This is a genomic window from Frigidibacter sp. MR17.24 (genome assembly GCF_037095655.1).
In the GTDB taxonomy this organism is placed as follows: Bacteria; Pseudomonadota; Alphaproteobacteria; order Rhodobacterales; family Rhodobacteraceae; genus Frigidibacter.
In genome coordinates, this window is sequence record NZ_JBAWKE010000009.1 from 1 (window position 1) to 54,025 (window position 54,025).

Annotated in this window: 68 protein-coding genes, 1 tRNA gene and 1 pseudogene (1 of these 70 cut by a window edge); 59 read left to right on the forward strand and 11 right to left on the reverse strand. The window is 64.9% G+C overall.

Annotated features, from left to right (window positions below; all coding sequences use genetic code 11):
* Positions 1-558, forward strand: a pseudogene (locus V8J39_RS19720) (transposase); the annotation flags it as partial.
* Between the two features lie 100 nt (positions 559-658).
* Here the strand turns inward: V8J39_RS19720 and V8J39_RS19725 are convergent.
* Together V8J39_RS19725 and V8J39_RS19730 are read right to left on the reverse strand one after the other, a co-directional pair.
* Positions 659-1,525, reverse strand: a complete 867-nt coding sequence (locus V8J39_RS19725; protein ID WP_336462682.1) for a DUF4231 domain-containing protein — start codon at positions 1,523-1,525, stop codon at positions 659-661.
* 3 nt (positions 1,526-1,528) lie between these two features.
* Entirely contained in the window at positions 1,529-1,939 is a 411-nt protein-coding gene (locus V8J39_RS19730; protein ID WP_336462683.1) for a TIR domain-containing protein, read from the reverse strand.
* A gap of 644 nt (positions 1,940-2,583) precedes the next feature.
* On the opposite strand from V8J39_RS19730, the gene V8J39_RS19735 reads away from it, so the two are divergent.
* The 31 genes from V8J39_RS19735 (at position 2,584) to V8J39_RS19885 (ending at position 29,792) form a co-directional block, all read left to right on the forward strand.
* Positions 2,584-3,165 carry an NYN domain-containing protein gene (locus V8J39_RS19735; RefSeq protein WP_336462684.1) on the forward strand — a complete coding sequence of 194 codons (582 nt, stop codon included), beginning with the start codon at positions 2,584-2,586 and terminating at the stop codon, positions 3,163-3,165.
* Positions 3,166-3,348: 183 nt separating this feature from the next.
* Positions 3,349-4,776 (forward strand): DUF6880 family protein, encoded by a 1,428-nt coding sequence (locus V8J39_RS19740; RefSeq protein ID WP_336462685.1) that lies wholly within the window; start codon positions 3,349-3,351, stop codon positions 4,774-4,776.
* A 4-nt stretch (positions 4,777-4,780) separates the two neighbouring features.
* Positions 4,781-4,912 (forward strand): hypothetical protein, encoded by a 132-nt coding sequence (locus V8J39_RS19745; RefSeq protein WP_336462686.1) that lies wholly within the window; start codon positions 4,781-4,783, stop codon positions 4,910-4,912.
* Positions 4,913-5,248: 336 nt separating this feature from the next.
* On the forward strand, positions 5,249-6,766 hold the full coding sequence (locus V8J39_RS19750) for a type I restriction-modification system subunit M (RefSeq protein WP_336462687.1): 1,518 nt from the start codon (positions 5,249-5,251) through the stop codon (positions 6,764-6,766).
* Entirely contained in the window at positions 6,763-8,094 is a 1,332-nt protein-coding gene (locus V8J39_RS19755; RefSeq protein ID WP_336462688.1) for a restriction endonuclease subunit S, read from the forward strand. Before V8J39_RS19750 ends, V8J39_RS19755 begins: the two co-directional genes overlap by 4 nt.
* The gene (locus V8J39_RS19760) at positions 8,094-9,233 is read left to right on the forward strand and encodes a DUF4268 domain-containing protein (protein ID WP_336462689.1); all 1,140 of its coding nucleotides are present in this window, start codon (positions 8,094-8,096) and stop codon (positions 9,231-9,233) included. The genes V8J39_RS19755 and V8J39_RS19760 overlap by 1 nt, the downstream gene beginning before the upstream one ends.
* Positions 9,233-12,310 carry a type I restriction endonuclease subunit R gene (locus V8J39_RS19765; RefSeq protein WP_336462690.1) on the forward strand — a complete coding sequence of 1,026 codons (3,078 nt, stop codon included), beginning with the start codon at positions 9,233-9,235 and terminating at the stop codon, positions 12,308-12,310. The genes V8J39_RS19760 and V8J39_RS19765 overlap by 1 nt, the downstream gene beginning before the upstream one ends.
* A 544-nt stretch (positions 12,311-12,854) precedes the next feature.
* Positions 12,855-13,079, forward strand: coding sequence for a helix-turn-helix domain-containing protein (locus V8J39_RS19770; protein WP_336462691.1), 225 nt, complete (start codon positions 12,855-12,857; stop codon positions 13,077-13,079).
* A 900-nt stretch (positions 13,080-13,979) separates the two neighbouring features.
* On the forward strand, positions 13,980-15,596 hold the full coding sequence (gene tnpC / locus V8J39_RS19775; RefSeq protein WP_336462692.1) for an IS66 family transposase: 1,617 nt from the start codon (positions 13,980-13,982) through the stop codon (positions 15,594-15,596).
* A 314-nt stretch (positions 15,597-15,910) separates the two neighbouring features.
* Entirely contained in the window at positions 15,911-16,297 is a 387-nt protein-coding gene (locus tag V8J39_RS19780; RefSeq protein WP_336462693.1) for a helix-turn-helix domain-containing protein, read from the forward strand.
* 208 nt (positions 16,298-16,505) lie between these two features.
* A complete protein-coding gene (locus V8J39_RS19785; protein ID WP_336462694.1) occupies positions 16,506-17,678 on the forward strand; it encodes an oxidoreductase in 1,173 nt (390 codons plus the stop codon).
* Positions 17,679-18,327: 649 nt separating this feature from the next.
* On the forward strand, positions 18,328-18,675 hold the full coding sequence (locus tag V8J39_RS19790; protein WP_336462695.1) for a hypothetical protein: 348 nt from the start codon (positions 18,328-18,330) through the stop codon (positions 18,673-18,675).
* 3 nt (positions 18,676-18,678) lie between these two features.
* A complete protein-coding gene (locus tag V8J39_RS19795; protein WP_336462696.1) occupies positions 18,679-18,870 on the forward strand; it encodes a hypothetical protein in 192 nt (63 codons plus the stop codon).
* Positions 18,871-18,904: 34 nt separating this feature from the next.
* Complete coding sequence (locus tag V8J39_RS19800) at positions 18,905-19,165, forward strand: DUF2312 domain-containing protein (protein WP_336462697.1); 261 nt, start codon at positions 18,905-18,907, stop codon at positions 19,163-19,165.
* A gap of 3 nt (positions 19,166-19,168) precedes the next feature.
* Complete coding sequence (locus tag V8J39_RS19805; RefSeq protein ID WP_336462698.1) at positions 19,169-19,315, forward strand: hypothetical protein; 147 nt, start codon at positions 19,169-19,171, stop codon at positions 19,313-19,315.
* A complete protein-coding gene (locus V8J39_RS19810) occupies positions 19,312-19,719 on the forward strand; it encodes a hypothetical protein (protein ID WP_336462699.1) in 408 nt (135 codons plus the stop codon). The genes V8J39_RS19805 and V8J39_RS19810 overlap by 4 nt, the downstream gene beginning before the upstream one ends.
* Complete coding sequence (locus V8J39_RS19815) at positions 19,716-20,576, forward strand: YdaU family protein (protein ID WP_336462700.1); 861 nt, start codon at positions 19,716-19,718, stop codon at positions 20,574-20,576. Before V8J39_RS19810 ends, V8J39_RS19815 begins: the two co-directional genes overlap by 4 nt.
* Positions 20,566-21,123: a hypothetical protein gene (locus V8J39_RS19820; protein ID WP_336462701.1), complete on the forward strand. Its 558-nt coding sequence runs from the start codon at positions 20,566-20,568 to the stop codon at positions 21,121-21,123. Before V8J39_RS19815 ends, V8J39_RS19820 begins: the two co-directional genes overlap by 11 nt.
* Entirely contained in the window at positions 21,120-21,413 is a 294-nt protein-coding gene (locus tag V8J39_RS19825) for a helix-turn-helix domain-containing protein (RefSeq protein ID WP_336462702.1), read from the forward strand. The genes V8J39_RS19820 and V8J39_RS19825 overlap by 4 nt, the downstream gene beginning before the upstream one ends.
* The gene (locus tag V8J39_RS19830) at positions 21,410-22,069 is read left to right on the forward strand and encodes a hypothetical protein (RefSeq protein WP_336462703.1); all 660 of its coding nucleotides are present in this window, start codon (positions 21,410-21,412) and stop codon (positions 22,067-22,069) included. Before V8J39_RS19825 ends, V8J39_RS19830 begins: the two co-directional genes overlap by 4 nt.
* 88 nt (positions 22,070-22,157) lie before the next feature.
* Complete coding sequence (locus V8J39_RS19835; protein WP_336462704.1) at positions 22,158-22,532, forward strand: hypothetical protein; 375 nt, start codon at positions 22,158-22,160, stop codon at positions 22,530-22,532.
* A complete protein-coding gene (locus tag V8J39_RS19840) occupies positions 22,529-23,137 on the forward strand; it encodes a hypothetical protein (protein WP_336462705.1) in 609 nt (202 codons plus the stop codon). The genes V8J39_RS19835 and V8J39_RS19840 overlap by 4 nt, the downstream gene beginning before the upstream one ends.
* Positions 23,134-23,265 (forward strand): hypothetical protein, encoded by a 132-nt coding sequence (locus V8J39_RS19845; RefSeq protein WP_336462706.1) that lies wholly within the window; start codon positions 23,134-23,136, stop codon positions 23,263-23,265. The genes V8J39_RS19840 and V8J39_RS19845 overlap by 4 nt, the downstream gene beginning before the upstream one ends.
* Positions 23,266-23,668: 403 nt before the next feature.
* Positions 23,669-24,322, forward strand: a complete 654-nt coding sequence (locus V8J39_RS19850) for a hypothetical protein (protein WP_336462707.1) — start codon at positions 23,669-23,671, stop codon at positions 24,320-24,322.
* 14 nt (positions 24,323-24,336) lie between these two features.
* Positions 24,337-24,516 (forward strand): hypothetical protein, encoded by a 180-nt coding sequence (locus V8J39_RS19855; protein WP_336462708.1) that lies wholly within the window; start codon positions 24,337-24,339, stop codon positions 24,514-24,516.
* 492 nt (positions 24,517-25,008) lie between these two features.
* Positions 25,009-25,533, forward strand: coding sequence for an HNH endonuclease (locus V8J39_RS19860; protein WP_336462709.1), 525 nt, complete (start codon positions 25,009-25,011; stop codon positions 25,531-25,533).
* Positions 25,534-25,538: 5 nt separating this feature from the next.
* Positions 25,539-25,850 carry a hypothetical protein gene (locus V8J39_RS19865; protein WP_336462710.1) on the forward strand — a complete coding sequence of 104 codons (312 nt, stop codon included), beginning with the start codon at positions 25,539-25,541 and terminating at the stop codon, positions 25,848-25,850.
* Entirely contained in the window at positions 25,828-27,081 is a 1,254-nt protein-coding gene (locus V8J39_RS19870) for a terminase large subunit domain-containing protein (protein ID WP_336462711.1), read from the forward strand. Before V8J39_RS19865 ends, V8J39_RS19870 begins: the two co-directional genes overlap by 23 nt.
* Entirely contained in the window at positions 27,081-28,493 is a 1,413-nt protein-coding gene (locus V8J39_RS19875; RefSeq protein ID WP_336462712.1) for a DUF4055 domain-containing protein, read from the forward strand. The genes V8J39_RS19870 and V8J39_RS19875 overlap by 1 nt, the downstream gene beginning before the upstream one ends.
* Positions 28,486-29,514 carry a phage head morphogenesis protein gene (locus V8J39_RS19880; protein ID WP_336462713.1) on the forward strand — a complete coding sequence of 343 codons (1,029 nt, stop codon included), beginning with the start codon at positions 28,486-28,488 and terminating at the stop codon, positions 29,512-29,514. Before V8J39_RS19875 ends, V8J39_RS19880 begins: the two co-directional genes overlap by 8 nt.
* A gap of 8 nt (positions 29,515-29,522) precedes the next feature.
* Entirely contained in the window at positions 29,523-29,792 is a 270-nt protein-coding gene (locus V8J39_RS19885) for a hypothetical protein (RefSeq protein WP_336462714.1), read from the forward strand.
* Between the two features lie 2 nt (positions 29,793-29,794).
* Here the strand turns inward: V8J39_RS19885 and V8J39_RS19890 are convergent, their stop codons facing one another.
* Positions 29,795-30,076: a hypothetical protein gene (locus V8J39_RS19890; protein WP_336462715.1), complete on the reverse strand. Its 282-nt coding sequence runs from the start codon at positions 30,074-30,076 to the stop codon at positions 29,795-29,797.
* A 132-nt stretch (positions 30,077-30,208) separates the two neighbouring features.
* On the opposite strand from V8J39_RS19890, the gene V8J39_RS19895 reads away from it, so the two are divergent.
* From V8J39_RS19895 to V8J39_RS19985, 19 genes are all read left to right on the forward strand, one after another.
* Entirely contained in the window at positions 30,209-30,889 is a 681-nt protein-coding gene (locus V8J39_RS19895) for a hypothetical protein (RefSeq protein ID WP_336462716.1), read from the forward strand.
* A 3-nt stretch (positions 30,890-30,892) separates the two neighbouring features.
* Positions 30,893-31,906, forward strand: a complete 1,014-nt coding sequence (locus V8J39_RS19900; RefSeq protein ID WP_336462717.1) for a hypothetical protein — start codon at positions 30,893-30,895, stop codon at positions 31,904-31,906.
* A gap of 60 nt (positions 31,907-31,966) precedes the next feature.
* Positions 31,967-32,122: a hypothetical protein gene (locus V8J39_RS19905; protein ID WP_336462718.1), complete on the forward strand. Its 156-nt coding sequence runs from the start codon at positions 31,967-31,969 to the stop codon at positions 32,120-32,122.
* Positions 32,123-32,125: 3 nt separating this feature from the next.
* Positions 32,126-32,572, forward strand: a complete 447-nt coding sequence (locus V8J39_RS19910) for a DnaT-like ssDNA-binding protein (protein ID WP_336462719.1) — start codon at positions 32,126-32,128, stop codon at positions 32,570-32,572.
* Entirely contained in the window at positions 32,565-32,948 is a 384-nt protein-coding gene (locus V8J39_RS19915) for a hypothetical protein (RefSeq protein ID WP_336462720.1), read from the forward strand. Before V8J39_RS19910 ends, V8J39_RS19915 begins: the two co-directional genes overlap by 8 nt.
* Positions 32,948-33,355 carry an HK97 gp10 family phage protein gene (locus V8J39_RS19920; RefSeq protein WP_336462721.1) on the forward strand — a complete coding sequence of 136 codons (408 nt, stop codon included), beginning with the start codon at positions 32,948-32,950 and terminating at the stop codon, positions 33,353-33,355. The genes V8J39_RS19915 and V8J39_RS19920 overlap by 1 nt, the downstream gene beginning before the upstream one ends.
* Positions 33,355-33,756 (forward strand): phage tail terminator-like protein, encoded by a 402-nt coding sequence (locus V8J39_RS19925; protein ID WP_336462722.1) that lies wholly within the window; start codon positions 33,355-33,357, stop codon positions 33,754-33,756. The genes V8J39_RS19920 and V8J39_RS19925 overlap by 1 nt, the downstream gene beginning before the upstream one ends.
* Positions 33,756-34,133: a hypothetical protein gene (locus V8J39_RS19930; protein ID WP_336462723.1), complete on the forward strand. Its 378-nt coding sequence runs from the start codon at positions 33,756-33,758 to the stop codon at positions 34,131-34,133. Before V8J39_RS19925 ends, V8J39_RS19930 begins: the two co-directional genes overlap by 1 nt.
* Positions 34,130-34,417: a hypothetical protein gene (locus V8J39_RS19935; RefSeq protein ID WP_336462724.1), complete on the forward strand. Its 288-nt coding sequence runs from the start codon at positions 34,130-34,132 to the stop codon at positions 34,415-34,417. Before V8J39_RS19930 ends, V8J39_RS19935 begins: the two co-directional genes overlap by 4 nt.
* 9 nt (positions 34,418-34,426) lie before the next feature.
* Positions 34,427-34,699, forward strand: a complete 273-nt coding sequence (locus V8J39_RS19940) for a hypothetical protein (protein ID WP_336462725.1) — start codon at positions 34,427-34,429, stop codon at positions 34,697-34,699.
* Positions 34,696-34,920: a hypothetical protein gene (locus tag V8J39_RS19945; protein WP_336462726.1), complete on the forward strand. Its 225-nt coding sequence runs from the start codon at positions 34,696-34,698 to the stop codon at positions 34,918-34,920. The genes V8J39_RS19940 and V8J39_RS19945 overlap by 4 nt, the downstream gene beginning before the upstream one ends.
* Positions 34,921-35,003: 83 nt before the next feature.
* Positions 35,004-35,453: a hypothetical protein gene (locus V8J39_RS19950; RefSeq protein WP_336462727.1), complete on the forward strand. Its 450-nt coding sequence runs from the start codon at positions 35,004-35,006 to the stop codon at positions 35,451-35,453.
* 87 nt (positions 35,454-35,540) lie between these two features.
* Positions 35,541-35,939, forward strand: coding sequence for a hypothetical protein (locus V8J39_RS19955; RefSeq protein WP_336462728.1), 399 nt, complete (start codon positions 35,541-35,543; stop codon positions 35,937-35,939).
* 2 nt (positions 35,940-35,941) lie between these two features.
* Complete coding sequence (locus tag V8J39_RS19960; RefSeq protein ID WP_336462729.1) at positions 35,942-36,403, forward strand: hypothetical protein; 462 nt, start codon at positions 35,942-35,944, stop codon at positions 36,401-36,403.
* Between the two features lie 65 nt (positions 36,404-36,468).
* The gene (locus V8J39_RS19965) at positions 36,469-37,140 is read left to right on the forward strand and encodes a hypothetical protein (RefSeq protein WP_336462730.1); all 672 of its coding nucleotides are present in this window, start codon (positions 36,469-36,471) and stop codon (positions 37,138-37,140) included.
* A gap of 84 nt (positions 37,141-37,224) precedes the next feature.
* Positions 37,225-41,073 (forward strand): tape measure protein, encoded by a 3,849-nt coding sequence (locus tag V8J39_RS19970; RefSeq protein WP_336462731.1) that lies wholly within the window; start codon positions 37,225-37,227, stop codon positions 41,071-41,073.
* Positions 41,073-41,954 carry a hypothetical protein gene (locus V8J39_RS19975; RefSeq protein WP_336462732.1) on the forward strand — a complete coding sequence of 294 codons (882 nt, stop codon included), beginning with the start codon at positions 41,073-41,075 and terminating at the stop codon, positions 41,952-41,954. The genes V8J39_RS19970 and V8J39_RS19975 overlap by 1 nt, the downstream gene beginning before the upstream one ends.
* Entirely contained in the window at positions 41,954-42,613 is a 660-nt protein-coding gene (locus tag V8J39_RS19980; RefSeq protein WP_336462733.1) for a hypothetical protein, read from the forward strand. Before V8J39_RS19975 ends, V8J39_RS19980 begins: the two co-directional genes overlap by 1 nt.
* A gap of 153 nt (positions 42,614-42,766) precedes the next feature.
* The gene (locus V8J39_RS19985) at positions 42,767-43,504 is read left to right on the forward strand and encodes a hypothetical protein (RefSeq protein ID WP_336462734.1); all 738 of its coding nucleotides are present in this window, start codon (positions 42,767-42,769) and stop codon (positions 43,502-43,504) included.
* 3 nt (positions 43,505-43,507) lie between these two features.
* On the opposite strand, the gene V8J39_RS19990 is transcribed toward V8J39_RS19985, so the two are convergent.
* Positions 43,508-43,702 carry a hypothetical protein gene (locus tag V8J39_RS19990; protein WP_336462735.1) on the reverse strand — a complete coding sequence of 65 codons (195 nt, stop codon included), beginning with the start codon at positions 43,700-43,702 and terminating at the stop codon, positions 43,508-43,510.
* A gap of 80 nt (positions 43,703-43,782) precedes the next feature.
* Between V8J39_RS19990 and V8J39_RS19995 the strand changes: the two genes are divergently transcribed.
* The 4 genes from V8J39_RS19995 (at position 43,783) to V8J39_RS20010 (ending at position 47,217) form a co-directional block, all read left to right on the forward strand.
* A complete protein-coding gene (locus V8J39_RS19995) occupies positions 43,783-44,508 on the forward strand; it encodes a lysozyme (protein ID WP_336462736.1) in 726 nt (241 codons plus the stop codon).
* The gene (locus V8J39_RS20000; RefSeq protein WP_336462737.1) at positions 44,505-44,825 is read left to right on the forward strand and encodes a hypothetical protein; all 321 of its coding nucleotides are present in this window, start codon (positions 44,505-44,507) and stop codon (positions 44,823-44,825) included. The genes V8J39_RS19995 and V8J39_RS20000 overlap by 4 nt, the downstream gene beginning before the upstream one ends.
* A gap of 265 nt (positions 44,826-45,090) precedes the next feature.
* Positions 45,091-46,788: an SGNH/GDSL hydrolase family protein gene (locus V8J39_RS20005; protein ID WP_336462738.1), complete on the forward strand. Its 1,698-nt coding sequence runs from the start codon at positions 45,091-45,093 to the stop codon at positions 46,786-46,788.
* A 180-nt stretch (positions 46,789-46,968) separates the two neighbouring features.
* Positions 46,969-47,217 carry a hypothetical protein gene (locus tag V8J39_RS20010; protein ID WP_336462739.1) on the forward strand — a complete coding sequence of 83 codons (249 nt, stop codon included), beginning with the start codon at positions 46,969-46,971 and terminating at the stop codon, positions 47,215-47,217.
* A 214-nt stretch (positions 47,218-47,431) separates the two neighbouring features.
* Here the strand turns inward: V8J39_RS20010 and V8J39_RS20015 are convergent, their stop codons facing one another.
* Positions 47,432-47,734, reverse strand: a complete 303-nt coding sequence (locus V8J39_RS20015) for a hypothetical protein (protein WP_336462740.1) — start codon at positions 47,732-47,734, stop codon at positions 47,432-47,434.
* A 484-nt stretch (positions 47,735-48,218) separates the two neighbouring features.
* Between V8J39_RS20015 and V8J39_RS20020 the strand changes: the two genes are divergently transcribed.
* The gene (locus V8J39_RS20020) at positions 48,219-48,440 is read left to right on the forward strand and encodes a hypothetical protein (protein ID WP_336462741.1); all 222 of its coding nucleotides are present in this window, start codon (positions 48,219-48,221) and stop codon (positions 48,438-48,440) included.
* A 75-nt stretch (positions 48,441-48,515) separates the two neighbouring features.
* On the opposite strand, the gene V8J39_RS20025 is transcribed toward V8J39_RS20020, so the two are convergent.
* Positions 48,516-48,905: a DUF6941 family protein gene (locus V8J39_RS20025; protein ID WP_336462742.1), complete on the reverse strand. Its 390-nt coding sequence runs from the start codon at positions 48,903-48,905 to the stop codon at positions 48,516-48,518.
* Entirely contained in the window at positions 48,905-49,282 is a 378-nt protein-coding gene (locus V8J39_RS20030) for a hypothetical protein (protein WP_336462743.1), read from the reverse strand. Before V8J39_RS20030 ends, V8J39_RS20025 begins: the two co-directional genes overlap by 1 nt.
* A gap of 958 nt (positions 49,283-50,240) precedes the next feature.
* Here V8J39_RS20030 and V8J39_RS20035 point away from each other — a divergent pair.
* Positions 50,241-50,314: transfer RNA gene (locus tag V8J39_RS20035), tRNA-Cys, on the forward strand.
* 651 nt (positions 50,315-50,965) lie between these two features.
* Here the strand turns inward: V8J39_RS20035 and V8J39_RS20040 are convergent.
* The 4 genes from V8J39_RS20040 to V8J39_RS20055 form a co-directional block, all read right to left on the reverse strand.
* Positions 50,966-51,217 (reverse strand): DUF982 domain-containing protein, encoded by a 252-nt coding sequence (locus tag V8J39_RS20040; RefSeq protein ID WP_336462744.1) that lies wholly within the window; start codon positions 51,215-51,217, stop codon positions 50,966-50,968.
* A 206-nt stretch (positions 51,218-51,423) separates the two neighbouring features.
* Positions 51,424-51,600, reverse strand: coding sequence for a hypothetical protein (locus tag V8J39_RS20045; RefSeq protein WP_336462745.1), 177 nt, complete (start codon positions 51,598-51,600; stop codon positions 51,424-51,426).
* Positions 51,601-51,693: 93 nt separating this feature from the next.
* Positions 51,694-51,867 (reverse strand): hypothetical protein, encoded by a 174-nt coding sequence (locus tag V8J39_RS20050; protein ID WP_336462746.1) that lies wholly within the window; start codon positions 51,865-51,867, stop codon positions 51,694-51,696.
* Between the two features lie 62 nt (positions 51,868-51,929).
* Entirely contained in the window at positions 51,930-52,136 is a 207-nt protein-coding gene (locus tag V8J39_RS20055; RefSeq protein ID WP_336462747.1) for a cold-shock protein, read from the reverse strand.
* A gap of 524 nt (positions 52,137-52,660) precedes the next feature.
* On the opposite strand from V8J39_RS20055, the gene V8J39_RS20060 reads away from it, so the two are divergent.
* The gene (locus V8J39_RS20060) at positions 52,661-53,185 is read left to right on the forward strand and encodes a hypothetical protein (protein WP_336462748.1); all 525 of its coding nucleotides are present in this window, start codon (positions 52,661-52,663) and stop codon (positions 53,183-53,185) included.
* 176 nt (positions 53,186-53,361) lie between these two features.
* Positions 53,362-54,025, forward strand: partial view of a sigma-54-dependent Fis family transcriptional regulator gene (locus V8J39_RS20065; protein WP_336462749.1) — the beginning only. It continues 1,088 nt past the right edge of the window; only the first 664 of its 1,752 coding nucleotides appear in the window; the start codon lies at positions 53,362-53,364; its stop codon lies beyond the right edge, outside the window.

The following is a 54,025-nucleotide window of genomic DNA, read 5'->3' on the forward strand; positions in this document are numbered from 1 at the left end:
CAACGCCGAAGTCGACTTCCGCGGCGAGCGGCGTTCCAACGCGACCCATGCCTCGACGACCGATCCGGAGGCGCGGCTGTTCAAGAAGTCACCTGGCACCGGAGCGATGCTGTGCTTCATGGGGCATAGCCTGATGGAGAACCGCTCCGGCCTCATCGTGCAGGCCGACCTGACCACTGCAGACGGCCGAGCAGAACGAAAGGCCGCCGTCGAGATGCTCACCGCCATTCGCCCGGATCGACCCGGCGCCTGACGCTGGCGGCAGACCGTGGTTACGACAGCGCAGACTTCGTCGCCGAGCTGCGCCAGATGGTCGTCACGCCGCACGTTGCCAAGAAGTCTCGGCACTCCGCCATCGACGGCCGAACCACCCGGCACCCCGGCTACGCCAAGTCGCAGCGACGCAGGAAGAAGATCGAGGAACCCTTCGGCTGGGTGAAGACGGTCGGCGGCATGGCGCAAACCCTGTATCGCGGCATCGACCGCGTCCGCGCCCGCTTCACCCTGGCGATGGCGGCCTGCAATCTGGCCAGACTACCAAAACTGCTCGCAGCCTGAGCCGGGAAGCCGCTGCTCATAATGCTCGCCTCGAACGCCTGGCGCCATCAACCCGGATCGAGGGAAACCGTTCTACACGGCAGACTTTTTCAGCGGCCTGCTAAGCTTGCTGCCGCGCGACCCATTGGGTGTGTTCCCGCGAGAAAGCCTGCTCCGCATCGTTTACGAATGCAGAGAATTTAGCCTCATCATCTATTTCCTCAATACCATTCTGAATTATCCCAATTTCATGCGCGGTAAGGGTATAAGATGAGGCGAGCTCATTAAACTTCTTGATTTGCGTCCAGCCAATGAAAGACGAAGCAATAACAATCACCGGCTCGATGGGCCAGATTTCCCAATCTGGGTATTCAATTCGGGTAAGCGCCAGAACGATGGCGACCGTATATGCTGCAATGCCAGCGAACATCCAATGCTTGCTCGCCCGCTTATTGGCCCCCGCCTTCGTAGCATACCATTTGCGCTGATCCTTAATCCGGTGCTCTAAGTAGAACGATTTCCGCTGCTCAAGGTCACGGGACCGCACTTCTTCCATGCTCGCCGGAATCTGTTGTTTCGCGGCGCTATCGGGCGGCATCTTGTCACCGATAAAACGGTTGGCCTTCAGTATGGCCAGTAGGTGGCCTCTAAACTCACCTCTCGGAATGACGATGGAGGCCGAATCTTCAAAAGGGCTCGACCTCATCACAAATCTCCACGAAGAGGTCTTAATCGACTCCGCTAGCGCTCTTCCTCGATACCAGTCTTGTTCAGGCTTCATCCAGTTCCGACAGACAAGGATCCCTAACGAAGAAAGTAGAACTAAAGTGTAAGCGATGAAGAAAGTTGGCTCTTTGCTCCAATTCATCGAAAGAACTGCCGCTAGGAACAGCAGAGCGTATTCCGCTCGAATGAGAGAAAGATATGTGGACTGCGACTTGGCCGACAAGTCGCCGGCAGTCTCATACAGTGCAGGATAATCGAACATAATCTAAGGCACCAAGCGGCGGATTGCAGCCACAATAGATGCTGAATTCCACGCCACCATTTCATCCGCGCAGTTAACAACAGACTGAGGAGTGCGCTGTTCACCCCAGCGTTTTATCCCAAGGATCGGCTTGCCGATCTGTTTTGCGAAATCCATTTCGTATTGAACCCAAGCGCTGTGGTTTACATACATGCCGGAGACGATCACCACGCACTGAGCTGGTCGAATTTGGCGCTTCATCTGCTCACCTAATTCTTCAGAAGTCATGCCCACAAAGGCTTTGCTCTCGGGAACAGAGTAATTGGACCACTTGAAATTAGATGCGTCATTTAGAAACCTAACTGCCCTATTGTAGCGGTCGCTGTATTTCCACGCGTGGCTGATGAAAAGCTTGTGATCGTGTAGGTAAGGCATTGAATTCTCCTTGTCGCGTTACTCTATGTCAGCCCCCGTGATGCGCCAAGTGCAAGTGCAGCAGGGACAGACATGATGTCTGCGCATGTTACCCAAACGACCCAACCCACAGCTGAAGCGCCGGCCTCGTCCTGTGTCCCATTCCTGCCGACAGCCACGTCGGAAACTGAGATTTTCGGTTCAACACGCCGATGGGGGCGCTCATCCCTTGTCTGTTATACGCCACGCACTGACGCGGAAATGAGGAGGCCCCTGCGCACAACGACGATGTCCGCCGCTGCTGACAAATTCACCAGCTCGACGAAGACTCAGCGTCCCGAACTTCTGAGCGTGGAAGAGACTAGCCAAGAGACGGCGAAAGCGGCCCTCCGTTGACTCTGCGGAGAGCGAGCACTTTCCGCACTTCACCCTGTGCCGCGCCTGTCGCTTCGCATGGGCATGACCGTCCGCCTGGGGCTTGGTGCGGTAGTAGCCATGACCAATGCGGTCAGCAGGTTTGGGCAGACTGTCGCTCGCAGGGCGGTCGATCACCACTATGGGGATGCCGGAAGATGTTCCCCTATCGTTGCCCTTGGTAGCTTGCTATGACGATCTCTATCGCCTGACTAGGCAACTTGTTGTTTTGTTTGCCTGACGGGGGCGGGATGTTTGCACTGTTTGTCATTCTGATGGCCTCCTGCGCGGCGCTGATCGCAAGCCTGCTGTCTCCGCAGCTCACAGACCTGCTGTTGATCGCCGCGCCCTGTGCGCTGGCGAGCCTGTTCCTTATTCTGAAGACGGCGTGGCGCGCGAGATTGTCGCGGTCGGCGAAGCGATCTTGGATCATCCTGGACGGGTCCAACATCATGCACTGGAAAGGAACGGGTCCAGATACCGCGGTGGTGAAGGATGCCATACGGCTTCTGGTCGCGCGCGGCTTCACGCCTGGCGTCGTCTTCGACGCAAACGTCGGCTACAAGCTGTTCGACCGCTATCAGGATGACGGTGCTCTCGCGAAGCTGTTGGGCTTGCCCCAAGATCGGGTGCTGGTCGTGCCGAAAGGCACGCCTGCCGATGAGATCATTCTGTCTGCCGCGCGGGACCATGGGGCTCGGGTGGTCACCAATGATCGCTATCGGGACTGGGCCGAACGGCATCCGGAAGTTTCCGAAGAGGGTTTTCTGGTGAGGGGCGGCTATCGGGATGGCGCAGTCTGGTTGGCGTTGCCGGACAACCCCGCCCGATAGTCCGGGGCGGGCACCCGGTCCGGGGCGCTACTCGCGCGGCGACGCGCCATCCCTGTCTTGGCCTACAATCGAGTTGCCTCGCCAGAAGCGGAGCCTTTTCGTGCCCGGGTCGCAGAGGGCACCGGAATGGGGTAGGGATGCTCCCGCCATCCTGAGTTTCCCACAGATGGAAGGGTATCGCGCATGGCCGGAAAGGCGCTCAACAAGACCAACCTGACCGCGCTGGGGCCCGAGGTTCTGGCGGATCTGCTGCTCGAGGCCGTCAAGGGCGATGCCGCGCGGCAGCGCCGCGTCCGGATGGCGCTCGCCGCCGATGACGGGCCGCAAACCGTGGCGGCCGACGTGCGCAAGCGCTTCGTCGCGATCCGTCGCGCCAAAGGTTTTCTGGTTCGGCCGGCGCAGAAGAAACTCGCGCAGGAGCTGACCGGGATCATCGAGATGATCGAGACCCGCATCGCGCCCACGGCCCCCGGGCTGGCTTACGAGCTGCTCTGGACGCAGCTGCACCTGGCCGAGGGCATCCAGGAGCGCACCGACGACAGCTGGGGCACCATCGGCGAGACCATGCATGCCGCGATGGAGGCCATTGCCCGGATCGCGCCGAGCCTGACCCTCGGCCCGGAGACCCTGGCGGACCAGATCCTCGAGGCCACAGTTGCCGACGGCTACGGCGCCTTCGACGGCGCGATCGAAGCGCTCGCTACTGCAATGGGTCCGGACGGGTTGGCCGCGCTGAAGGAGAAGGCGAGCGCCGCCTGCGACGCGCCGATCACCGAGGCCGATCTGGCCCCCTATGACTACGTCCGCAAGGCCGACCGCGAAAACCGCGCCCGCCGGGCCCGCAACGCCACGCTGGAGCGCATCCTGCAGGAGGTCGCGGATCTGCAGGGCGATGTGGATGGCTGGATGGCGAAGTATTCGGCCGAACAGCTGACCTATCACACGATCGCCCCCGATGCCGCGACCCGACTTCTCAAGGCCGGCCGCGCCGAGGAGGCCTTGGTGCTGATCCGCAAGGCTATCGCCGCGCAGAGGGGCGACCGGCACGACTCGCGTGAACTGGACGATGCGCATTTCGCCTGCCTCTCGGCGCTGGGGCGCAAGGATGACCTGCGCGACGCGCTTTGGGCGCGGTTCGAGGCGCAGCTCTGCCCCGATGCCCTGCGCCATCACTTGAAGCTTCTTGCCGATTCTGAGGACATCGAGGCGGCCGAGGCCGCCCGCGCTGTTGTGCTGGCCCATCCCGAGATGACGCGGGCGCTCTGGTTCTGCCATGTCACGCAGGATCTGCCACTGGCCCGTCACCTGATCGACGCGCGTCCTACCGAGCTCGATGGCGATGTCTACGAGGTCCTGGCGCCTCTCGCCGAGGAGATGTCGCCAAGCCACCCGTTGCAGGCCGTGCTGCTCTGGCGGGCGCTGATCGATTTCTCGCTGACCCAGCAACGGAAGGGTCGATACGGCCATGCCGCCCGGCACCTTCAGAGTTGCGCCGAGGCCGACACGCGGATCGCCGACTACGGTCCGCACCCCTCGCACGACGTTTACCAGCAGGCGCTGCACGAGGTCCACGCCCGGAAATCGTCCTTCTGGGAAGCGGTTGCGGAATAGGGGCGTGGCACCGACACTGGATCCGATCAATGACAGCATGGTGGGCATGCGCTGGCTTCGCGCGGGCGCGCAGGCACAGTTGATCTGTTCCAGACAGAGCCCGAAGATGCTGCTGGAAGGGCAGAACGATCGCTAACGGGACTGCGGCTTTGCAGGGACGGCGCCCCCCCGGGGGTGGGGCTATTGGTTCGAAACGGGCAGATAGCTGTGCGAGAAGCCGCCGGCGCGTGGCTGGCACCGGCGGCGCATCAGCATTTACGTGATGGACCAGCGTCGACCGCGGCCCCCCGCGCTTCCGCGTGGCGGATCCCACCGCCGCCCGATCAACCCCAAGCTCTGCATGCGAAAAATGATGCGCCAAGGTCTCACCCCGCCCCAGAAACCTCTTCGGAAAGGTGCAGGCCGCATGACAAGCTCGCCTTCCGGGGGCTAGAACGGGCATGCGTTTCACTTTGCTGGCCGGAGACCTGTTGTGAGTATCGAAAAGACCCTGTTCGCCGCGGCCGACAAGATGCGCGGCGCCATGGATGCCGGCGAATACAAGCACATCGCCCTCGGCCTGCTGTTCCTGCGCTACGTCTCCGAGGCCTTCACTCGCCGCCAGGCCCTGATCATCGCCGACCACGGCGACCCCGAGGACCGTGACGAATACCTGGCCGAGAACACCTTCTTCGTCCCCGCGGCCGCCCGCTGGGCCAGCCTCGCCGCCAAGTCGAAGGACGCCCGCATCGGCGTCATGATCGACGACGCCATGCGCGACATCGAGGCCGAGAACCCCTCGCTCAAGGGCGCGCTTCCCAAGGTCTTCGGCCGCGAGTCCATCGACCGCGCCATGCTCTCGGGCCTCATCGACCTCTTCTCGAACCTCAAGCTCGACGGCACCCGCGCCGACTTCGACCTCATCGGCCGCATCTACGAATACTGCATCGGCGAGTTCGCGAGCAGCGAAGGCAAGCGCGGCGGCGAGTTCTACACCCCCAAATCCGTCGTCGACACGCTGATCGAAATGATCGAGCCCACCCACGGCCGCGTCTACGACCCCTGCTGCGGCACCGGTGGCTTCTTCGTGCAATCCGAGAAGTTCATCGACGCCCATCAGGGCCGCAGCGACGACATCGCCATCTACGGGCAAGAGCGCAACCACACCACCTTCGGCCTCGCGCGCATGAACCTCGCCATCCGCTCGATCTTTGCCGACATCCGCTGGAATTCCGAGGGCACGCTGCTGCGCGACGAATTCCCCGACGAGCGCTTCGACTACATCCTCGCCAACCCGCCCTTCAACATCTCCGACTGGTCGGGGAACCTGCTGCGCGAGGATCACCGCTGGCGCTTCGGCGCGCCCCCGGTCGGTAACGCCAACTTCGCCTGGATCCAGCATATCCACGCCCACCTCTCGGCCTCGGGCATCGGCGGCGTGGTCATGGCCAACGGCTCCATGTCCTCGATGTCGGGCGGCGAGGGCGAGATCCGCGAGGCGCTGGTGCGCGGCGACGGCGTCGACTGCATGGTGGCGCTGCCCGGCCAGCTCTTCTACGGCACCCAGATCCCGGCCTGCCTCTGGATCCTGGCCCGCGACAAGTCGAACGGCGTCGCGATGAACGAGACCCTACGCGACCGGCGCGGCGAGGTGCTGTTCATCGACGCCCGCAAGATGGGCGCGCTGGTTTCCGGCTCGCGCAAGCAGAAGGAGCTGTCGGAGACCGAGATCCGCCGCATCGCCGCCACCTACCACGCCTGGCGCGGCGAGGCGCGCGAGGGGGCCTACGAGGACGTGCCGGGCTTCTGCAAGTCCGCGACGCTGGCCGAGATCGAGGCCCACAACTTCGTGCTCACCCCCGGCCGCTATGTCGGGGCCGGCGCGGCCGAGGAGGACGACGAGGCGTTCGAGGAGAAGTTTGAGCGACTGATGGGCACCGTGCGCGAGCAGTTTGCGGAGGGGCGGAGGCTGGAGGCCGAGATCGAGGCTCGGCTGGGGGCGTTGTCGTGACGACGATAACCACGAAGACCGTGGCGCAGTGGCAGCACGAAGGCGCCCTTCTCGTAGAAGATGGAAATCATGGAGAAAACCGTCCGAGAAAGGATGAGTTTTCCGACCGCGGCATGGCTTTCATCCGCGCTGCCGATATGGCGGACGGCACAGTGCTTTTCGCACAAGCTGAAAAGATCGACGCGGTGGCACAGCGCCGGGTCCGTAAGGGCATTGGCCGACCTGGCGATGTGATCATTTCTCACAAGGGAACAATCGGGCGAGTGGCCCGCGCACCGATGGATGCTCCCAATTTTGTCTGCAGTCCCCAGACGACCTTCTGGCGCGTCGTTGACAGCGAGAAGATCGATCGAGATTTCCTTTTCGCGCTCCTGAGGTCGCCCGGTTTTCAGGGCCTGTTCGCCACCCGGGCCGGCGAGACGGACATGGCCGGCTATGTGAGCCTTACCTCCCAGCGCGAACTAGAACTCTCGCTTCCGCCAATCGCGATCCAGCGGGAGGTCGGGAGAACAGTGCGGCTGATCGACGACAAGATCGAGCTGAACCGAAAGACGGCGGCGACGCTGGAGGAGATGGCGCGGGCGCTCTATCGCTCGTGGTTCGTGGATTTCGACCCGGTGCAGGCCAAGGCCGAAGGCTGCGCCCCCGCCCACATGGACCCCGCCACCGCCGCCCTCTTCCCCGACAGCTTCGGTGACGATGGGCTTCCGAAGGGGTGGAAGATTCGCACGGTTGGGGAGCTCTGCGTCCAGACAAAGCGGACCGTGAAGCCCATGGACGCTCCGGCCTCCAGCTTCTGGCACTTCAGCCTCCCGGCCTTTGACAGCGGCCGTGTGCCGCTGCTGGAAGACGGGGCGCAAATCAAGAGCAACAAGCTCTTTGTGCCAAATGATGCGATCCTCTTCTCGCGACTGAACCCGATGATCCCAAGGGTCTGGTGGGCGCGCTCGGACCATGGCCGAGGCGTCCCGGCGGCCTCCACGGAGTTCTTCGTTGCGAATGCTGCAACGCCAGAGCAAACGCCATGGCTGTATTCGCTACTCTCTTCTGAAGAGTTCCGCGAGCAGGCCGTATCTCGGGTGACCGGCACGTCGAACAGCCACCAGCGCCTGTCGGCTTCTGCACTCGCTGAGATTGCCGTGACGGCACCACCAGACGAGCTCCTTGCAGCATTCGGAACCATCGCGGGCTCGTGGTTCGAGCGTGTTCACGCTCTCGGATCTGAATCTGGAATTCTCGCGAACCTCCGCGACACCCTGCTCCCCCGCCTCATGTCCGGCGAGCTTCGCGTTGGCGAAGCTCTGGAACAGATCGACGAGGTCGCCTGATGTTCCGCGTCGACCGCCCCACGAACCGCATCTCGCGCCTGTCGCAAAAACGCTTCGGCGAGCTCGGCTTCACCGAGCGGCGGCACCTTCAGGAATGGCTCGTGCACCAGCCCGACGCGCTGGGGGAGGAGCTTCTGATCCTGCAGAAGGAGTTCGACGGGTTCGACGAGACGAAGGAGCGGCTCGACCTTCTGGCGCTCGACAAGGCCGGGAACCTGGTGGTGATCGAGAACAAGCTCGATGACTCGGGCCGCGACGTGGTCTGGCAGGCGCTGAAATACGCCGCCTACACCTCGGGCCTGAAGAAGGCGCAGATCGTCGAGATCCACCAGAAATACCTCAACGACCATTGCGGCGGCGGCGATGCGGCGCAGGCAATCAGCGACTTCCTCGAGGTCGAGGACCTGTCGGGCACCGTCCTGAACCCCGGCAACGGCCAGCGCATCCTCTTCGTCGCCGCGAACTTCCGGCGCGAGGTGACGGCGACCGCGCTCTGGCTGATCAGCCGCGGCATCGCGGTGCAGTGTTTCCGGGTCACCCCCTTCGGCTTCGGCGAGGAGCTGTTCCTCGACCTGCAGCAGATCATCCCCCCGCCCGAGGCCGCCGATTACATGATCGGCATCTCCTCGAAAGAGGTCGAAGAGACGGCTGTGCAGGGGACACAGAAGAAGCGCTACGATCTGCGCCAGCAGTTCTGGTCGCTGATGCTGGAACGCCTGCGCGCGGACAAGGTGGAGATCTACGCCAATATCAGCCCGACGACGCAGCATTGGCTTTCGGCTGGCTCCGGCGTTCGATCCTGCCCCTACCAGCTGATCTTCGGTCGCGACGAGGCGCGGGTCGAGCTGTCGCTGTCACGCTCCGAAGGGGCCGAGAACAAGTGGCTCTTCGATCAGCTTGTGGCGCTTCGCCCTCAGATCGAGGAGGCGTTCGGTGCGCCGCTCGAATGGCGTCGGATGGATGACAAGAAGCAAAGCCGGATCCTCTACTCCTGTGAATTCGACGGCTACAACCGCGACAGCTGGCCCGCGATGATGGACTGGCTCTCGGCCCATGTGCGGCGGCTGGAGACGGCATTCCATGAGCCCCTTTCGCGCCTTGGCCGTCAGGTCCGCGCCTATGACGAGGATGCCGAGTAGTGGCCTGGATCAGCGAGCACCAGCTTGAAACCGTGTTCATGGAGAGCCTCGCACCGCTGGGCTACCAGCTGCAGCACGGTGCCGATGTCTCGCCCGAGCTGAAGGCCCCGCCGCGCGCGAGCTTCCGCGACACGATCCTCGCGACGGTGCTGATGGAGCGGCTGGTGGCGCTGAACCCCGGCGTGCCGCCGACCGCCCTCGAGGATGTGGCGCGCCGGGTGAGCGACGCGGTCTTCGTCTCGGACCTGATCCAGGAGAACCGCCGCCTGCACGAGCTGATGGTGCACGGCGTGCCGGTGACCTTCTTCCGCGACGGCGAAGAGCGCAACGCCCGTGTCCAGCTGGTGGACTGGGACAACGCCGCCAACGACTGGCGCGCCGTGCGCCAGTTCGACGTGGCGGGCAAGAGCGCCCGGATCCCGGACGTGGTCCTGTTCCTCAACGGCCTGCCGCTGGTGGTGGTCGAGCTGAAGGGCATCGCCGGGGCCGACATCGGGGCCGCGTGGAACCAGATCGCCACCTACCGCACCGAGATTCCCGACCTTTTTCGCACCAACCTGCTGACGGTGATCTCCGACGGCCTGCATGCCCGCTACGGCTCACTCTCGGCCGGGCTCGACCGCTACATGAGCTGGCGCACGGTCGACGGTCAGACGCTGGTGCCCAAGGGCTCGGCTCTGGAGTTGCCAACGCTGACCGAAGGCCTGCTGGCACCCGGGACCCTCCTGCAGATGCTGCGCTGGTTCGTCGTCTTCGAGGATGAGGGCAAAGGCCCCGTTAAGAAGATCGCGGGCTACCACCAGTTCCACGCTGTCCGGAAGGCCTGCGACGCCATCCTCTCGGCGCGCGGGGCCGACGGCAAGGGCGGCGTCATCTGGCACACCCAGGGCTCGGGCAAGAGCCTGTTGATGACCTTCCTCTCGGGCCGGGTGATGCACCACCCGCAGATGGAGAACCCGACGCTCCTCGTGCTCACCGATCGCAACGACCTCGACAATCAGCTTTTCGCGACCTTCGCGCGCTGCAAGGACCTGCTGGGCGAGGAGCCGGTTCAGGCCGACAGCACCGAGGATCTGCGCCGCCTTCTGGATCGCAACGTCGGCGGCATCGTCTTCTCCACGATCCAGAAGTTCCGCCCCGAGAGTGGCGAGACCTTCCCCGAACTCACCGCGCGCTCGAACGTCGTCGTGCTGGTCGACGAGGCGCACCGCACCCAATACGGCTTCGAGGCCAAGCTGAACCGCGAGACCGGCGAGATCCGCCACGGCCTCGCCTACCAGCTGCGCAAGGCGCTCCCGAACGCCGTCTACGTGGCCTTCACCGGCACGCCGGTGGAGCTGGTGGGTGCCGACACCCGCGGCGTCTTCGGCGACTACATCGACGTCTACGACATCGCCCAGGCGGTCGCGGACGGGGCCACCGTGCCGATCTACTACGAGGCCCGCGTCGCCCGCATCACCCTCGACGAGGATGTGGCCGAGACCCTCGACGAGGAGTTCGACGAAGCGACCGAGACCATGGCCGAGGATCAGGCCAGCGCCACGGCAAAGAAATGGGCCCGGGTCGAGGCGCTGGTCGGAGCCGACCGTCGCCTCGACACCGTGGTCGAGGACATCCTGACGCATTTTGACGCCCGGCTCGTGGCCATGGACGGCAAGGCGATGATCGTCTGCATGAGCCGGCGCATCTGCGCCGCCGTCTACGATCGCATCGTCAGGGCGCGCCCGGATTGGCACGGTGATAGCGACGACACCGGCCAGGTGAAGGTGGTGATGACCGGTTCGGCCACCGACCCTGCGGAGTTGCAGCCCCACATCCGCTCGAAGACGCGGCAGGAGGCGATCCGCAACCGCTTCAAGACACCGGTCGACCCGCTGAAGCTGGTGATCGTCCGCGACATGTGGCTGACCGGCTTCGACGCGCCCTGCATGCACACGCTCTATGTCGACAAGCCGATGAAGGGCCACGGGCTGATGCAGGCCATCGCCCGGGTGAACCGCGTGTTCAGGGACAAGCCCGCCGGGCTCGTGGTCGACTACATCGGTGTCGCTGCCGAGCTGAAGGCGGCGCTCGCGCATTATTCGCAGACCGACCAGGCGCAGACCGGCGTCGATGAGGCCGAGGCGGTCGCGGCCTTCCTCGATGCTCTGGACGTCGCGCGCGTGCAGTTCCACGGTTTCGACTACGCGGCGGCTCTCAAGGGCACTCCTACCGAGCGGCTGGCCGTCCTGCCCGCCGCGATCGAGCATGTTCTGTCACGCGCCCGGGTGGACGAGGCCCGCACCAACTTGCGCCGCTTCAATGACGCGGTCGCGGCGCTGGTGAAGGCCTACAAGCTCGCCTCCGGCAGCCCGCAGGCGACCGAGCATGCCGAGGAAGTCGCCTTCTTCGCCGCGGTGCGTGCAAGCCTCGCGAAGCTCGAGACCGGCAGCGGGAGCGGCAGCGGTCAGGGCGACTTCGCAATCCAGCAGCTGATCAACAAGGCCGTCGCCTCGACCGAGGTCGTGGACATCCTCGAGGCCTGCGGCTTCGATCGGCCGGACATCAGTGTGCTATCGGAGGAGTTCATGCTCGAGCTGCAGGGGCTCGCGCACAAGAACCTCGCGGTCGAGGCGCTGAAGAAACTGTTGAATGGCGAGATCTCGGCCCGGACGCGGACGAACGTCGTGCAGCGCGAGCTGTTCTCAAACCGGCTGGAGCAGGCCATCGCCCGCTACCACAATCGCAGCGTGGACGCGCTGCAGATCCTGCAGGAGCTGATCGCGCTAGCGAAGGATCTGCGCAATGAACCTGAGGATGGGCTCAACGCCGCCGAACGCGCCTTCTATGACGCGTTGGCGCAGAACGAGAGCGCGACACAGGCAATGAGCAATGACGAGTTGCGCGTCATCGCCACCGAGCTCGTCGCGGCGGTGCGGAACAACGCGGGCGTTGATTGGTGGAAGAGGGACAATGTCCGTGCCCGCCTGCGCGTGGCGATAAAAAGGATCCTGAATCGCTACGGCTACCCGCCGGATCTTGCATCCGATGCCGTCAAGCTGGTCCTCCAGCAAGCCGAAGCGCTGGCCATGGCGTGAACTCTGGTCACGCCGCAACTCTTGGGAAGGTTCTCTTGGCGCCACCGGCAGGAGAATTGAGAGCCCTCGGTCGACCAGAAATCATATCACGCATTCGTGAATGTTCGTGACCGAAGGGGTCGTGCGTGAAGAATCTGGGTCAATCTACCGACGCGGCGGAAGCCCCAGAGTAAGTATTATTCGCTTATACTACCACGCGCCTCCCCCTCCCACAACAATTCATTTTTCGCATATCCCGCCTCGATACATTGACACCTCGGCACCCTTATTCAACTGCAGTCGTAGCTCTATTCACAACGCAACCCGCGATCTAGATCTCCACCGGCTGCCCCAGATTCTGCCCGAAGATCAAGGATTATTCGCACAGGGGATTCCCGCCTTCCGAGGAGCGATTGATCCGGCAGGAGCCTCGAGCGTCGCGATCACATTTCTCGGTCTCACCGTCTTTATCGAGCCTCTGATCACTCTGGTGGGAAAAATTCCCGATGGCGTCGCGAATCGGTGATCTGTAAGAACCAAGTTAGACGAAGACGAGATCGAGGCCATGACGATGGAGAAGACGAAAGAAGAACGAGAAGAGCTGAAACGGGACCTTCGATATAAGGGCTACTCGGTCAAACGCATAGCCGAGGAGGCTGGCGTGTCGGGAACGATGGTGACCGGCGTGATCAAGGCCCACAATCGCAGTCGAAGGATCGAAGACCGCATCGCGGAAATACTCGGTCGCGACCCCGGAGAAATCTGGGAGCATCGCCGGATCCTTAGTTGACCCGAGAAACTTCGGAAGATGACGCAAGGACGGAAAGGCTGAACAGGATCGCTGCTGGAAAGCTCTAAACGGTCACCTTGCCGAAGTTCTTTTTCGCAAAGTTAGCAAATCGATTCAGAAAGATGAACGAGGGCCCGTGATTGGCGTCACGAGCCCCCTAGATAGTCATGTCTTCACGACACATGACTTCATCTCTCCAAATCGGTGCGGTGTCAACCGCAGACCGAACCGCTCGCTGAGCGATGCGCCTTTGCGCGCCTCGGCCGGCACGAATGGATGATAAAGCATGCCCCTGAAGCGTAGAAGCAATCTATGGCTGGCACGTCGCCATGTAGGTTGGCAGCGACAGAAAATAAACGGCTCTGCTTCGGATCATTGGGAAGGCGCCGCTGCGTTAATTTTTCGCATCGTGCTGAGTCTCTCTCACTCCCAGAAGCTCCAGCACTGAGCGTAGCGTCCGGATAGACGAGCACTCCCCCTCTTTTGCAGCTTCAGGCGGCGCTGAGCGCCTGATCGCCTGCAGGACCTGTTCAGTGGCCTGACGCTTGGCGGCGTCTGTTGCCTGAAGGGTCTCACCCGTGGCCATCGCCGGCCCCGGGGCCAACCTCATGTCGGATTGCGAAAATCCATGTCTAAGATTGTAAGCCAGGGTGCGCGCCCGCCGGCCGCCGAAGGCGTCCAGCGGCATTGCGAGCAATACTTGAGCATTCGCTTCGGCACCTCTCCGTGCATCCTCGGCTCTGGCAGCGATGCCCATAGCTGCCCCCCCCGGCGCAGACAGGGTAAAGCGCGCAGTCGCTCCCATAACGCTCACCCAAACCTATCATCGATTCAAACCGATGCCTCGTTCTCCGAGATCAAACACACCCATCTTGATTTCTATCAGAGGGGTGTCCGGTCATGACGCCACAGGAGAATTTTGAAGCTCTATTTGTGCAAGTGTTAAACTCCTTGAACTCGTGCAGTCGCGTCTCTGCGCGCGTGGTGAAGGAAGTCGGTCAGACTGTGGCCGAGATGAAGGTGGCCGCCGATGAACTATCGGGACGGATGAGGCGGGAAAGTGCGAGGGCGAACAAAGCAGAGAAGCGGGTGAAAACGCTTGAAGCTCAGGTGGCACAGCTGAATCGAACCGTGTATGGGTCGAGCTCTGAGCGGATGACCGATGGCGACGTCAGCCAAGAACTGCTAGATATGGAGGCTGAGCTGAAGGCCATCATTCCGGCAGATGCTGAAAAGAAGTCAGGAAAGCAGCCCATGAAGCTTCCTGTTGGCGTAAAAGAAATTACACGTGACTTCTACCCTGACAGCATGACGTGTGATGGGTGCAGCGGCGACCTCACACCCATGAAGACAAAGAAATACACGCGTATTGAATACCAACCGGCTCGCGTGGTGGTGTTCAATGACACCCATCATGAGTGTCGCTGCAATAATATTAACTGCAGCCTGAGGCAGATAAAGAGAAAACCTGTAGATCGGTATCTGGACTGGCGCAGAACTATCGGCAGCACCCTCATAAACGAGTTTGCGATACAAAAGCATTACGAGCATATTCCGGTTCATAGGAACTGGTTCAAGTTGCTCGTGGCCGGTCACAATATTTCCCGTGGAGCCCTCAATCGCCTTGTCAATGATCAGGCGAAGAAATTCAAGGGAATTGCTAATGCCATCACAAATCATGTCATCTCAGGCCCGACCATCCACCTTGATGAAACTTTTATCAAATGCGTCCACCCTAAAGAGGGGAAAAAGCGGGGCAAGCCCTCTCAGGCAACTTTTTGGGTGATGACGCGAAACGAAAGCAGGTTCAACCCGCACGCGCCTCTAGCGGCGTCGTTCTACTACTCCCCCACAAGGAAGGGTGAGGTCGCCGAGGAATTACTTTCTAGCGGATCGGTTACGGCAATGCATTGTGATGGACACCCTCTGTATAATCGCTTCAAGGTGAAGCTGATTGTTCAGCATTGTTTTGCCCATGTTCGCCGAAAGTTCGAGAGAGCGGTCGACGCGCAGGGATCGCCATTCGCGAAAAATATTGTGCGGACCATTCGAACTATCTACGACCTCGAGCGAACTTTTGTCGGCTCCGATTCCGAGGAAAGAGCGGCGAAGCGGCAACGTCACATTCGCCCAGTTCTGGAAGTAATCAAGCGTGATCTGGAGAATGCCCAGTCTGCCGACGGACTGCTTGAGCAAGCAATTAAGTATACGCTTTCTAGGTGGGATCATCTCTGCCGCTTCATCTGGGATGGACGCCTGGAAATGGACAATAACCTTGTCGAGAATGCGATACGTGGCCTGGCCCTGACGAGAAGGAACTCCCTGTTTATACAGAATGAGGACGCGGGCGAGTCGTGGGCTATTTGGTATACGCTCATTGAAACCTGCAAGCTGAACCGTGTCGATCCGCGCGCTTACATTGGCTGGATCACCGATCAACTAAATCTCACCCGCGGAAAGATCGATCCAGCTCTTCTGGTGCCGTGGCTCTGCCCTGTCGGCAAATATACACTCTAGTTTTCCGCCAGCGTAGTCGCGTAAAAACGGTCTCGGCACATTGCTGCGTCCTTTGCAGGACCGCGACCGCGCTCTGGTGCCGAGTGATCGCGCGTGTCTCAGAGAAGCAGGAGCAACGCAAGCAGGAGCGTCGCGCGACATCGGTCAACGAGAGCTTTGCCTTGCAGGGGCCCCAACGGAGACGCAGCGCCGCCGCCGACCTGCATCCATGGATGCTGACTAGGAGCAAGTCCCAGTCCGTGTGGGACCTCAAGCGTAGGTCTGTCAGGCGACATGGATAACTGCCCCCTCGGCGACATGAGGAACTGACCCCTATGGTCGAGAGGATGTTCCATGAGAGAAGAGAAGCCCGCAGTTTCCTCACCGGTGGTAATGGTCGGGAGGGTCGAGATGCGGACGCCGGACGATGTGTCGGCGATGCTGGCGCTGAAGTCTTGCGGCTGGGGACGAAGCGGATCGCCGCGGAGCTCGGCTGCTCACGCAACACGGTGAAGCGGTGGCTGGCAGAAGGCGGCTGGCGATCGGCTTCTCCCCCGTCGCGAACCAGGGCGCTTGAAGGCTTCGAGAGCTGGCTGGCCGAACGGTTCCGTCGCCACGGCGGGAATGCGGTTGTGGTGCGTCAGGAGCTTGCGGCCGAGCATGGCATCACGGTGAGCCTGCGGACCGTCGAGCGCGCGGTCGCTCAGGGGGGCGGTTCCTGATGTCGTTTGACAAGGTCACTGAGCTGTGAGCGGACGCTACTTCCGAAAGCGTTCTCACAATGTGCTCATTCTGGTAGCGCCAAGGTTCACTTGTCAGCTCCAACGCAAGTTTGGACAGGGATTTGCAATGCAGGGAGCAGAGCGCCGTTGCGCTGATCGCCACCGGAGCCGGAGCATCAGGGTAGAAATCCGTCAGAAGGCCTCTCCCATGCCAGACTTGTTTTCCCCGTTTCAACTCAAGGACATCACACTCCGCAACCGGATCGTGATGTCGCCGATGACGATGTATAGTTCCGTCGACGGGAAGCTCGACGACTACCATGTCAGCTATCTGAGTGCGCGAGCTGCCGGCGGCTTTGCGCTGGTTTTCGGCGAACAGATGGCCATCACGCCTGATGGTCGGACGACGACCTCCTGTGCAGGCATCTGGAGCGACGACCAGATCGACGGTCATGCACGGACATGTGCCATGATCAAGCGTATGGGTGGCGTTCCCGCCATCCAGCTGGGCCATACAGGGAGGAAAGGTTCGGAGCTTCCCCCACACAAGGGAACGAACAGCGAAGGCACCTGGAAGCAGCTTCCGCCCGACCACCCCGATGGCTGGACCTGTGTGGCTCCTTCAGCGATCCCATATGGCGGCGGCGGGCACATATATCCGGTTCACGAGCTAACGGTCGACGAGATCAAAGGTCTTCACCGCTCCTATGCCGAGGCTGCCAGGCGCGCGCTCGAAGCCGGGTATCAATGGCTCGAAATGCACTACGCTCACGGCTACCTCGGCGCGAGTTTCTTCTCGCCGCTGGCGAACCAGAGAACGGATCAATATGGCGGCAGCGTCGAGAACCGCGCTCGGTTCCATCTTGAGGCCCTGGATGCCGTGCGAGAGGTGTGGCCCGAGCACTATCCCCTGACGATGCGACTCGGAGTGGATGATCACAACCCTGCCGGCGTCCAGTTCGAAGACGCCATTCAGGCAATCGCCATGATGAAGGACCACGGCCTGGATCTGGCCGATGTGTCTCTGGGCTTCAACACCGATGAGATGATCGACGCGCCGTTCAATAACGTGGGCTTCATGCTCGAGCGAGCATCGCGCGTGCGCACCGAAGTGGGGATACCTGTCGCGACCAGCTGGAACCTTGGTGTTCCGCAGAACGCCGACAGGGCCATCAGGGAGGAGCTGATCGATCTGGTGTTCTTGGGGCGACCGGCACTGGCAAACCCGCACTGGCCGGTTTGGGCGGCTCGCGAGCTTGGACACGCCGATCCCTTCGCGCTCGTTCCTCAGGACTGGGCCTGGTGGCTGCGCAACTTCAGAGGTCACGGCCCGAGCATCGGACTGCCTGAGCCCGGCAGCCAGAATTTTGCGGCCGAATAACTCTCCCTTCCTACCAATCCAGGTAGCTGGCCTCGGGCGCCTGATCGACCTGCACGACCACTGCGCGGGCCTCCTCGTCGAGGCTCTCGTAGTTCGCCACCGCTCCCGCCAGGAGAGCGTCGTAGCCGGCCCGGGCCGCCCGCTGCGGCAACATGGTCGAGAGCCGCGTGAAGGCGTATCGCGGGTCGCACCAGGATGTGCGAACGGCATCCCTGTCCGCTTTTCGCAGGCCCTCGCGAAAGCACTTCCGGCGGCACATACCGGGCCGCGAGTTACGAGTGATCGCTGAGCCGAGCAGGTGCGACCGAGCCCCGCGCGGGTCGTCAGCTATGCCCGCGTGCACAACGATGACGTTGATCCTACTGTGGTCCGCCCCGGCAACCAGTTCGAAGGAGGTTGTCTCACGTGCTCAATCAACCGCGGCCGCTCGCATGTCGGGCCTGAAGGGTGGCGATCCGATCTTGGGAGGAGGTTCTGTGGGGCCGTCATTCGGAGGGGCGCTGACCAAGGCTTCCAGTCAATTATCTGGAAGGTTCAGCATCGATTGATTCGCCGTGGCAGGATTCTGTCGCTATCGGCTCACGCTAAGAAAACTCAAATCCCCCCCTCGATACACCACTTACGGTGGAACGGCTCGACGCTGGTCGCCATGCTCCCTGTGTCCCCGCTGCATGCCAAGCGGATGGCCGCCGCCGAGGCCCGCCGGGCGCGCGTCGTCGAGCTTCTGGACGAAGGCTACGGGGCAGAGCGCATCGCCGAGATCACGGGCTCCTCCCTCTACATGGTGAAGCAGGACATCAAGGCGTCCGGCAGGGTCATGTCGAACGAGGACAGGGAGCAGCACCTCCTCGCCGAGCGCATCCGACAGGCGGTTGCGAAGGGCATGAGTGCGCCCCAGATCGCGGAAGCTCAGGGCTGCTCGAAGACCAAGATCCGCGACATCGCGCGCAAGCACGAGATCCGGCTTCCGCAGCGCGGCCGCAAGGCGGGGGCGTGACACATGCGCGAGCCCTGCGCCGACAAGATCGCTGCGATCTCCAGCCTCAGCGCCGCTGAGATCCCGGCATGGGAGGCGATGCTCGATCCGGCCAAGCCCTACGGCCGAGCTCCGCTGCCCGGGGAGCGCTTCGCCCTCGATCAGCGCCGGGCGGCTCTCGGCCTGCCGCGTCCGCCGAAACCCCACCATCCGTAACCGGGCGCCACGCGCCGCACCCAAGGAACACCGAATGAGAACCCCCGTCACCGACAGAGCCTACAACGTCACCGCCGACGAGCTGCGCCAGTTCGTCGAGCAGATCGAGCACCTCGAGTCCGAGAAGAAGGACATCGGCGAGCAGATCAAGGACGTCTACTCAGAACTCAAGGGCCGTGGCTACGACGCCAAGGCCGTCAAGGAGATCATCGCGCTGCGCAAGCGCGACAAGAACGACGTCGACGAGCACGAGGCGATCCTCGAGCTGTACAAAGCCGCGCTCGGCATGAGCTGACCCATGCTGCGCCTCCTCCTGAACCTCCTGCGCCGCCCCGCACCGTCCGCGCTCATCGCGCGCCGGGCCGAGCGTGTCGCCAACCGGGATCGGGAGGCGGCCAGCCGCTTCATCGACATCCACGAGACCCTGCGGAGGGGCCGGAAGTGACCAGCTACACCGTGACCCTGCCATGGCCCCGCCGCGAGCTGTCGCCCAACTGGACTGGCAAGCTCAAGGACAAGTTCCGGGCCAAGAAGGCCGAGAAGATCGACACGGTTTACGCCTGCTGGGCCGCTGGCATCCGCCACATCGACGCCGGGGCCCTGCACCTCAAGCTGACGTTCCACCCGCCGTGCAACCGCCGCCGGGACATGGACAACCTCATCGCGTCCATGAAGCACGCGATCGACGGGATCGCCCAGGCGACGGGCATCGATGACAGCGCCTATGCCATCGCCGCGGCGCGTGGAGAGGCCCGCAAGGGCGGATCCGTGGTGGTCGAGATCACGCCCTTCACCGCCGGCCGGCCTGACGCCGAGCTGCGCACCCAGATCATCGGGGGCGTGCGGTGAGCGAAACCCCATGGGTCAAATTCTACGCCTCTGACTGGCTCGCCGGGACCAGCGGCCTGACCTCGGCTGAACGCGGGGTCTACATCACCCTCATCGCCCTGATCTACGAAAACGAGGGGCCGATCGCATACGACGAGGCCAGGCTGGCGCGGCGCTGCGGCTGCCCGAAGGCTGCCTTTGCCAAGGCATTTCGCGGCCTGTGCAGCGAGGGGAAAATGGCCCTCGCAGACGGAATGGTGAGCAATCGCCGCACCGAAAAGGAACTCAGTGCGCGTGGAATTCGCGCGCAAAAAGCGAGTGCCAGTGCGAACGCACGATGGCGCGCACAAGCCGATAAAACCGAGCAAAATCAAAGCAGCGAGAATGCGAACGCATCAGCCAAGCAATGCTTGGGGGATGCTATCCAGAAGCCAGAACCAGAAGAAAAAGAAGAACCTATCGGTTCTTCCCAAAAATCCGACCCCTTCGATGCGGATCAACCCGCCGAACTGACGGGCGCAGACGATCCGTCAGGACCTCACACCATTCCCCAGCCTGTCGGGCCGCCTCCCAAGCGGCGAGCCGTCAGCCTGCCCGCGAACTGGGTGCCGTCAGATCGAAACATCGCTGACGCCGCCGAACGAAATTTCTCAGCAGAGGAAATTCAGCATGAAGCCGATCGCTTCCGCGATTACCACCTCGCCCACGGCACCACGTTCAAAGACTGGGACGCCGGCTGGCGCACATGGCTCGGTAACGCCCGTAAATTCGCAGGCGGCCGTGGCTCAGTGGCTCGGCAAGCAGCACCCGGGCGACATGGACAGGGCGGCAGTATCGCGAGCATCGTCGCACGGCGTCGTGCTGAGGGTGCGGTATGAGCTGCGCTTCCCGAGCGGCCCGAACGGCGAGCACCTGCCGAGCTACCAGGTCGCTGTCGGATGCGACGTTGACGGCGGCGAGGATGCGCGCGCCGCAGCCATCGCGGATCTGCGCAACTTCATGACCCCGGCGGCGCAGCGCGACATCGAGGGCTGGCTGGCCGAGCTTTCCGTGACGGTGGCGCGTCGAGCCGAGGACGAGTTCGCCGACGAGCTTCGTGTCGCAGTCTACGCTGGTCGCCTCGGCCGGTATCCGGCCGATGTGGTGCGCGAAGTCCTGCTGCGTCAGAGCTATCGCTTCTGGCCGACATGGGAAGAGCTCGAGAAGCGCTGCGAGGCCATGACTGGCCCGCGCCGGCACATGCTCCGCGCCATGGAGCGCGGGCCAGAGCCCAAGGAGCCGACGCGCCGCCCCGCCACCGACGAGGAGCGGGCACGCATCCAAGCGCTGGTCGACGAGCTTTTCCCCATGGAGCATCCCGAGGTCCGCGCAACGGCTGTCGAGATCGCGCTTCGTGGTAACTGCATGTCGGGGGAGCCGGAATGAGCCGCGCCAGCTTCCTCACCAGCATCACCGGCCGCCCGCGGCATGCGACCTCGATCGTGTTCGGCGTCGTCCGCAGCGCCGCAGCGCGCCACGGTGTCGACTGGCAGCAGATCTATGGTCCCAAGCGCGGGGCTGACCTCTGCCTGGCGCGAGACGAGGCCTGCCACGACCTCCGCGACATGGGCATGGCCTACGCGAAGATCGGCCGGATGCTGAACCGCGACCACAGCACGATCATCTCGGCCGTCGCCCGCCACCGCAGCCGCATCACCCGGGGAGACGCAGCATGAGCGCGCCGGTACCGATCTCGACCCAGAACCGCAGCACCGCCGTCATGCAGCGCCGTGCCGAGCCGCACGACAGCCTAGACGACTTCCCCACGCCGCCTTGGGCGACCCGCGCGCTGTGCGAGTGGATCGAGCACGGCATCATCAACTGGACAGATGGCCCCCATCCGATGCGCGCCATGTCCGTTCGCGAGCCTGCCGCCAACCGCGGGCACATGGTCCGACCTCTGCGCGAGTTTTTCGGTTCAGTCGAGGCGGCGGACGTGCACGACTACGGCGCTGGCTTCCCGGTGCAGGATTACCTGTTCGGCCCCGATCCGGAATCGGTCCACTGGACGATCACCAACCCGCCTTTCCGGCTGGCCGAGCAGTTCATCGAGCGCGCGCTGCGCACCTGCACTCTGGGCGTCGCGGTCATCGTCCGCAGCGCCTTCCTCGAAGGGGTGGGGCGGCATGACCGGCTCTTCAGCACCACCCCGCCGAGCGACATTCTCCAGTTCACTGAACGGGTTGTCATGCACAAGGGCAAGCTGACCGCAACGGGCAGCACCGCCACGGCCTACTGCTGGCTTGTCTGGCGCAAGGAGGTCGACGGGACGCAGTTCGGCTGGCTGCCTTCCTGCCGCCGGCGCCTGGAACGCGCGGAGGACTATGCATGACCTGCACCTGCCCACCCCGCGGCTACAGCCCCACATGCCCCCAGCACGGCGAGACGCTGCCGCCGACCGAACCCAAGGAGATCGACGCGTGACAGAGCACAGCATCAAAGAACTGATCCGGCAATTTGAGGTCGCAGACGCCAAGGCAACGCAGGCCCGTCGCGACGCCAATGTCGCACGCCAGAGAGCTGCCGACGCCATGGTTTCCGAGACGGTTCGGCAGGTCGAAGCCAAGGGCATTGAAATCGGAAAGACGCTGGTGCGCGTCAGGAATGGCGGGAGCGTGTCGTCGGAGGCCTACTTCGTCGTTGGCGCTGAGGAGGAATGGCAGCACAGCCATCGGCCGCGCGTTCGGGTGAAGCTGGCCAAGATCAAGAAGGACGGCACGCCGTCTTCCGCGCCCTCTGGCTGGCGCGGGTCTCTGACCCCCGACATGCTCGAGATCGTGGAGCCCCGCCCATGACCATCACGACCGAAGAAGCCGAGCGGATGGCGGCGGCGCTGCTGGATCGAAGCTACGACCCGCAGGAGAAGATCACCCACATCCTGCGTCGCCTGCATGTGGACCGGCTGAACGCGTCGAAGATGATCCGCGCCCTCGCCCTTGATCGCGATACGCTGGCGGAGGCTGTCGGCGCTGACTTTTCCGCCGCTACGGACTACTCCGAGAGATGGGAACGTGCGTGCGCCGAGCGAGACGCCCTGCGCAAGGAGCGGGACCACCATGAGCACTGGCACATGACCTATCGCGACATGGTCAACCAGAAGTTCGAGCACATCGACAGCGTCGCCGCGCACCAAGCCCGCATCGAAGGACACCGCGCCGGGATGCTGGCGGCGGCGGAAATGCTGGAAGGCATGGAACTGCGCGCCGACCACGACGCGATGGTCGCCACGGTCGAGGGCGACATCATCAGCCACCGCGAGCGGGAAAGCGCGTTCCGGGACGCCGCCAAAGTCGTCCGCGCCGCAGTCACGGAGGGCGGCGCCGAACACAGCGGAAATCAGCGCCACAGCCAAGCAGGAAAGGGCGGAACCCCGGCGCCGAAATCGGAAGGCGGGGCATGAAGATCGACCTCACCATCGTCTCGCTCGCCGCGCTGAGCGTCATCTTCTTCCTCGGCGTCACCTACATCGACGCCCTGCCGAAGATCGAAGCCGCACGCGCCCTCTCAGCACAGCAGGAGGGCCGGTAGATGTCCCGCCGCATGGACCGAGAGGGCGCAAGACTCCCGAGTCGATACCACGCCGAGACGCGTCGGCCGTGGGGTATGGGCTCAGGACGGGACACTTTGGCTGTTGTCGCGTGGGACATGAACGACCACTGGCTCACCACTGCCGAGTGGCTGGCATGGGTTCGCCGCCGTGATGGCAAGCAAAACCTGTGGAATGGCAAGAAGTGGGTGTGGCCGATGCGACCCATGATCCACGCCCACAGGCGGCCCGAAAGCTCGGGTCAGCCGCCACGCCTTCCCGGACCACCGCCAGCGCCCCACAGCGCGCCGCACGCGGCCCCTGAGCCGAAATCCGGCCCCGCACCGCAGAACAACGACTGAGGCCACCACAGGCCCCGGAAATCGAGCACAGGGACACGAGAGCATGACCTACGCCTACAGCAAATCGGCCAAGCGCAAGGCGAAGAAAGCCAAGGTCGAGGACGACCCCTTCGCGCTGGCCCCCGTGCCCAGGCGCGAGAAGGACGGGCACATCCACCGGGAACGCGCCGAGCGCGACCCCAGCATCAAGGCTCTGCAGGTGAGGTGCAGGAAAATGGGCAAGGAAATCTCGGCCGGAGCGATCCGCGACATGCGCGCCCCGTGGAACGGCTGCAAGGCCGGACGGGCGATGGCGATAATGGTGACCAGTGCCGACGAGCGACTGGAGCTTTGGGACGCCATCCAGCACATGCGCCGGGTGCAGCTGTCCTATGACCGCGCCATCGGGGCCCCGAGCCGCCACGCCGTCTGCATGCGCCTTCTGCTGCCCATTGACGCGCTGGAGGCTGATGCCGAGACTCCGCCGCAGGATGAGCGATCGGATGAAGAGAAAGATCGCGAGGCCGTGTCCGCCTGGATGCGGGTTCGCGGCTGGCTTGGATATACTGACACGGCGTCGATGAACTGCGCGATCCAGACCGTGATTGACGATGAAACCGTTCTGGATCTGGCCGCGGCGCGAGGTCTCATCTCAGCTCTGCGCTGTGTCTCGGATGGGCTTACCGGGCGGCGAATGATATATCGGGGCGTAGCCTAGAAAGGATACCTGAAATGAAAGTTTCCATCGAGTTCAAGTTGAAAGGCGAAACTCTCTATCGCCATGTTTTTGAGTTCATCGGAGAGGACGATCTCGCGCGAAAGCATGCTCTAGCATTTAGGGAGTTTCGCGAGAGGTTTCCGGAGATCGACTTGTTTTCCGAAGGGCTGGTGACGATCTACGATAAGGCTTGACCTTTAAGCAAAAATATCCCACTCTGGCATCATCGAGAGTTGGCGCGCCCCGGGAAAACCTGCGGCGCGTTTCGCTTTTCCGCCATCTGGCGGATGCTCAGTGGGGCGGCTTGGCCCCGGCGGCTACAGGGATACTGTAGCAGGTGGATCGGCACCTAAACGGCGAGGGCCGCGCATGACGCGGAAGCGGGCCGACCGATCGCCGCCTTCCGATCAGCTCGCGTTCGTCCTCCCGGCGCGGGCTGATCCGATGCGCGGCCGACGAGAGCAGTTGCAACCCCTCTCAGCAGGGGCTCCCGTCCCAAAAGGGCTGACGCGCCTCACCCCAACCCCACCGCCCGCACCTTCATTCACAAGCGCAATGTGCGCCGGATCGAAGGGGGTCGTCACACAGCCGCAGGCGGTGGGGGAGATGACCATCTGGTGGTGACGCCAAGAGGCGGGGATGACAAAACCGCGCTGGCAGGGCTGGCGCTCACATAGGGCAGCGACATGGGCACGAAACCGGCAGGGCCGGGGCCGTCCCTGAGTGCCAAGCAGCAGCTTCATGCAAAGGTCGGGGCGCTGGCGCTCATCGCCAAGCATGTCGGACTGATCCAGGTAACTCGGGCGACCCCCGCAAAGGCGAAAGATCTCACGCAACTCGAGCGCGGGATGGCGGTCGCAGCAGCGATGGTGGTCTGTGATGCTGATCAGCCGCCGATTAACAGGGCGGCTTGCGGGTTCATTCTCGACATCCTGTTTCCTGGCTGGCGAAGGAATGCTCCGCTTGAGGTGAAGGGGCTGCTCGCAGAGCGCGACGACCACGCAGTGAGGCAGTGGCGTGAAGCAGTTCTCTATCGAGACGGGCTGACCTGCACCAAGTGTGGCGCTGACGAGGACCTCGAGGCTCACCATCTCGCCCGTTGGGCCGACTTCCCCGAACTTCGGCTCGATCTCGATAACGGCACCACCCTTTGCAAGGCGTGCCACATTGAGGAACACCATCCTGGCCACCTTGAAAAACAATCAAGGTAATCAAGATGGCACAGCACGGCGGAAGGCGCTCCGGCGCTGGTCGGAAGCCAGGCGTCGTCAGTAAGGCGAAGCGCGACATCGCGGAAATGGCGAAGGACCATGTGGCCGCCGCGCTGAATGCTCTGGTGCAGATTGCAAGGGAGGGCGAGAGCGAAGCGGCTCGCGTTTCGGCTGCAAACGCAATCCTAGACCGGGCCTACGGCAAGCCCGCTACCAAGGACGCCGGGCCGAGTGCAGACGACGCGCCAGCGCTGAACATCACCATCACGGCGGCCGCGCCGATCAAGGACGTCCGTGTCACACGATCTGAGGGTTAGCGCGCCGCAGGGGATCTTCCTCTCGGGGCTCGACACGAAGTTCAGGGCCTACGTCGGTGGCTTCGGCAGCGGGAAGACATTCGTCGGCTGCCTCGACCTCGGGCTCTTCGCAGGGGCTCACCCGGGAGTGGCGCAGGGCTACTTCGCCCCGACCTATCGCGACATCCGCGACACCTTCTGGCCGACGATGGACGAGGCTGCGACGCTGCTCGGCTTTCGGGCCAAGGTGAAGTCGGCCGACAAGGAGATCGAGCTCTACCGGGGCCGCGGCTACTACGGCACGATCATCTGCCGGTCGATGGACGAGCCGGGCGGGATCGTCGGTTTCAAGATCGCCCGCGGGCTGGTCGACGAGATCGACGTGATGGCCAAGGACAAGGCCACCAGTGCCTGGCGCAAGATCATCGCCCGGATGCGCCTCGTGGTGCCGGGCGTGGTCAATGGGATCGGGGTGACGACGACGCCCGAGGGCTTCAAATTCGTCTACGACACGTTCAAGCGCGCCCCGAAGCGCGATTATAGCATGGTGCAGGCCAGCACCTACGAGAACGAGGCCTTCCTGCCTCCGGACTACATCCAGTCGCTCCGGGACAGCTACCCGCAGGAGCTGATCGACGCCTACCTGATGGGCGAGTTCGTCAACCTGACCAGCGGCACGGTCTACCGCAACTTCAGCCGGGTCCGCTGCCGGTCCTCCGAGGTGATCCGCGAGAGCGAGCCGCTGCACATCGGGCAGGACTTCAACGTCAACGCCATGGCCTCGGTGGTCTATGTCGAGCGACCCGACGGCTGGCACGCTGTGGCCGAGCTTGGCGGTATCGTCGACACGCCGGCGCTGATCGACACGATCCGGGCGAAGTGGCCCGGTCACCATGTCACGGTCTACCCGGACGCCAGCGGCAAGAGCCGCAAGACGGTGAACGCCTCGACCTCGGACATCGCGCTGCTGAAGCAGGCAGGGCTTACGGTTCGAGCGAAAGACAGCAACCCGGCGGTGAAGGACCGGATCCTGTCGATGAACACCGGCTTCGAGAAGGGCCGGCTCTGGATCAACGACAGGGCCTGTCCGCGCTTCGCCGATGCGCTGGAGCAGCAGGCCTATGACAAGAACGGCGAGCCCGACAAGTCGAGCGGGCACGACCACCTAAATGACGCGGGCGGCTATCCGATGGTCTGGCTGATGCCGGTCCGCAAGCCGATGGCCGCGCCGAACGTGAGGTTCGCTTACTGATGCCCGTGAACAGCACGCACCCGCTCTATCAGGCCGCCGTCGATGGCTGGCGCCGGAACCGCGATGCGGTGAAGGGCCAGGCGGCGATCAAGGCCGGTGGCGAGCTCTACCTGCCGAAGCCGAACGCCGAGGACGAGAGCGCAGCGAACACGGCCCGCTACGAGCGCTACCTGGAGCGCGCGCTGTGGTATGCGGCTCCCGAACGGACCAAGGCCAGCCTGATCGGCAGCGTCTTCCGCAAGGGGCCCGAGAAGCAGGAGCTGGTCCCGCAGATCGAGTATCTGCTCGAGGACGCGGACGGCACCGGCACCTCGCTGGAGCAAGTCTGCAAGGAGGTCGTGGGCGAGCAGCTGGAGGCGGGCCGGATCGGCGTGCTGGTGGACTACCCGGCGTCGGAGCCCGGAGCATCGGCCGAAGACGTCGAGCGCAGTGGGGCCCGGGCGATGTTCGCCACCTATGCGGCCGAGAACATCCTGAACTGGCGCGTGGCCAAGGTCGGCAACCGGCACCGGCTGGTCATGGTCGTGCTGCAGGAGTTCGCCGAGGATGGCGACGACGAGTTCGCGAAGGAGGTCGTGAAGCAGTATCGCGTGCTGCGGCTGTCCGAGGGGCGCTACACGCAGACGGTCTACGACGAGAGCTTCGATCTGGTCGGGTCGGTCATCGAGCCGAAGAAATCGGACGGCACCGCCTGGGGCGAGATCCCGTTCGTGATCATCGGCAGCGAGACGAACCGGGCCGACGTCGATGCCGCGCCGCTGACGCATCTCTGCAACCACGCGATCGCCTACTGGCAGACCTCGGCGGACCATCGCGAGAACCTGTTCGTGCACGGGCAGCTCACGCTGGGCATCTCGTCGGATCTGAGCGTCGAGGACTGGCAGGCAGCCAACCCGAACGGCGTGAAGGTCGGGGCCCCCACCGGCGTCTTCCTCGGGCCCGCCGGCAGCTTTCACACAGCCAGCGCGCCGGAGAGCACGTCGCTGTCCAAGGCGCTGCAAGACCTCCGCGAGGAGATGGCCGAGCTGGGCGCGCAGATCATCCGCAAGAGCGGCCAGGCCGAGACGGCAGAGGCGGCGCGGATCGAGGCCTCGGCCGAAAGCTCGGTGCTGTCGAATGTCGTCGGCAACGCCTCCGAGGGGATCGAGCAGTGTCTGGAGTGGGCGGCGCTCTTCATGGGCGGCGACCCGGTGAAGGTGCTGTTCGAGCTGAACACCGAGTTCTTCGACGAGACGCTCGACCCGCAGACCCGGACGGTGATGCTGAACGAGCTGGACCGCGGGATTATCTCCAAGCGGGACTATCGCCGCGCGCTGCGGAAGGCCGACTTCATCGACGCCGACCGGACAGACGAGGAGATCGACGAGGACGTGGCCGATCAGGGCCCGGCGCTGGGGGCGATCGGTGCCTGACGTCAACGAGACGATCTTCGACGCCGAGGTCCGTCATCAGGTCTACCTCGGGCGCTTCTCGGCTGGCGTCGCGCGCCGGATCATCGCGCTGCTGAACCGGACGAACGACGACCTGGTGAAGCGCCTGCGCGAGCTGGACACGGAATGGACGCTGGCCAGGGTCGACGCACTGCTAGACGCGGTGCGGGAGATGAACCGCGGGGCCTACGAGGAGCTGGCCGCGATGCTGGGCCGAGAGGTCGAGAGCTTCGCAGGGTACGAGGCCGAGTTCCAGGCGCGCACGATCGACCGCAGCCTGCCGGTGCGGCTGGACGTCGTCACCCCGGCGCGGGAGCAGGTCTACGCGGCGGCGATGGCGCGGCCTTTCCAAGGGCGGCTGCTGCGCGAGTGGATGGCCGGGCTCGAGGCTGGCGCGGCGCAGCGGGTGCGGGACGCAGTGCGGATCGGATTCGTCGAGGGCGAGACGGTCGACCAGATCGTGCGCCGGGTGCGCGGCACGCGGGCGCGGCAGTACGAGGACGGGATCCTGCAGATCAGCCGGCGCGACGCGGCGACCATCGTGCGCACGGCGATCAACCACACGGCCAACGTCGCGCGGAACGCGACCTATGAGGCCAACGGCGACCTGATCAAGGGGATCCGCTGGGTTTCAACGCTGGACGGCCGTACGAGCGCGGTCTGTCGGGCCCGGGACGGCGAGGTCTACCCGGTCGACAAGGGGCCGCGGCCGCCGGCGCACCACAACTGCCGGAGCACAACCGCACCGGTGACCAAGAGCTGGCGAGAGCTGGGCTTCGACATCGACGATCTGCCCCCGGCGACCCGGGCAAGCATGAACGGGCAGGTTCCGGGCGATCAGACCTATGACGGCTGGCTCCGCCGCCAGTCGAACGAGTTCCAGGCGGACGTGCTGGGCGTCGAGAAGGCCAAGCTGTTCCGGGACGGCATGAAGCTCGACCGGTTCGTCGATCGGGCAGGGCGCGAGCTGACGCTGGACGAGCTGAGGAGGCTTGAGGCATAGTCGGCCGCATGGCTGACGAGCTTTCCCGCTTCCGCGTCATCGAAGGCGGTCCTGCAGAGGACGGCAAGCCCAAGCGTGCGGGCGGCAGAGCGCCGGCGAAGGGCCGGATCGAGATGCTGCTCTGCCACGTCTGCAAGGTCGACATCGGCGTTGCCACCGCGACCACGCTGGAGGTCAAGACGGGCCGGATGCTCAAGGACGGCAAGCCGCAGGGAGGGACCAAGCGCCTGATCTGCGTCGAGTGCCTCTCCCGGGGCAAGGTCACCCACCTGATCTGAATTCAGCGGGTTGGTGGGTTCCGTCGAAGCCAGTCGTTCGTGCCAGCGTTCGCATTGGAGAAGTGGTGGAGCTTGGTTAGCTCTGAGATGAAGAGCTTATCGTTATCATCCAGATATCCCTTGAAGTGGTCGTGAGCTTCTTTGGGCGTATTACTCAGGTTCACCATCCAAGACGAAGCTTGGTAGCGATGCGCGCCGAGGCGCTCGAGTTCGTCGATCAGCGGCTTGTAGGCGGCAGGGCTGCGCTCTTTGATCAGGTCATAGGTCAGCACGAAAACAGTCATTGAAGTCTCCTAGTTGCGCGGGTCATGGGGCCACGCGTTCTGGGCGGTGCCAATGATTCTCCGAGCGCTAGACGCTCGATCACCAGCGCAAGGGCAGGGCCTGAGCGCACATCGTCAGGGACGATCATCACCATGCCGCTGAAATACCAACTGGCCTCGCTGGACGAGGCCGACGAAGCCGTGCGCGCTCTCTACAAGGAGAAGGACGGGAAGTTCGTGCTGGACCTCGACGGAGGGCCGCAGAGCGAGGACGTCACCGGGCTCAAGGCGAAGGTCGCCGAGCTGATGGGCGAGACCAAAGCCGAGCGCGAGAAGCGCCAGGCGCTGGAGGCCAAGCAGGCCGAGGACGAGGCCGAGCGCCAGCGCAAGGCGGGAGAGTTCCAGAGCCTCTACGAGAAAGCGCAGTCGGATCTCAACGCCGAGCGCGAGGCCCACGCCACCACCCGCGGCTCGATTGCCAAGCGCGATATGGCGGCGGCGGCTCATGCCCTCGGCGTCGAGCTGACCCGCGATGCCGCGAAGGCCGACGTGCTCAAAGGGCTGGCCGCGCCGTTCCTGAAGCACGGCGAAGGCGGCGTCACCTACGAGATCGGCGGCGTGACCGTCGAGAAGGCGAAGGTGCTGGAGCACCTGCGCGCCACCTATCCGTTCCTTGTGGACGGCAACCAGTCGAACGGGGGCGGGGCCCCCGGAGGCAGCGGCGGGGCCGCGACCGAGAAACTCGCCGATCTGTCCGAGGCCGAGCGCCGGGACCTGCAGGCGAAGGATCCCCAGAAATTCCGGCGGCTTCTCGCCGAGGCACAGCGGAGATAACTCATGCCGATCACCACCCTTGGCGACGTCTACAACCAGGACATCCTCGCCAGCTATCTCACCGAGGATCCGGTCGAGAAGACCGCGTTCTTCCAGTCGGGCGTCATCGCGTCGAACCAGATCATCACCGAACTGGCCCGCGGCGCGTCGAACATCATCAACGTGCCCTTCTGGCAGCGCATCGACGCGTCGATCGAGCCGAACTACTCGAACGACCAGTACGATGACATCGCCGTGCCGCGCTCGATCTCGACCGACATCCAGAAGGCCCGCGTCGCCTACCTGAACGAGGGCTTCGGCTCGGCCGACCTGGTCGCGGAGCTGAACAAGGCGGATCCGCTGCGGGCCATCGCCGGCATGCTGGACACCTTCTGGATGCAGCAGGCGCAGCGCCGCGTCATCGCCACCGCCGTCGGCATCTACAACGACAACGTCGCCAACGATGCCTCGGACATGGTCGCCACCACCTCGGGCGCGATCATCACCCCCGGCTCGATCATCGACGCCGAGATGACCATGGGCGACATGGCCACCGCCGGCGGCGCGATCGCGATGCACTCGGTGGTCTACGGCCAGCTGCGCAAGGCCCAGCTGATCGACTTCGTGCGTGATGCCGACAACAACACGATGATCGCGACCTACGGCGGCCGCCGCATCGTGGTCGACGACGGCATGCCTGTCTTCGGCGCCGGTGCCTCGCGCACCTTCCTGACGATCCTCTTCAACCCGGGGGCCATCGGCTACGGAGAGGGCTCGCCGAAGGTCCGCGAGGAATACGACCGTCAGCCCGACCGGGCGAATGGCGGCGGCACCGAGACCCTGTGGTCCCGCCGGACGATGCTGCTGCACCCGCAGGGCTACGAGTTCACCTCGGCCACGATCTCGGGCAACGGCGTCGAATCCAACCCGATGTCGGCGTCGTGGGCGGATCTCGCCCTGGCGGCCAACTGGGACCGCAAGCTGGCGCGGAAGAACGTGCCGATGTCCTTCCTGATCACCGGCCTGACCGAGGCCTGATCCTGACGGCGGCGGGGCAGCTCGCCGCCTGACCATCCCCCTCAACTGGAGGCCATCACCATGGCTGTCACCACCCCCGACAAGAAGGCCCGCTGGGGCTTCACCGGCTCCGAGAAGGAGATCAAGGTCGGCGCGCCCGAGAAGAAGGGCAAGCGGACCTCGGCCAAGGCGACCGAAGCGTCGACCGACACCACGACCGAGACCAAGGACACCTGACCCATGGCGCTGTCCCTGATCGAGCTCGCCGTCACCATCTCCGAGGCAGACGCCTACGCCAGCGCGCGGGGCTATGCCTCGTGGACCGGCACGGACGAAGACAAGACGGCGGCGCTCTTTCGGGGGCAGAGCTACATCGCGGGCCGGTTCAATGGCCGGTGGAAAACGGATTTCGAGAACGACGCGGCCCCCGACGAGGTGAAGTTCGCGATTGTCGAGGCCGCGATGCGCGAGCTGGTCTCGCCCGGGTCGCTGCTGCCGGACTGGTCACCCGCTGCGCAGGTGAAATCTCAGCGCCGCAAGGTGGGCCCGCTGGAGCGCGAGACCGAGTTCGCCACACCGACCACCGCATCGGGAGCGCGGCCCAGCTTCGGCATGATCGACGCGCTGCTGTCCGGCATGATCGGCTCGACCGCGGGCGCGGCCAACTTTGCGGTGACCCGTGGCTGAGCCCTTCGACTACGCCGAGGCCGCAGCAGACGCGCTGGAGCTGATCGCCGAGTTTGGCCAGGTCGGTGCGGTGCGGCGGCGAGAGACGACCGGCGGCGGGCCCGCAGATCCGACTGGCGGGACGGTGACCGAGACCGACACCCCCGCGACGCTGGTCGTGCTGCCGATCGACGGCCGGCAGGTCGGGCAGAACGTGCAGGACACGACGATCCAAACGACCGACGTGCAGATCTACGTCGCCGCGGCAGACCTGCCGCTGGTGCCGAAGACCACGGACCGGATCATCTGCGCGAACGGGAATTTCGCGATCATGCGCTGCAACGCGCTGGCCCCCGCCGGTCAGGCAGTGCTGTTCGACATCATCGGGAGGCTCTGATGGCCGGATCCTTCGCCAAGCAGGTCGCCGCCTTTACCGACAAGGCCAAGGCGAAGACGGACCTCGCCTTCCGGAAGATCGCGCTGGATATGTTTTCCGAGGTGATCCTGATGTCGCCCGTCGACACCGGGCGCTTCCGCGGCAACTGGCAGGTCGCGATCGGCTCCGTGCCCGAGGGCACGCTGCAGGTGGATGACAAGGCCGGCACAGCGACGATCAGCAAGGCCGACGCAGTGACGAAGCGGCTGGTCGCCGGGCAGACGATCTACCTGGTCAACAACCTGCCTTATGCCCAGCGGCTGGAGGATGGCTATTCCGGACAAGCCCCGGCCGGCATGGTCAAGATCACCGTGCAGCGCTTCGACCAGATCGTGAAGGCGGTCGGCGCCGAGATCTCGAGGCTCTGATGGCGACGGTCGAAGGGAACATCCACGCCGCGCTGATGGCGCGGGTCGCCACGCTGCCAGGCTTCGCGCTGTTCTGGCCGGAGCAGGGGCAGACTCGGCCGACCACCGAGCACGTCGAGGTGCGGCACCTTCCCAACCGGCCCGCGCGCCAAGGCCTGTCAGGAGGCACAGTGCTGGAGCGTCGCGGGTTCATCCTCTTGGCGCTGGTGTCGGAGCTGGGCGCGTTCGACGCCGTCTACCGAGAGCGGGCTGGGCAGATCGCCGAGCACTTCCCGCGTGACTTCTGGATGACGAGCGAGGGCGTGCGGATGCGCGTGCACGCGGTCGAGGTCTCGCGCGGGTTCGAGGACAGCGGCATGTGGCGCACGCCCGTGTCGGTCGATTACCGAGGTTTCGCCTGATGGCCACCCGCAAGCTCAACAAGGCCCAGCTGGAGGCCCCGCAGCGACTTCAGCCGGTGGCGAGCTTCGACATCGACGGCAACTACGTCGGGCCGGGCTCTTTGCAGGGTGTGGGCTACCGACGGCTGGTGCTGTCTGGCTCAACGGTGACTTGGGTATCCGATGCGCCGGCAAGCGTGGTGCTTTGCGAGATCCGCTGCGAAGGCGGCATGGTGCGCTACCGGGGCGACGGGCCGAACCCGACCGCGACGGACGGCATGCCGCTCTGGCCGATGGATGCGCTGGAATATCGCGGCCCGGTCAGCGCGCTGCGCTTCATTCGCGTGGATGGCGCGCCGGTCATCCACGTCGATATGCAGGGCGTGATCGGCACATGATCCGGCCGGGCAGGGGATACACGGTCGCGACCTTCGCCTGGTCATACACGGTGACGCTGGCGCTCAGCACGGCCGGGACGCGAGATTTCACGGTCACGGGCCTGCCGTGGGCGATACCGGGGCGTCGCTACTCGATCGAGCCGCTGTCGGGCCTGCCCGCCGGCCACGTGATCGGCAACTGCTGGTGCGTGACGAACGGCCAGATCGTGATGCGGGTGATCTGCCCGGCCATCGCGATCGGCACGGTGATCAACGTGAGCCTCACGGCCGCGATCCTGGCTTAGGAGATGGACATGAGCGAACCCACCCACGAGGCCGTCAGCGACTATCGCGAGTTCCGCAAGGACGGCGACGGCGAGAAAGAGATTGTCCGGCTGCGGCCCATGAAGATCCGCAACCAGATGAAACCGCACGCGGTCTTCCGCGGCGACAAGCCCCGCAAGGGCTCGACGCTGACCTTCACCCTCGAGAACGGCGTGACCTACGCCGGCAAGGTGCTCGCGGCCGAGACGATCGACGGCGAGACCATCGTGGAATTCGACGGGGCGCTGGAGGTGACGAAGTGATCGACTACCCCGTGTACGCGATGTGGGACGAAGATCGCTCGGAATTCTGGTGCCATGAGTGCGGGCGAGTTTGGAAGCTCGGTGAGGGCTCCGGATGCGAACCCTGCGTGGTCGCCACCGATGCGCAGATGGCGGTGGCGCGAGAGTCCTTCCGCAGCGCATACACCCCTGAAGAATTGGCAGAAGCGGCCGCAGAATTGAAGGCAATGGGCCTCATCTAGCCCGGCCTGACCACCCATCCGAACCCGAACCCGGATCAACCGCGCCCGCGCGGCGCTTTCTTGCACCCTAAGGAGACCTGCCCATGGCATGGCAATCCGCCGCTGGCGCGTCCATCGCGATCAGCCTCACCGCGCCGGCGACGTTCGATGCCGCCGGCTTCACCGCGCTCACCCCGAACATCGTCGGCGAGGTCACGAACATCGGCGAATTCGGCAAGGAATTTGCCCTCGTGACCCACATGCCGCTCGCCGAGCGCGGCACGGGCAAGCGCAAGGGCAGCTACAACAACGGCACCCTGTCGCCGACCATGGCGCTGGACCCGGACGACGCCGGCCAGCAGGACATGGCGACCGCGCTGGAGATGGACGAGCCGGTGTTCTTCCAGATCACGCTGCAGGACGGCACCGTCTACTGGTGCGGCGGCCTGGTGATGACCTATCGCCCGAACGTGGCCGGCGTGGATGACGTCGTCACCGCCACCTGCACGGTCGAGCTGGACAACACCCCGATCATCAAGATCGCCGCGCCGTAAGGCCGGTGACGGGCGGGGGCGATTGGTTCGGGCCGCTCCCGCCCACCTGACGCAGCCCGGACCGATCCCGAACCACAGGAGACACACATGGATCTCGCATCCTTCGACCTTGCCGCCGACGCCTCGCGCGGCGCCGAGCTTCACCTGCAGAACCCGATCACGCTGGAGCCGCTGTTCACCGAAGACGGCCAGCCGATCACGATCCGCCTGCTGGGCGGGGAAAGCCGTGAGTTCCGCGCCGCTGCCTCGGATCTGCTGAAGGCCGCCAAAGGCAAGCTCTCGATCGAGGCCGGCGAGGCGCGCTCGGCCGAGCTGCTGTCGAAGATCACCGTCGCCTGGTCGAACATCGTCTTCGACGGCGAGACGCTGGACTGCACCCCGGCGAACGCTGCGCGCCTCTACCGGGCCCGGCCGTGGATCCGCAAGCAGGTCGACGAGTTCGTGGCCGACGTGGGAAACTTCAGCGGGACCGGCGCGACCGCCTGATCTTGTGGGCGCGGCAGCACGCGTGGCTGTCGACGCCTGAGGACGCGCCGGTCAAGACCAAGGACGGGTCGCCCGGTCCGGATCGCCCGACGCGCTGGGCGAAGCTGGAGAAGAAAGGGAAGGAGATCGACCTTCCCGATTTGGACGGTGACGACGCCATTGCGGGCTGGCTGATGGACGCCGGGCCCCTCGCCTCGGGAGGGATGGCCCCGGCACCGATCTCGTGGCGCGAGCTGGCAGCGTGGGCCGGGATGACCGGCTACGAGCCGGACCCCTGGGCGGCCGAGACGCTGATGGCCATGAGCAGGGCATATCTGGCCGAGGTCGAGCGGTCGAACGGTCAGCAGGTGCCGGCGCCGTTCATGCCGCGGATGGAGCCCGAGAAGGTCAGCAAGACGCTGGGCGAGATCCTCGACGGGATGATGGCGGCGCAGGCTGAGAAGAAGCGGAAGGGGCGGCGGTGAGAAGCCGCCGCTTGCCACTGGTGCCCGCCGGTGCTCAGACTGCTCCAGTCATCACGGGGGGCGTCATGTGGAAATGGTTCGGGGCTTTCGCCCTCGTCGCGTCGCCAGCGGCGGCAGATTTGACCGTAAGCGATTGTCGACAGCTCTCTGACCGACTGGCCGAGTGCAAAGTGACGAATGAAGGTGACCGAGCCGTTTCCGACATCGAATTTGCGATCAGAGTGACGGAGGACGGGCGCACATTCCCGTGGGCTGTCGGTTCCGGTTCGGCGCAAATCGCCGGCGGATTGGAACCGGGAGAAGGCGTTTCGATACGGATGAGCTTCGAACAGCTTCCAGATCGAGCGGCCGGTCGGGAACTACGCCTCGATGGAGAGGCTCGGCCGGCGGGAGAAGCATCATCTGGCGGCCCGCCGATGACTGCCGGCGAGAAATCGTCTTTGTCTGCGGCCGTTCAGGCCTGCTGGAATATCGGTTCCCTTTCTTCCGAGGCACAGCGAGTAACCATAACGACCGCAACCGAGATTGGTCCGAATGGGAAGCCTGTCGCCGGTTCGATAAAGCTGATTAAGGCGTCCAGCGGATCTGAGGATGCTATCGCCCAAGCCTTTGAGGCGGCGCGTCGCGCAATCCTTCGTTGCGCTGGGGCGGACGGCTATGACTTGCCACCGGAAAAGATCGGACATTGGTCCGTGATAGAGATCGTGTTCAACCCCAACGGCGCGCGAGTGAAGTAGCGGCCGCAGTCCGCAATATTCAAGCCAGACACCACCCCACCGCCGCGAGGCAGTGGGGTTTCTTCGTATCCGAAAGGGTCAATGATGACCGACCTCGCCACCCTCGGCTTTGCGATCGACAGCCGTCAGGCGGTTTCCGCCGCCGGCAATCTCGACCGCATGACCGCTGCCGCCGGGCGTGCGGATGCCGGGGCTGCACGCCTTGGTCGGTCGGCCGGTCGCACCGGGCAGCAGATCGAAGCCGTGGACCGCCCTGTGCGGCGCGCGACGGATGCGCTGCAAGGGCTTGAACGTGGCGCCGCCGCCGCTGTCGTCCGGATGGCTGCCTTGGGCGGGGCCGCGCTGAGCCTCGGCGCATTGGCGTCCGCGGCGGACCGCTACACGGAGATGACCAACTCCCTGCGCGTGCTTGAGGGCAGCCAGAGCGCGGTCAACGCCGCGATGGAGCAGCTGAACGCGATCGCCTCCCGGACCCGCGCGCCCCTGGATGCGACCGTGCAGCTCTACCAGCGCCTCAAGATGTCGGCGGGCGAGCTTGGCGCGTCCCAGCAGCAGGTGATGCGCTTCACGGAGAACGTGGGCTTGGCGCTGGCGCAGCAGGGTGGCAGTGCGGCTCAGGCCTCGGGGGCGCTGATGCAGCTATCGCAGGCGATGGCAGGCGGGACGGTGCGCGCGGAAGAGTTCAACTCGATGCTCGAAGGCGCCTTTCCGTTGGTCCTCGCCGCGGCGCGCGGGATCGACGAGGCCGGCGGCTCGGTTGGCAAGCTGCGGCAGCTCATGCTGGACGGTCAGATCTCGTCGCGCGAGTTCTTCGACGCGATCTTGTCCCAGACCGACAGCCTCACTGCGGCTATGGCTCAGACGGTGCCAACGATCAGCCAGGCAATGGGGCGGCTCCGTGACAGCTTCACCGTCCTCATCGGTGAAATGGATAGCGCCATTGGCGTCAGCGGCGCGGTCGCGAAGGGCATTCTGGCTCTGGCCGACAATCTCGATCGCGTGGCCGTCTACGCAGCTGCCGCGGCCTCGGGATGGATCGCCTATCGTGCGGCACAGGCGCTTGCGAACGCTGGCGCGGTCACGCTCACCGGCAGCCTGACCCTGCTGCGCGGGGCGCTGGCCAGAACCGGATTTGGCGCGCTGGTTGTGGTGGTCGGCGAGCTGGCATTCCAGTTCATGGAGGCCTCGCGCAAGACCGAGGGCCTGGGTAACGCCTTCCGCTGGCTCGTGGCGACCGGGGAGGCCGCGGCCTACGACCTGCAGGCATTCTTCCTGCGCTCGATCAATTCGATCATCGGCGGGTTCATGGAGCTAACCTGGCAGGTGGCGGAGGGGTTCAACACGCTGTTCCAGACGGACAGCTTTCGGGGCGCGATGCTTGGTGAGGTGACGCAGGGGCTCGCGCGCTCTGCAAACGCCGCCACCGATGCCGCCAAAGCCGCTCGCGAGGTCGCAAAAGGCCTCGAGATCGTCAATGAACAAGGCGAGACGGTCGGAGGCGTCACCGCGCCAGCCATCACCAATGTCGGCACTGCGGCCGGCGGCGCGGCGAAGTCCGTCAAGAAGCTGGCGGACGAGGCCGAACGCTGGCGCGAGAGGATTCAGACCCCGGCCGAGAAATACGCCGAGCAGATCGAGGAGATCACCAAGCTCCACCGGGCCGGCGCGCTGTCGGGGGAAGAATACGCCCGCGCCCAGGCGCTGATCCGCGAGGAGCTGACCGGGACCAAGGGCCTTATGTCCGAGCTGGCCGATGCCGGCTGGCAGTGGGCCGAGAGCGGCGTGCTGAACATCAAGTCGCTGGCCAGCGCGCTCGGCTCGACGCTCCGCTCTGCTGTGGTCAACGCTGTCCGTTGGATGGCGGCCAACCCGATCGTCATGCCGATCACGGCCACGGTCGCCGGGGTCTCCACCAGCGGCACCGGCGCGGCGGGTCAGGCGCTCGGCGGATCGCTGAACCCTCTGTCGATGCTTGGGCGCTTCGGCCAGCAGATGCTGGGCGGCTTCACTGGCCCGCTGAACAGCGGCTTCTCGGCGGCATTCCAGAACGGGATCGGCGACCTGTTCAACGGTGGGCTGTCGAAGGGCTGGACGACGTTCACCTCGGGCCTCAATGCCAACGCGGCGAGCACCAACTTCGCAACCAAGCTTGGCGCCTATGCAGGCCCGGCGCTGGCCGGCGTCGGGATCGGCAACATGCTGGCTGGCGGCTACCAGCTGGGCGGTCTCGGCGGCACGACCACTTCCTCGGTCGGGGCCGGGATCGGTGCGCTCACTCTCGGGCCGCTGGGCGGTCTCGTGGGCGGTGCTCTGGGCGGGCTCGCCAATCGTCTGTTCGGCCAGAAGCTAAAGGACACCCGCATCGACGGCACCTTCGCCGACTACAATTTCGAGGGGCGCAGCAAGAGCATCTATTCCGGTGGGCTGTTCAGCAGCGGCAGCACGAAGCGGAAGGGCCTGTCGTCGTCGGTCGAGGACCCTCTGGCCGCGGCGTTCGCCGAGATCCAGACCGGCATCGTGGGCGCGGCGGCCCAGCTCGGCATCGACACCGAGGCGGCTCTCGCGGGCTTCCGGCACAAGTTCGACTTCTCGACCAAGGACATGAGCGGCGACGAGATCACCGCGCGGCTGCAGGATGAGCTGGGCAAGGCTGGCGAGAAGATGGCGGCGCTCGCGTTGGCCGGGACCGGGCTGCAGAAGGCGGGTGAGACGGCGAGCGCGGCGCTGACCCGTGTGTCGCAGAACCTGAGCGGCGTGAATGCGGTGCTCGACAGCATTGGCTCGCGGTTCACGATGGTCGGGCTTACCGGCGCGCAGGCGGCGTCGAACCTGGTCGACCTGTTCGGCTCTCTCGACAATCTCAACAGCCTGGCCAGCACCTACTACGGCGCGTTCTACAGCGAGGCCGAGCAGATCGCGAACACCACGCGGCAGGCGACATCGGCGCTCGCGGCGCTGGGAATGGCGCTGCCTGACACGCGGGATGGCTTCCGCGCGCTGGTGGATGCGCAGGACCTCATGAGCGAGGCGGGTCGACGCAACTACGCCACGCTGCTGGGTGTCGCAGGTGCGATGGACACGGTGTTCACGGCAGCCGAGCAAGCGGCTCAGCAGGCAGCGCAGGCAGCCGAGCAAGCGGCTCAGGCCGGCCAGAGCGCGTGGAACCGCTATCAGCAGGCCTACTACAGCGCGGATCGTCAGGTGGGCGAAGCCATCAATGAGGCCAACGATCGCCTGGCTCAATATGGCTACACGACGGCGGCCTTTGCCGATCGCGCCGCGTTCATGGCGCATCAGGAAATGCTCTACCAGACCCGCGGGGCCTTCGACGCGACCACCCTGAGCTTCCTCGAGATCGCGACCTACATGGACACGGTCTTCTCGGCGCAGGAGAGCGCGGCAGCCAGCGCGGCGGCAGAGCAGGAGAAGCTCGCCAGCGCGCTCGATGACAGCCGATCCTCGATCCTCCGGTTCATCGCGGACCTGACGGGATCTGCGAACAGCCTGACGACCGGCGGGCAGTCTATTGCCGCCGCTTGGTCCGATTTCAATCGCCTGACGATGGCAGTGCGCGGCGGGGACACAGGGGCTACCAGCGACCTCACCAGCGCCGCCGATGGCCTGCTGACGATGCTCAAGGCGGGAGCGTCGAGCCAGCTGGACTATGCGACGCAGGCGGCCCGGGTGACGAGCAGCCTCTATGCGACCGCTGGCGGCGCTCCGGCGGCGTCCGTCGTGACCGGCCCGGCGTCCATCTACAGCCCGAGCGAGAGCGCGGCGGGGCAGGGCGAAGCCTCGGCCGCCGAGCTGCGCGCGCTGCGTGAGGAAAACCGCCAGCTTCTCCTGAAGATCGAGAGCCACCTCTACACCATGAAGGGCCTTGCCGTGAAAGACGACAAGATCGGCCTTCCGCCGCAGCGGGCGGCCTCCTGATGAAGGTGGTCATCCCGGCCAGCTTCAGCTGGACTTCTTCGATCCTGCCCGACGACTACGCCGAGTGGTCGGGCGGCACGAGCTACGCGGTCGGTGATCGCGCCGTCACCGCCGCGTCGGATCAGGTATGGCAGGCGGTGCAGGCCGGCAGTGGGCATGACCCGGTGGCCGACGACGGCACATGGTGGGTCGAGGTCGGAGCGACAGACCGAGCCAAGCCGTTCGACCAGACCCTCGGGCAGGTCGTGTCGCGCCCCGGCAACACCAGCTGGACGCTGACCATGGCGACCCGGGCCTCGGCGCTCGCGATCTTCGGCATCCAGGCCATCAGCGTGCGGGTCGAGGTCATGGACGGCGCGACCGAGCTCTACGACCAGACGCACGTCGTTGTGGACACCAGCGCGATCGTCGACTGGTGGAGCTACACGACCTGGGAACCGGACTACGACGATCAGCTGATCCTCACCGATCTTCCGGCGGTCGCCGGGACCGATGTCACGATCACGTTCGATGCCGGCGGCGGCAGCTCCGGCGCGGCCGAGATCGTGGCCGGATACCTGCAGGCGCTTGGGGTGACGCAGGTCGGGACCGAGGTCGGGTTCGACGACTACTCGACCAAGGAGCGCGACGAGTTCGGCAAGCTGAACGTAGTGCAACGGGACTTCTCCGACGTTGTCACCTTCCAGTTCGCCTTCCCGCCAGAGGACACGCGCCGGGTCGGAAAGATCCTGAGAGGCATTCGCGCCGTCCCGTCCGTCTACCTCGCCGATGAGCGCCTGAACGACTACGGCACCGTGGTCTACGGCATCTTCCAGAATTTCCGCATCCCGCTGCAGCACGGGCTCTGCTTCGCTGAACTGACCGTGGAGGGTCTGACCTGATGCCCGCACCGACTGTGCCTATCATCGAAAACCTGCCCTCGACCGCGGACCCGGCGACCTTCCCATCGCGCGCGGACGGCGTGTGGCCGCAGCTCAACGCGGTGGCGGCGTCGATGAACGACCTTGCTGCCTACTGGAATGCGTTCGAATACGGGCTCATCGCTCCGGCACCCGAGATCATCGACGTGACGGGCGGCAGCGAATACAAGTTCGCGGTGCCGGCTGGCGCGACGCGCGGGGAGCTTTTGACCGACTACTTCAAGCCGGACACCAATAATGGCTTCTTGGCCATGCAGTTGGGTATTAACGGCCCATCTGGCGCATTCATCTCCACATCGACCTATTTCACGCAAAGCATCCTGACGCAGAGCGGTGGGGCAGTCTCTGGGTCCGATGGTTCTTCGACCTACTTCCCGCTCACGACGCCATGCGGCACCGCCTACGCCGGGGGTAGCGGTAGCATGACGGTGAAATCACTTCGCGCAGGTGGCCTTGTCACTATCGATCTCATTCGCAGGGGGGTGACGAGCACAGCCGTCAACGAGGTGAGCATTGGAGCCGGTCATGTCAGCGTGGCCAGTCCCGCGAACGCGATCCGCGTGTTCGTGAGCGGGGCGGCCACGGCGACTTTCCGCGGCACCATGATCTGGCACGCCTGATCCACCGTGACACGACCCTGACGAGCGGTAGACGGAGGCGTCCGTGAAACGGAGCCAGGAATACTGGCTGGCGCTGCTGCTGGGCATCCTGCGCCGCACCTGAACTTCAAGACGATACTTTTACGAGCGAGAGACATGGCCGGAGATAAACCGATGCCCGTGAAGGATGCGACGTGGCTATTCTGGGCGAGGGCGGTGGCCTCGATGGCCGGGGCAACCCTCGCAATCGGCACTCTGGCTGGGGTCCTGTGGTTCTGGACCGGCCCGAGGGTGACCGAGTGGGCCCAGGAACAGCTCGGCACGGCCGACGTCTCGGCGACGCTGGCCGCGGTGCAGGCGACGCAGACGCAGCAGGCGAACACGCAGGAGCAACAGGCGACCGTCCTGCGCCAGCAGCAGGACACGCTGGCGACGATCGGCAACACGCTGTCGCAGACGGCCGAGACCTTGAAGGGGGTGGTCGACCGGATCGCCTCGCTCGAGAAGTCGCAGCGCGAGGACCGGGTGCCGCCGATCAAGATCGTCGACGACAGCCTCCGGGTCACCTCGGGCCAGATCGGCGACTTCGTGCGGTTCGAGTTCCTGTTCACCAAGTCGCGCGACTGCGGCCGGCCCCAGTCGGTCGCCTATTTCGTCGACCCGGACGGCTTCAACCACGCCTTCGTCGACAAGAGCACGGATGCGGCTGACGGGCGCAGCGTCTCGGCGAACATCACCTCAACGCCGATCGCGGCACGCTTCATGGCGCGGATCCCGATCAACCAGGGGATCGCCCCAACCGGACCCGACAGGTTCGCGCGGGCCTACCTGCTCCTGAGCTGGCCGGACTGCCCGAACGTGCCGCCGCTGCGGTCTCCGACGGCTCCGTTCCAGATCTTCCCGCCGGGCTGAGCGCTACCGGCCGTCCCGCGGCGCCCGCTTGCTCTGGTACCTGCGCGCCTCTTCATAGGCCCGCTTGATCCGCTTGCGGATCTCGATCGCTTCTCGCTTCGCCTGCCACCACGGCGGGCCTTCGCTCTCCGCCTGCGGCGCATGCGGCTTTCCGGCCGGCGCATCCTGCGCGGGCCTTGTCTCTTCCCTGATTTCCATTGGCAGCGCCCTCCCAAGCGCAACCAAGAAACTAGCGCGCTTCGGGGCGTAATCCATCACTCTCGCCGGAGAATGTTTCCATGCTGATCCATGACTGGCAGGCGGTGCTGCGGCACGCCTGGTCGATCCGTCTCATCCTGCTGGCCGCCATCCTGAGCGGCCTCGAGGTGACGGTGGCGATGCTGCCGCCCGACACCCTGCCGATCGAGCCGGGGCTCTCGGCCGCGCTGGCCGGTTTGGTCTCGGCCGCAGCGCTGGTGGCGCGGATCCTCGCGCAGACCTCGCTGCCGGACTTCCTGAAGGATGACAGCGGGGCGGTGCGATTGCCGCGCACCCGGCGTGGCACGGCGGCCACGACAGCAGCGCTGGTGGTGGCGATGGCAGTGCCGACAATCCGCGGCTACGAGGGGGTGGTGCTGAAGCCCTATTACGACGCGGTCGGCGTCCTGACCTGGTGCGCGGGCGAGACGCAGGGCATTCCGAAGGCGAGCTACACCCGCGCCGAGTGCGACAGCATGCTCTCGGCGCGGGTGCTCGAGTTCTACGGCGCGATCGACGCCTGCCTGCCGGATTTGCCCGTGCCGATGCTCGCGGCATTCACCTCGACGGCCTACAACATCGGCAAGGTAGGGTTCTGCAACTCGACCATGGCCAAGCGCGCCCGGCTCGGGGACAGGGCAGGGGCCTGCAACGCGATCCTGTTCTGGGACAAGGGGCGGGTGAACGGCGTGATGCAGCGGATCCGTGGGCTCAGCATCCGGCGCGAGAAAGAGCGCGATCTCTGCCTTGAGGGCGCGGCCCTGTGACGGGCTGGCTCGCCGCCGGCGCGCTGGCGGTGCTGATCGCCGCCACGGGCTCTGCCTACCTTACCGGCCGCTCGCACGGCGCCGCGGCCGAGGCCGCCCGCCAGCTCGCCGACCGACAGCGTGTCGAGCGCCGCCTGCAGGACAGCGCCGACGAGATCGCCACCCGCGCGGCGGAACTCGAAGCCGATCGGCGCCGCATCGACCAGCTCGCACAGGAGATCGAGAATGAGGCTCGCAAGGATCCTGCCGGCACTCGCGCTGGCATCGATGCTGCCGGGATGCAGCGCCTGGAGCGGCGCTGGGGGTCTGCGCCTTGAGCCGCTGCCGGCCGCAGTCGTGGCGCCGTGCCCGCATCCGGCGTCCCTTCTCAGTCGCGGCGGGACGGTGGCGGATGACGAGGTGAGCCTCGGCCGTATCGGCGCCGCCCTGATCGAATGCGGCGAGGAAAAGCGGCTCGCCGTCGACGCCTACACCGGGGCCCGCGCCGCGCTGGCCCGCTGAATACCATCCGTTCCGAACCGGAAACCAACTCGGCCTCGCCGAGCAAATCGCGCTGCGTGCGCACCAGAACCGGAGAAAAACATGACCCGTCGTCCGAAATACCTGCGGCATCGCAGCTTCGACCGTCTGCGGCATTCCAAGCGCACGATCGCGCTGCTCGAGGCAGAGGCCACCGCTGCTGGCGTCACGCCCGAGCAGCAGTTCGAGAGCTGGAAGCAGGGTCTGCCCGGCATCACCATCCTCCTGTCGAGCTTGTCGCCGCTCCCCGGCGACACCGTGACGCTGACGATGACCGGCCCCGCGGGCTGGACGCTGACCAGCGCCTCGGTCTCGGTGGGCGGCACCCCCGTCACGCTCTCGGGCTCGGGCACCACCGGTACCGTAACGCGGACGTTCACCGTGCCTGGCGGGGCGGCCGCCGACGCACCCATCGCGCTCATGGCCTCGGGCACGGACGGCGAGGGGCGCACGATCTCGGGCAGCGCGCTGGCGACGGTGGGGGAGGCGGCGGGCGGAGAGTTCGTCGCCATGCCCGAGCTCCTCACCCAGTCCAGCCTTGTCGTGCTCGGCGACAGCCTGCCGGCTCGTGCATTCGGGCAAAACACCGCTACGAAATCCGCTTGGATGGAGCCGTATATGGCGGCGGTCGGCTTCACGACCCCAGTCACCTTCCGCAGCTACGCGATCGATGGAGCGACCATCTCCGCCATCACTGCGCAGGCAGCCACGGCCCGAACCGACTTCCCGGGCTCTGATGTCCTGCTGTCTGCGGTGGCCGGGGGCAACGACATCTCCGATAACCGCCCGTACCCGGGAGGCGCGACGGCTATTTCCACCGGCTACGACGGCTTCATCGCGGAGCTTGATCTTGCGGCGTCAGCGCAGATCATCAGCATCCCGCACAAGCGGTACTACTCGGACGCCCCGGCGGTAACGTCTGACCCGTCCACCGAGGCCAATGGCTCGCTCCCGTACAACGAAAACATCTTCATCCCGAAGGCCGAAGCCGCCTATCCGGAGCATATCGCTGACGGGCAGTATTTCTTCGACATGTATCCGTGGTCTGCTCCGCTACAGGACATCATGCTCGCGGATGGCATCCACCTGACAACCGCAAACGTCGATCTCTACGGTAGGCAGCTCTTGGCCAAGATTGCAGCGCGTGCCCGGGGTCAAACGAAACCCACCACAAGGACCGGACGGGTATACCGCTTCGGGTACGGCGGCACCAATCGCACGCTCATGGTTCCCAGCTCGTCGCTGCAATACCAGAAGGTCATCAGCCTGTACGGCGACGAGGGCATGGGTGCTGGCGCATACGACCTGGCGTCCGAATTCGACGGCTGGATGCACTACGGCGCGCGCGTTGGGGGCAGCCCGCCGAGCGACGGCGTCAGCTCGGATACGGGTGGCGGCGGGACCGGCGCTTTTGCACGTATCGCCGACACGCGGCTGCAGCTCGCCGAGCTGCTCGGTGGGTACCTGGCGGCGGCACCCGGCTTCACAAACGAGATCACCTGGCGGCACCTCTGCCCGGGCGACACGGTGCGGGTGACGGCAGTGGCCACCCGAGCCTCGTCTGCAACGGATCGCAAGGGTCTCTACACTCTCACGGGCGGGGAGCAGCTGGTGATCGACGCGGCTACGAGCGCAGCGTCCAATATGGGGGTATTCGCGCCCATCACCGTCCCCGCCGACGGCACCGTTCGGCTGTCGTGGACCGCGAATACCGGGAGCATCTTTGGCTATGTGAGCGCGACGCTGCTGGAGCACCTGTGACACCATGACCACTGAGCACCTCGCCACCCGCCTCGCCGGCCTCCTCTGCTGCACCGCGGGAGAGGCACGCTTCCTCTCCGCGCTTCTCCAGTCGCACCCGCGGATCACCCCCTATTCACTGATCGAGGATCGCTACTGGGACCTGCACGCCGCTGTCACAACGTCTACGGAGCTTGCAGCATGAGCCGCTATGTCTTGGGAGACCGCCACACGTACATTCCCGGCGAAAGCGTGGACGAGCGTTTGACCCCGACCTACCGTGAGGCAGCTATCGAGTTGGCGAAGATGTCCAGAGAGGACATCCGATTTCGGATGATGGAGATCGGGTACAGCGTTGCGACCGCATCGGCCATCGCCGACAATTTTACTCAGATCGTTCTGGCCCATCAGCGGAGTGACAAGTCGCCAGCTCTGTCGGGGATTACCTGAGCCCGTCTCCAGTCTCGCTGGCCTCCTCCGCTGCACTGCGGGTGAGGATTTCACGGACCTGCGGACCGTCCTCAATGAAGTCGGAGATGCGGGCCTTGACGGTCAGTGTTAGTGCCGATGCGGCAGTGCAAGCTTTTCTCGGGATCGCCGCGCGCCGGCGACGGTTCTCCTGACCAAGGCTGTCGCCGGGTCTCTAGCGGTGTTGCCAGAGCACTCACACCACCCTGATCACCGCCGCGCCGACGGCTTCCCCCAGGTCGTCGCGGCGCCCGACGATCCGACGCATCTCCAGCTCGGAGCTGCGGATCGTCACCGTATCGAGATCGAGCCGGATCTGGTCTCGCATCACCTCTGCGATCAGGTCGATATCGAAGTCGCTCTCGAAGGTGACCGACGTCGGCGTCTGCATCTGCCAGCCCTGATCTGACAGGACGAGCGCTGCGGCGTAGATGTCCTTGCGGACCTGCTCGGTGCCTGGCCTGTGAGCGATCTGAAAAGTGACCCGATAGCGCGGCACGGCGTCACCCTCCTTGTGGGGACATGCGTCGGAACCTTGGGTCGTTAAGCATGATTCCACCATGGGTTATTTTGCAGGCGGCATGGATCCAAGCGCTATCGCATAAGTTGAACTGCGGCTGATGTGTCCTCATCGGCTGCGCCCGGCGGCGGTATGATTTCCCCATTGCCGCCGTCGGTCACGCGCCGCGCAAGGACGGGCATCTCGGTACACGCCGCGATTGGCGCCGCTCCGGCTGCGATGGCCAGTACTGAACCAATGACCATCGCGCCGAAAAGCACCTAGCAATAGGGAGGCTCCACCGCCTCGGCGACCTTTGCGCTACCAGCACCAACTCGAATGACACGCTCCCTCTCCGAGCGAAGTGACTGTTGCACGCAATGATTGTTGTGCAAACGATTCTGTTTAGTTCTGTCGTGGCTGCAGAGTGAACGATCGGAGAACATCGCTTGCCGACTCGCCCTTGGCCGCGCGATCACGGGCCATGCGCCCGAGCTATGCCTTCATCACCTGTGCCTGCGGCCACCGCGCCACGGTCGCCATGTCGCGCTGGCTGCACTGTGACGAGGTGCTGCGGCGCGCGCGGTGCTCGGTTTGCGGCCGGCGCGGGGCAGTGGACATGATCGCGCTGACCGGTGTGGTGGGCGGGTCGATGGGCCTGCGGCCAGCGCGCGAGGTGGTGGGGTTGCCGGTGATCGAGGTGTGATCCGGAAGTTCGCGCCAGCTGCCATGCGGAGAGGGCATCGCTCCAGGCTTAAAATATTTTGAGAGATTTAAGGATTTAGGTCCCCGGAACTTGTCCGCCTCGGATTGGAATCGAAAGGAAAGTTATCCATTTGCCCTCTGAATCAATGTACTGCGCTTCCAATTCGCCTTCGCCTGGGAATGAAATTGGGGGTGTATTCAGGGGAAGCCATAGGCCGCCTTGGGTTTCGATTGAAACTTCTCCTTGAACGGTGCCAATATCTTTATTGGCAAAGCGAAGGCGCACGCTAAGACTGTGCTGCCCAACCGGCAGTGACTCGGTCTTTGCAAAAACAAAGAACTGCCCGGCAGCGGGGAATCCGCTGAATATGATGTTTCCCGTATAGGCTCCTATGAGAATTTGCTTGCCGTTTACTTCTTGACGTATGTCGTCGCAAAGGATCGCTGCTTCAAACGCGACGGCCATCAGGCGCTCTCCTCAACGACGCCGCTGGACACGTTTAGCTTCACCGACGCGGTGCCGGTAGCTTGGGCACGCCGGTTCTCTATTTTCCCGTGCGGCATATCCGCAATGCGTACCTTGAAGAAATCTTCTGTGTGTGGCTCGGTGTACCGTGCAGACGGGAGCCACTCCGGTGTCGAAAAGTTTGAAACTGGCCCAGATGATGGGTCCGTCTCGGAGACGCCGATGTCATTTCCATTAATGGCGTAGAGGAGATGCGCGGCCATGTCGATCGTCCAATTCCCAGGGCCGCCAAGTAATCTGCTTACTTGCGAAGCGCTCTTTCTGAGGCGGGCCGCAATAACCTTCTGTGAAACTCCACTTTCCAGAAACGCGGTCATTACCAAATTGTGCATCTCTCCCCGTAGCCGAACAGCCGCAGCATGGAGCTCAGCATCGCTGATGTGGTTCGACCCGGAGGGCTTAACATGCGTAAACATTTTTTGTAACGTATCCGGTTGCATTGATGGAGTGAAGCGGCGAAAGGTTGCTCCCAAACAGATTGTCCCATTCCAAGCGCGCGTTTTCCACCATGTCAGTAAATACGCCTGATCTCATGTCGCCCTTCATGTGGCAGTGTATGCCTATAAAAGTGTTTGGCTCGCTAAATCCCCCCAGCAGTCGCATCCCGGGAACCGGAGCCATGCAGCGAAAGTCGACCATGTTCAGACGTCTTGGCCGAACTCTAGCCATCATGGCTGTGGCAGCCTTCTTGCTCGGGTCCATGCCAAACGTCACAACATTGCCGGCGCAGAATTGACCGAGCACTTGAGCCATGCCCTGAAGGCACTTTGCCTCTTCGCCATCTTCACGCGACGCCGCAGCCATACGATCGTAAAGAAGCTTAGTTAAGAAAACATGTCTCTCCGCGCTCCTAGACTTCATGTGTGAGCCAACATACCTGAGCCTGCCGGCATCTCGGAGCTCAACCACCTTCTCTCGAATTGACATATAAATCAACTTTTGCCGTCCTCAAGGCGATTCGTGCGGATCAACACTGAGAGGATCGGTAGCTGCCAGCAACGGAATAGTCGCCCGATGCGGCCTTTGCTCCCACGGCGGGCACCGGGCGCGATAGATTTCCTCGAGGTGTGGGCGGCGCGGCAGTCCGTTGCATTCGCGCGTCTACGGGCCTGCGGGGACTGATGCCGCGGGGCGTCGGCCGGGGTAAGGACGGAAATGCCCCCTTGCGCGCGATCTGGACAGAACGTAAACAGCACGAGAATGTTGCGGGACTTGCTGCGACGTTTGCCCGCGACCTCGGGCGCATCGCTAAAAATGGTGCAAAATCAGTCGGCTGGCGGGTTGGCGGAGAGGTTACGCAGCGGATTGCAAATCCGTGAAGACCGGTTCGATTCCGGTACCCGCCTCCACTCATTTCCAGACAGATCGACCTTCGCAGACGGGCTGCGGCTCGCGCAGTGGCGTCGGGCCGGTGGCTGCCGCTGGCCCGGGCAAGCGCACCCCTCGGGGGGGGGCGTCATGGCCGGCAGGGGACTGATCGTCGATTGCGGACGAGATGCCGGTCACTCCAGAGAGGCTCGGCAGGGGACCGGCGCGCGCGTCGGGGTCGAGATCGGCGGCGCGACCTGTGCCCTAGACGGATGCGCAAGGATGTCCCTCCGGCGCGACCGTCGTCTCGGGCATCCGGAAGCCCGATATGAACGGCCAAGGACGAAATCGTCGATCGGCGCGGCGCCGGGCGCCGCTCGGCTGCGGTGGCACGGGCTGCGCCCGACCGGGCGGGCCGGGACGAAGGGTGCCGCCCGACGGTGCCGGTCGCAAGCCTCTCGTCAGCCGCGTGACCGATGGAGGTCGGCATGGTCGTTGCGGTGATGCAGCGCGGGGCCGCCTCGTCGGAACGCCCTCCGGGGGCGTGATCTGATCGCCGCGATCGGACAGGTCGCGCAAGATCATGCGGCGGGTCCCGGGCCGCGGGCCGACGCCCGCAGGTGCGGGGACCCTGCGATCCGGTGCCGCCCGGACGATGATGTCAGGGCAGGTCAGGTCGGAGCCTCGGCCGCTCAGCCCTCGAGGGCGGGGACGAAGCCTGCGGACAGCGCCGCGAGGCAGAAGGCACGCCGGGCATCCTCGACCGGGCCGAGGCAGGCCATCGCGGTCTCGACCCTGGCCAGCGCCACCTGGCGGGCGCCATCGGCGACCGGCCACTTGCGCCGCAGCCAATAGCGAGCCTTCTCGATCGTGCTGAAGCGCTCGATCGCGCCGTCCTGCGGCTGGCGAAGGGTGACGGGGACGCCCCATTGGACTTCCATCATTCTTGTATCCTTGTGTGCAATCGATCCGGGCGCGGCGGGCCTGCTTGGACAGCGGCTGGCCGTCATCTTCCGGTTCGGGCCGTCGGCCCGGGCGCGGCGCGTGCCGCGATCCCGACCGTCGGATGAGAGGGGGCGGCCGACCCCGGTCATCGGGGGCGGCCATTCGCAGGTCTCCCGGCGCGCGGCGCGCGCGCGGGCTGCGCTGTTCAGGTGGCGTCCGTGCCCGGGCTTGCGGCGGGGGCCCCGGACTCGGCGCCGGTTTCAGCCTCGGCCTCGGGTCGGGGCCGGGCCTTCGCGGCGTTGCGGACGAAGGGCTTCTTCTTGGCAGGCGTGCTCAGGAATTCCTTGAGATCAAGCTGCTTCTTCGGCGTGGAATACCCCATGGCCGTCTCCTCATGTCGTTGCGGAATGCCCGCACGGACATGTCGAGGATCGCGGTGCGGGCCGTGTGATCGGTAGGCACCGCAGAAAGGCGATCAGCCCTCGCCGCGAAGATCGCGCTTCTCGCGCGCGGCTTTCAGCGCCGCGGTCTTTTCGGCCCGCAGCAGCGTCTCGTCATCGACGACGCGCCGGGCATTGGCGGTCGTGCGGTCGATCTGGGTTTCGCGGAGAGATGGCGCCGGCCGAGCGGCGGCGATGCTGGCGGCCAAGGGCTGGCCGCCATTGCCCTCTTGGGGCGGAAGACCTGCAAGCAGGTCTTCCAGGGACGTTTTCACGCCAGCGCCAGGTTGCTGGCGGATTCGCGACCGTCGCGGCCGGTCTCGATGTCGAAGGTCACGGCCTGACCGTCATCGAGACGGGTGATGCCGGCACGCTCGAGAGCCGAGATGTGGACGAAGATGTCCTTGCGGCCGTTTTCCGGCTGGATGAAGCCGAAGCCTTTGGTGGCGTTGAACCATTTCACGGTGCCATTGGCCATAACCGTGGTCTCCTTGGTAAATGCTGTCCGCAGGATCGCGACAGCCCGGCAAAGTCGATCCAAGTCGATCAACCGAAACCGTGTCACCGGCGCCAGCATTACGAAGAGAAGAAACATCAGCACGCGACAGATGGGGGCTCCGGGCGCACAAAGCAAGGGTTTTCTCGCTCAAAACCCGGCCCGGGCGCCGCGCGGACCGAAAGAACGTGACGGAACGGGCGGCTGACCGGCCCTCTGCCGCGATCGGGACGCGCGGAAATCCGGCAAGCGCCGGGGCGGGCCGGGCCGTTTGCGTGACCCGGGCTGCGGCCCCGCTCGCGGGTGTCGTTGGCCGGCCAGTCCCGCGCCCGTCACGCGATGCCGGGTACAGTCTCGCCGAAGCCGGGACGTTGCGGGCGCGGCCGGGGGGATCCGCCCCGCTCCCGCGGGGCCTGCGCGCGACGGCGGCCTTGCGCTTTGCGGGCGTTCCGCGGGATAGGGGGCGGATCACGCCCCGGACGGACCATTGGAAATCGACAGCCCCGATGCCTGAGACCGATCACCTCAAGACCGATTGTACGAAATGCGCGTCGCTGTGCTGCCTCGCGCTGGCCTTCGACGAGGGCGAGGACTTCGCCTTCGACAAGAACCCGGGCGAGCCGTGCCGCAACCTTGCCGGCCACAGCTGCACCATCCACGACCGGCTGGCGCAGGAGGGCTTTCGCGGCTGCGTCGCCTATGACTGCCTCGGGGCCGGGAACCGGGTCGTGCAGGAGGTGTTCGCCGGCCAGTCCTGGCAGACGGATCCGCGCCTGGTCCGGCCGATGATGGAGGCGTTCTCGGGCATGCGCGAGGTGCACAAGCGCATCGACCTGCTGCGCGCGCTCGAGATGCTGCCGATCGAGCCGCGCGACGAGCAGACCCGCCGCGATTTCCTCGCCCGGCTTGAACAGCACCGCTGGAATGGGCGGGAGCTGAACGAGTTCGAGGCCGGGCTCGCGCTCGAGATCGACATCTTCTTCCACGGCTTCCGCAAGTACCTGCCCGACGCCGCCTTCGCCCGCGACTGACCCGGCCGCCCGCGCCCGGCCGCCCACGACCGGCTGTGCGGGACCGGCCCGCGCGCCGCGGCCCGGGACACCCCTGTAAAGGCACCCCTGCGGCGACGCGCCGCCGAGGGCGACGAAAGTCTGACCCGGACGGGCCGGCGCGCCGTGCTAGGCTGGCGCCGGGGAGGCTTTGCGCCATGCGTGACCGGCAGCATGTCGAAGAGATCGGGCGCGTGCTCGACGGGGCGCGGACCGGGCGCGACGGCTTCGTCTCGGCCTCGTGGCGGCGCTGCGTCGAAGTCTACGGCATGGACCCGATGCGCCGCGACCCCGCCCATATCGTCACCGAGGCCGAGCTGCGCGACCATCGCAAGCAGGCCGAATGGGTGATCGGCGCCGCGCGCAGCAGCCTGCAAAGCCTGTTCCGGCAGGTCGCGGGGCAGAACTACGTGCTGCTGCTGACCGATGCCAAGGGCGTCTGCGTCGACTTCTTCGGCGACGATCTCTTCGTCGACGAGCTGCGGCGCGCGGGGCTCTACCTCGGGTCGAACTGGTCCGAGAACCTTGCCGGCACCTGCGGCGTCGGTGCCTGCATCGTCACGCAAGAGCCGGTGACCGTCCATCAGGACGACCATTTCGGCAATGCCCACACCACGCTCAGCTGCACCGCCGCGCCGATCTTCGACAGCCTCGGCGCGCTGGCGGCGGTGCTCGACATCTCGCTGCTGCGCTCGCCCGCGCCCAAGCGCAGCCAGACGCTGGCGATGAGCCTTGTGACCAATGCCGCGCGCCGGGTCGAGATGGCGAACCTGATGGCCGAAAGCCGCCGCGACTGGGTGCTGCGGCTGTCCTCCAGCCCCG

Bases quoted from the DNA above. Each gene is read 5' to 3' on its own strand.
- V8J39_RS19890 (WP_336462715.1), bottom strand. From the start codon at position 30,076: ATGACTGTTTTCGTGCTGACCTATGACCTGATCAAAGAGCGCAGCCCT.
- V8J39_RS19900 (WP_336462717.1), top strand. From the start codon at position 30,893: ATGCCGATCACCACCCTTGGCGACGTCTACAACCAGGACATCCTCGCC.
- V8J39_RS20040 (WP_336462744.1), bottom strand. From the start codon at position 51,217: ATGATGGAAGTCCAATGGGGCGTCCCCGTCACCCTTCGCCAGCCGCAG.
- V8J39_RS19975 (WP_336462732.1), top strand. From the start codon at position 41,073: ATGAAGGTGGTCATCCCGGCCAGCTTCAGCTGGACTTCTTCGATCCTG.
- V8J39_RS19850 (WP_336462707.1), top strand. From the start codon at position 23,669: ATGACCTACGCCTACAGCAAATCGGCCAAGCGCAAGGCGAAGAAAGCC.
- V8J39_RS19980 (WP_336462733.1), top strand. From the start codon at position 41,954: ATGCCCGCACCGACTGTGCCTATCATCGAAAACCTGCCCTCGACCGCG.
- V8J39_RS19740 (WP_336462685.1), top strand. From the start codon at position 3,349: ATGGCCGGAAAGGCGCTCAACAAGACCAACCTGACCGCGCTGGGGCCC.
- V8J39_RS19910 (WP_336462719.1), top strand. From the start codon at position 32,126: ATGGCGCTGTCCCTGATCGAGCTCGCCGTCACCATCTCCGAGGCAGAC.
- V8J39_RS19935 (WP_336462724.1), top strand. From the start codon at position 34,130: ATGATCCGGCCGGGCAGGGGATACACGGTCGCGACCTTCGCCTGGTCA.
- V8J39_RS19795 (WP_336462696.1), top strand. From the start codon at position 18,679: ATGCGCGAGCCCTGCGCCGACAAGATCGCTGCGATCTCCAGCCTCAGC.
- V8J39_RS19940 (WP_336462725.1), top strand. From the start codon at position 34,427: ATGAGCGAACCCACCCACGAGGCCGTCAGCGACTATCGCGAGTTCCGC.
- V8J39_RS19730 (WP_336462683.1), bottom strand. From the start codon at position 1,939: ATGCCTTACCTACACGATCACAAGCTTTTCATCAGCCACGCGTGGAAA.
- V8J39_RS20005 (WP_336462738.1), top strand. From the start codon at position 45,091: ATGACCCGTCGTCCGAAATACCTGCGGCATCGCAGCTTCGACCGTCTG.
- V8J39_RS19875 (WP_336462712.1), top strand. From the start codon at position 27,081: ATGCCCGTGAACAGCACGCACCCGCTCTATCAGGCCGCCGTCGATGGC.
- V8J39_RS19805 (WP_336462698.1), top strand. From the start codon at position 19,169: ATGCTGCGCCTCCTCCTGAACCTCCTGCGCCGCCCCGCACCGTCCGCG.
- V8J39_RS20020 (WP_336462741.1), top strand. From the start codon at position 48,219: ATGCGCCCGAGCTATGCCTTCATCACCTGTGCCTGCGGCCACCGCGCC.
- V8J39_RS20055 (WP_336462747.1), bottom strand. From the start codon at position 52,136: ATGGCCAATGGCACCGTGAAATGGTTCAACGCCACCAAAGGCTTCGGC.
- V8J39_RS19885 (WP_336462714.1), top strand. From the start codon at position 29,523: ATGGCTGACGAGCTTTCCCGCTTCCGCGTCATCGAAGGCGGTCCTGCA.
- V8J39_RS19790 (WP_336462695.1), top strand. From the start codon at position 18,328: ATGCTCCCTGTGTCCCCGCTGCATGCCAAGCGGATGGCCGCCGCCGAG.
- V8J39_RS20010 (WP_336462739.1), top strand. From the start codon at position 46,969: ATGAGCCGCTATGTCTTGGGAGACCGCCACACGTACATTCCCGGCGAA.
- V8J39_RS19865 (WP_336462710.1), top strand. From the start codon at position 25,539: ATGGCACAGCACGGCGGAAGGCGCTCCGGCGCTGGTCGGAAGCCAGGC.
- V8J39_RS19840 (WP_336462705.1), top strand. From the start codon at position 22,529: ATGACCATCACGACCGAAGAAGCCGAGCGGATGGCGGCGGCGCTGCTG.
- V8J39_RS20030 (WP_336462743.1), bottom strand. From the start codon at position 49,282: ATGACCGCGTTTCTGGAAAGTGGAGTTTCACAGAAGGTTATTGCGGCC.
- V8J39_RS19830 (WP_336462703.1), top strand. From the start codon at position 21,410: ATGAGCGCGCCGGTACCGATCTCGACCCAGAACCGCAGCACCGCCGTC.
- V8J39_RS19895 (WP_336462716.1), top strand. From the start codon at position 30,209: ATGCCGCTGAAATACCAACTGGCCTCGCTGGACGAGGCCGACGAAGCC.
- V8J39_RS19925 (WP_336462722.1), top strand. From the start codon at position 33,355: ATGGCGACGGTCGAAGGGAACATCCACGCCGCGCTGATGGCGCGGGTC.
- V8J39_RS19735 (WP_336462684.1), top strand. From the start codon at position 2,584: ATGTTTGCACTGTTTGTCATTCTGATGGCCTCCTGCGCGGCGCTGATC.
- V8J39_RS19800 (WP_336462697.1), top strand. From the start codon at position 18,905: ATGAGAACCCCCGTCACCGACAGAGCCTACAACGTCACCGCCGACGAG.
- V8J39_RS19920 (WP_336462721.1), top strand. From the start codon at position 32,948: ATGGCCGGATCCTTCGCCAAGCAGGTCGCCGCCTTTACCGACAAGGCC.
- V8J39_RS20060 (WP_336462748.1), top strand. From the start codon at position 52,661: ATGCCTGAGACCGATCACCTCAAGACCGATTGTACGAAATGCGCGTCG.
- tnpC (WP_336462692.1), top strand. From the start codon at position 13,980: ATGACGCCACAGGAGAATTTTGAAGCTCTATTTGTGCAAGTGTTAAAC.
- V8J39_RS19855 (WP_336462708.1), top strand. From the start codon at position 24,337: ATGAAAGTTTCCATCGAGTTCAAGTTGAAAGGCGAAACTCTCTATCGC.
- V8J39_RS20045 (WP_336462745.1), bottom strand. From the start codon at position 51,600: ATGGGGTATTCCACGCCGAAGAAGCAGCTTGATCTCAAGGAATTCCTG.
- V8J39_RS19990 (WP_336462735.1), bottom strand. From the start codon at position 43,702: ATGGAAATCAGGGAAGAGACAAGGCCCGCGCAGGATGCGCCGGCCGGA.
- V8J39_RS19950 (WP_336462727.1), top strand. From the start codon at position 35,004: ATGGCATGGCAATCCGCCGCTGGCGCGTCCATCGCGATCAGCCTCACC.
- V8J39_RS19785 (WP_336462694.1), top strand. From the start codon at position 16,506: ATGCCAGACTTGTTTTCCCCGTTTCAACTCAAGGACATCACACTCCGC.
- V8J39_RS19985 (WP_336462734.1), top strand. From the start codon at position 42,767: ATGCCCGTGAAGGATGCGACGTGGCTATTCTGGGCGAGGGCGGTGGCC.
- V8J39_RS19845 (WP_336462706.1), top strand. From the start codon at position 23,134: ATGAAGATCGACCTCACCATCGTCTCGCTCGCCGCGCTGAGCGTCATC.
- V8J39_RS19955 (WP_336462728.1), top strand. From the start codon at position 35,541: ATGGATCTCGCATCCTTCGACCTTGCCGCCGACGCCTCGCGCGGCGCC.
- V8J39_RS19780 (WP_336462693.1), top strand. From the start codon at position 15,911: ATGGTCGAGAGGATGTTCCATGAGAGAAGAGAAGCCCGCAGTTTCCTC.
- V8J39_RS19995 (WP_336462736.1), top strand. From the start codon at position 43,783: ATGCTGATCCATGACTGGCAGGCGGTGCTGCGGCACGCCTGGTCGATC.
- V8J39_RS19760 (WP_336462689.1), top strand. From the start codon at position 8,094: ATGTTCCGCGTCGACCGCCCCACGAACCGCATCTCGCGCCTGTCGCAA.
- V8J39_RS19825 (WP_336462702.1), top strand. From the start codon at position 21,120: ATGAGCCGCGCCAGCTTCCTCACCAGCATCACCGGCCGCCCGCGGCAT.
- V8J39_RS19770 (WP_336462691.1), top strand. From the start codon at position 12,855: ATGACGATGGAGAAGACGAAAGAAGAACGAGAAGAGCTGAAACGGGAC.
- V8J39_RS19905 (WP_336462718.1), top strand. From the start codon at position 31,967: ATGGCTGTCACCACCCCCGACAAGAAGGCCCGCTGGGGCTTCACCGGC.
- V8J39_RS19970 (WP_336462731.1), top strand. From the start codon at position 37,225: ATGACCGACCTCGCCACCCTCGGCTTTGCGATCGACAGCCGTCAGGCG.
- V8J39_RS19930 (WP_336462723.1), top strand. From the start codon at position 33,756: ATGGCCACCCGCAAGCTCAACAAGGCCCAGCTGGAGGCCCCGCAGCGA.
- V8J39_RS19860 (WP_336462709.1), top strand. From the start codon at position 25,009: ATGGGCACGAAACCGGCAGGGCCGGGGCCGTCCCTGAGTGCCAAGCAG.
- V8J39_RS19725 (WP_336462682.1), bottom strand. From the start codon at position 1,525: ATGTTCGATTATCCTGCACTGTATGAGACTGCCGGCGACTTGTCGGCC.
- V8J39_RS19965 (WP_336462730.1), top strand. From the start codon at position 36,469: ATGTGGAAATGGTTCGGGGCTTTCGCCCTCGTCGCGTCGCCAGCGGCG.
- V8J39_RS20025 (WP_336462742.1), bottom strand. From the start codon at position 48,905: ATGGCCGTCGCGTTTGAAGCAGCGATCCTTTGCGACGACATACGTCAA.